This is a genomic window from Ancalomicrobiaceae bacterium S20 (assembly GCA_040269895.1).
GTDB classification, from domain to species: domain Bacteria; phylum Pseudomonadota; class Alphaproteobacteria; order Rhizobiales; family Ancalomicrobiaceae; genus Methyloraptor; species Methyloraptor flagellatus.
In genome coordinates, this window is the sequence record CP158568.1 from 170,401 (window position 1) to 228,071 (window position 57,671).

Annotated in this window: 36 protein-coding genes, 2 tRNA genes and 1 pseudogene (2 of these 39 only partly in view); 22 read left to right on the plus strand and 17 right to left on the minus strand. The window is 68.2% G+C overall.

Annotation, left to right across the window (positions count from 1 at the left end; translation table 11 throughout):
- From ABS361_00825 to ABS361_00835, 3 genes are all read left to right on the plus strand, one after another.
- Positions 1–611, plus strand: partial view of a hypothetical protein gene (locus ABS361_00825; GenBank protein XBY44882.1) — the 3' portion only. 34 nt of this gene lie to the left of the window's left edge; 611 of the gene's 645 nt are visible here — the last part of the coding sequence; its start codon lies off the left edge, out of view; it ends in the stop codon at positions 609–611.
- A gap of 166 nt (positions 612–777) precedes the next feature.
- Positions 778–2,445 carry an energy-dependent translational throttle protein EttA gene (gene ettA, locus ABS361_00830; GenBank protein XBY44883.1) on the plus strand — a complete coding sequence of 556 codons (1,668 nt, stop codon included), beginning with the start codon at positions 778–780 and terminating at the stop codon, positions 2,443–2,445.
- A 230-nt stretch (positions 2,446–2,675) separates the two neighbouring features.
- Entirely contained in the window at positions 2,676–3,479 is an 804-nt protein-coding gene (locus ABS361_00835; protein XBY44884.1) for a pentapeptide repeat-containing protein, read from the plus strand.
- Positions 3,480–3,901: 422 nt separating this feature from the next.
- On the opposite strand, the gene ABS361_00840 is transcribed toward ABS361_00835, so the two are convergent.
- Positions 3,902–5,272 carry a patatin-like phospholipase family protein gene (locus ABS361_00840; GenBank protein XBY44885.1) on the minus strand — a complete coding sequence of 457 codons (1,371 nt, stop codon included), beginning with the start codon at positions 5,270–5,272 and terminating at the stop codon, positions 3,902–3,904.
- 427 nt (positions 5,273–5,699) lie between these two features.
- Here ABS361_00840 and ABS361_00845 point away from each other — a divergent pair, with 427 nt between their 5' ends.
- Positions 5,700–6,737, plus strand: a complete 1,038-nt coding sequence (locus ABS361_00845; GenBank protein ID XBY44886.1) for a DUF2336 domain-containing protein — start codon at positions 5,700–5,702, stop codon at positions 6,735–6,737.
- Positions 6,738–6,826: 89 nt separating this feature from the next.
- On the plus strand, positions 6,827–7,561 hold the full coding sequence (locus ABS361_00850) for a phenylalanine--tRNA ligase beta subunit-related protein (GenBank protein ID XBY44887.1): 735 nt from the start codon (positions 6,827–6,829) through the stop codon (positions 7,559–7,561).
- Positions 7,562–7,593: 32 nt separating this feature from the next.
- Here ABS361_00850 and ABS361_00855 read toward each other — a convergent pair whose 3' ends face one another.
- Positions 7,594–8,223, minus strand: a complete 630-nt coding sequence (locus ABS361_00855; GenBank protein XBY44888.1) for a glutathione S-transferase family protein — start codon at positions 8,221–8,223, stop codon at positions 7,594–7,596.
- A 263-nt stretch (positions 8,224–8,486) separates the two neighbouring features.
- Here ABS361_00855 and ABS361_00860 point away from each other — a divergent pair, with 263 nt between their 5' ends.
- From ABS361_00860 to metH, 3 genes are all read left to right on the plus strand, one after another.
- Positions 8,487–9,518, plus strand: a complete 1,032-nt coding sequence (locus tag ABS361_00860; GenBank protein ID XBY44889.1) for a metalloregulator ArsR/SmtB family transcription factor — start codon at positions 8,487–8,489, stop codon at positions 9,516–9,518.
- Positions 9,515–10,420 (plus strand): methylenetetrahydrofolate reductase [NAD(P)H], encoded by a 906-nt coding sequence (metF, locus tag ABS361_00865; protein XBY44890.1) that lies wholly within the window; start codon positions 9,515–9,517, stop codon positions 10,418–10,420. The genes ABS361_00860 and metF overlap by 4 nt, the downstream gene beginning before the upstream one ends.
- Positions 10,421–10,572: 152 nt before the next feature.
- A complete protein-coding gene (metH, locus tag ABS361_00870) occupies positions 10,573–14,307 on the plus strand; it encodes a methionine synthase (GenBank protein XBY44891.1) in 3,735 nt (1,244 codons plus the stop codon).
- A gap of 59 nt (positions 14,308–14,366) precedes the next feature.
- On the opposite strand, the gene ABS361_00875 is transcribed toward metH, so the two are convergent.
- The gene (locus ABS361_00875; GenBank protein ID XBY44892.1) at positions 14,367–15,377 is read right to left on the minus strand and encodes a helix-turn-helix domain-containing protein; all 1,011 of its coding nucleotides are present in this window, start codon (positions 15,375–15,377) and stop codon (positions 14,367–14,369) included.
- Between the two features lie 513 nt (positions 15,378–15,890).
- Here ABS361_00875 and ABS361_00880 point away from each other — a divergent pair.
- The gene (locus ABS361_00880; protein XBY44893.1) at positions 15,891–18,821 is read left to right on the plus strand and encodes a S8 family serine peptidase; all 2,931 of its coding nucleotides are present in this window, start codon (positions 15,891–15,893) and stop codon (positions 18,819–18,821) included.
- Positions 18,822–19,281: 460 nt separating this feature from the next.
- Positions 19,282–22,293 (plus strand): S8 family serine peptidase, encoded by a 3,012-nt coding sequence (locus ABS361_00885; protein XBY44894.1) that lies wholly within the window; start codon positions 19,282–19,284, stop codon positions 22,291–22,293.
- A gap of 96 nt (positions 22,294–22,389) precedes the next feature.
- On the opposite strand, the gene ABS361_00890 is transcribed toward ABS361_00885, so the two are convergent.
- Positions 22,390–23,589: an acetate/propionate family kinase gene (locus tag ABS361_00890; protein XBY46768.1), complete on the minus strand. Its 1,200-nt coding sequence runs from the start codon at positions 23,587–23,589 to the stop codon at positions 22,390–22,392.
- 65 nt (positions 23,590–23,654) lie between these two features.
- On the minus strand, positions 23,655–24,419 hold the full coding sequence (fabI, locus tag ABS361_00895; GenBank protein XBY44895.1) for an enoyl-ACP reductase FabI: 765 nt from the start codon (positions 24,417–24,419) through the stop codon (positions 23,655–23,657).
- 341 nt (positions 24,420–24,760) lie between these two features.
- Between fabI and ABS361_00900 the strand changes: the two genes are divergently transcribed.
- The 4 genes from ABS361_00900 to ABS361_00915 all read left to right on the plus strand — a co-directional run bounded on the left by ABS361_00900 (position 24,761) and on the right by ABS361_00915 (position 32,346).
- Positions 24,761–27,586, plus strand: coding sequence for a phosphoenolpyruvate carboxylase (locus tag ABS361_00900; protein ID XBY44896.1), 2,826 nt, complete (start codon positions 24,761–24,763; stop codon positions 27,584–27,586).
- Positions 27,587–27,751: 165 nt separating this feature from the next.
- Positions 27,752–27,997, plus strand: coding sequence for a hypothetical protein (locus ABS361_00905; protein XBY44897.1), 246 nt, complete (start codon positions 27,752–27,754; stop codon positions 27,995–27,997).
- A gap of 183 nt (positions 27,998–28,180) precedes the next feature.
- Entirely contained in the window at positions 28,181–29,227 is a 1,047-nt protein-coding gene (locus ABS361_00910) for an LLM class flavin-dependent oxidoreductase (GenBank protein XBY44898.1), read from the plus strand.
- A 509-nt stretch (positions 29,228–29,736) separates the two neighbouring features.
- Positions 29,737–32,346: an EAL domain-containing protein gene (locus ABS361_00915; protein ID XBY44899.1), complete on the plus strand. Its 2,610-nt coding sequence runs from the start codon at positions 29,737–29,739 to the stop codon at positions 32,344–32,346.
- A gap of 94 nt (positions 32,347–32,440) precedes the next feature.
- Here the strand turns inward: ABS361_00915 and ABS361_00920 are convergent, their stop codons facing one another.
- Together ABS361_00920 and ABS361_00925 are read right to left on the minus strand one after the other, a co-directional pair.
- Positions 32,441–34,516, minus strand: coding sequence for a C1 family peptidase (locus ABS361_00920; GenBank protein ID XBY44900.1), 2,076 nt, complete (start codon positions 34,514–34,516; stop codon positions 32,441–32,443).
- 130 nt (positions 34,517–34,646) lie between these two features.
- A complete protein-coding gene (locus tag ABS361_00925; GenBank protein ID XBY44901.1) occupies positions 34,647–34,847 on the minus strand; it encodes a hypothetical protein in 201 nt (66 codons plus the stop codon).
- A gap of 263 nt (positions 34,848–35,110) precedes the next feature.
- On the opposite strand from ABS361_00925, the gene ABS361_00930 reads away from it, so the two are divergent.
- From ABS361_00930 to ABS361_00945, 4 genes are all read left to right on the plus strand, one after another.
- A complete protein-coding gene (locus ABS361_00930) occupies positions 35,111–42,349 on the plus strand; it encodes a hypothetical protein (protein XBY44902.1) in 7,239 nt (2,412 codons plus the stop codon).
- 47 nt (positions 42,350–42,396) lie between these two features.
- A complete protein-coding gene (locus tag ABS361_00935; protein ID XBY44903.1) occupies positions 42,397–44,457 on the plus strand; it encodes a glycosyl transferase in 2,061 nt (686 codons plus the stop codon).
- Complete coding sequence (locus ABS361_00940; GenBank protein XBY44904.1) at positions 44,457–45,407, plus strand: UDP-glucuronic acid decarboxylase family protein; 951 nt, start codon at positions 44,457–44,459, stop codon at positions 45,405–45,407. Before ABS361_00935 ends, ABS361_00940 begins: the two co-directional genes overlap by 1 nt.
- 213 nt (positions 45,408–45,620) lie before the next feature.
- Positions 45,621–46,937 carry a UDP-glucose/GDP-mannose dehydrogenase family protein gene (locus ABS361_00945; protein ID XBY44905.1) on the plus strand — a complete coding sequence of 439 codons (1,317 nt, stop codon included), beginning with the start codon at positions 45,621–45,623 and terminating at the stop codon, positions 46,935–46,937.
- A 104-nt stretch (positions 46,938–47,041) separates the two neighbouring features.
- On the opposite strand, the gene ABS361_00950 is transcribed toward ABS361_00945, so the two are convergent.
- The 3 genes from ABS361_00950 to yacG all read right to left on the minus strand — a co-directional run bounded on the left by ABS361_00950 (position 47,042) and on the right by yacG (position 48,296).
- On the minus strand, positions 47,042–47,608 hold the full coding sequence (locus ABS361_00950) for a hypothetical protein (protein ID XBY44906.1): 567 nt from the start codon (positions 47,606–47,608) through the stop codon (positions 47,042–47,044).
- 151 nt (positions 47,609–47,759) lie between these two features.
- A tRNA-Phe gene (locus tag ABS361_00955) sits at positions 47,760–47,835 on the minus strand.
- A 257-nt stretch (positions 47,836–48,092) separates the two neighbouring features.
- A complete protein-coding gene (gene yacG / locus ABS361_00960) occupies positions 48,093–48,296 on the minus strand; it encodes a DNA gyrase inhibitor YacG (protein XBY44907.1) in 204 nt (67 codons plus the stop codon).
- Between the two features lie 252 nt (positions 48,297–48,548).
- On the opposite strand from yacG, the gene ABS361_00965 reads away from it, so the two are divergent.
- Positions 48,549–49,064: a hypothetical protein gene (locus tag ABS361_00965; GenBank protein ID XBY44908.1), complete on the plus strand. Its 516-nt coding sequence runs from the start codon at positions 48,549–48,551 to the stop codon at positions 49,062–49,064.
- A gap of 68 nt (positions 49,065–49,132) precedes the next feature.
- On the opposite strand, the gene ABS361_00970 is transcribed toward ABS361_00965, so the two are convergent.
- From ABS361_00970 to murA, 7 genes are all read right to left on the minus strand, one after another.
- Positions 49,133–49,771 carry a Maf-like protein gene (locus ABS361_00970; protein XBY44909.1) on the minus strand — a complete coding sequence of 213 codons (639 nt, stop codon included), beginning with the start codon at positions 49,769–49,771 and terminating at the stop codon, positions 49,133–49,135.
- A 78-nt stretch (positions 49,772–49,849) separates the two neighbouring features.
- Complete coding sequence (infA, locus tag ABS361_00975; GenBank protein XBY44910.1) at positions 49,850–50,068, minus strand: translation initiation factor IF-1; 219 nt, start codon at positions 50,066–50,068, stop codon at positions 49,850–49,852.
- 146 nt (positions 50,069–50,214) lie between these two features.
- A complete protein-coding gene (locus ABS361_00980; GenBank protein XBY44911.1) occupies positions 50,215–50,661 on the minus strand; it encodes an arsenate reductase ArsC in 447 nt (148 codons plus the stop codon).
- A 4-nt stretch (positions 50,662–50,665) separates the two neighbouring features.
- Complete coding sequence (locus ABS361_00985; protein ID XBY44912.1) at positions 50,666–51,154, minus strand: UPF0262 family protein; 489 nt, start codon at positions 51,152–51,154, stop codon at positions 50,666–50,668.
- Between the two features lie 15 nt (positions 51,155–51,169).
- Entirely contained in the window at positions 51,170–52,462 is a 1,293-nt protein-coding gene (gene hisD, locus ABS361_00990; GenBank protein ID XBY44913.1) for a histidinol dehydrogenase, read from the minus strand.
- Between the two features lie 82 nt (positions 52,463–52,544).
- On the minus strand, positions 52,545–52,979 hold the full coding sequence (locus ABS361_00995) for a DUF2948 family protein (GenBank protein ID XBY44914.1): 435 nt from the start codon (positions 52,977–52,979) through the stop codon (positions 52,545–52,547).
- A 200-nt stretch (positions 52,980–53,179) separates the two neighbouring features.
- Positions 53,180–54,481 carry a UDP-N-acetylglucosamine 1-carboxyvinyltransferase gene (murA, locus tag ABS361_01000; GenBank protein ID XBY44915.1) on the minus strand — a complete coding sequence of 434 codons (1,302 nt, stop codon included), beginning with the start codon at positions 54,479–54,481 and terminating at the stop codon, positions 53,180–53,182.
- Positions 54,482–55,587: 1,106 nt separating this feature from the next.
- On the opposite strand from murA, the gene ABS361_01005 reads away from it, so the two are divergent.
- From ABS361_01005 to ABS361_01015, 3 genes and pseudogenes are all read left to right on the plus strand, one after another.
- Positions 55,588–55,662, plus strand: a tRNA-Thr gene (locus tag ABS361_01005).
- Between the two features lie 421 nt (positions 55,663–56,083).
- Complete coding sequence (locus tag ABS361_01010) at positions 56,084–57,178, plus strand: ABC transporter substrate-binding protein (protein ID XBY46769.1); 1,095 nt, start codon at positions 56,084–56,086, stop codon at positions 57,176–57,178.
- A 244-nt stretch (positions 57,179–57,422) separates the two neighbouring features.
- A pseudogene (locus tag ABS361_01015) lies at positions 57,423–57,671 on the plus strand (ABC transporter permease subunit); it runs 576 nt beyond the window's last position.

Below are 57,671 nucleotides of genomic sequence, written 5' to 3' on the forward strand. Positions count from 1 at the left end.
CGCGTCCGCTCGTCTCCCGGCGGCCTCGTGCCGACGTCGTGCTGCGAGCCGCGTCGATCCTGCTCGTGATCATGGAGCTCGGAGGGTTCGGAAGCCTCGGCGCTTCGGCGGCGCGCGGACAGGAGCTCCGCCTGCCCACCAACAACGGCGTCGGTCTCGACACCGGGCTCGGCGGGGCCGGCCGGATCAACAACCGCGTGATGATCCCGCGGATCACCGACATGGTGCCGCCATCGTCCCCTGCGTTCGACATCCCCGCGCCGCTGTCACCCACGCCATCACCCGGTGCGACGCGCGCGGTGGCTCCGCCTGCGGGCACCGCGGCGCAGGCGCCGCCGGTGCGGCGTCTGCTCGTCGATGCCGGCGCGGTCGGCATCGTCAACGCGACCGGCGTCGACCTCTACCTCGCGAGCCCCGACATCCAGGCCGGCACGATTGCTTTGAAGCCGGACGAGATCAAGGTCCTGCAACCGGTCAAGGCCGCACAGAACTACGTCGCCGAATACCGCTTCTCGGGCGAGACGGTTCAGTTGCTGCTCCGTCCCGGCGTCGCCAACACGGTCCGGCTGTCGGCGGATCGGCGCCGGCTCGAGGTCGTCCAGGCGCCGTGAACCGCCGCGCGGAGCCGTCCCGCCCGCCCTCTGTCACGCGCCCTCCGTCACGCCCTGTCCCGCCCACCATTGCCCGCGCCGGCTGCGCCCGCTACATAGGCTGCCGAGCGAGCCGGCCTCGGATGCCGGCCAGATTTTCCCGACAGCGGCGGCGGCGAGGCCTTCCATGGCGTCCTACGAGTACATCTATTACATGCATGGCCTGTCGAAGGCCTATCCGGGTGGGAAGAAGGTTCTCGACAACATCCACCTGCAGTTCTTCCCCGACGCCAAGATCGGCGTGCTCGGCGTCAACGGTTCGGGCAAGTCGACGCTCTTGAAGATCATGGCCGGGCTCGACAAGGAGTTCACCGGCGAAGCCTGGGTCGCCAAGGGCGCGACCGTCGGCTACCTGCAGCAGGAGCCGCCGCTCGATCCCTCGCTCGACGTGGTCGGCAACGTCATGCTCGGCGTCGCGCCGAAGAAGGCGCTGGTAGACCAGTACAATGAGATCTCGATGAAGCTCGCGGAGGATTATTCCGACGAGCTCATGGAGGAGATGACCAAGCTCCAGGACCAGATCGACGCCCAGGGCCTGTGGGATCTCGACAGCAAGGTCGAGATGGCCATGGACGCGCTGCGCTGCCCGGCGCCGGATGCCGACGTCACCAAGCTCTCGGGCGGCGAGCGCCGCCGCGTGGCGCTCTGCCAGCTGCTGCTCTCCGAGCCGAACCTGCTGCTGCTCGACGAGCCCACCAACCATCTCGACGCGGAATCGGTGGCGTGGCTCGAAAAGCACCTGCGCGCCTATCCGGGCGCCGTGCTGATCGTTACCCACGATCGCTACTTCCTCGACAATGTCACCAGCTGGATCCTCGAGCTCGATCGCGGCCGCGGCATTCCCTACGAGGGCAACTACTCGTCCTGGCTCGGCCAGAAGCAGAAGCGGCTCGAGCAGGAGGGCCGCGAGGACGAGGCGCGCCAGCGCACGCTCGCCCGCGAGCAGGAATGGATCTCCGCTTCGCCCAAGGCGCGTCAGGCCAAGTCGAAGGCGCGTATCCAGCGCTACGAGGATCTGGTCCGGCAGGCCGAGGAGAAGGTCGCCCAGTCGGCGCAGATCATCATTCCGGTCGCCGAGCGGCTCGGGCAGAACGTCATCGACTTCGAGGGCCTGTCGAAGTCGTTCGGCGATCGCCTGCTGATCGACGACCTGACCTTCAAGCTGCCGCCGGGCGGCATCGTCGGCGTGATCGGTCCGAACGGCGCCGGCAAGACCACGCTGTTCCGCATGATCACCGGCCAGGAAACGCCCGACGCCGGCACGATCACGGTCGGCGAGAGCGTCCGGCTCGGCTATGTCGACCAGTCGCGCGACGCGCTCGATCCGAACAAGACCGTCTGGGAGGAGATCTCCGGCGGCAACGACGTGATCTATCTCGGCAAGCGCGAGATGCACTCGCGCGCCTATTGCGGCGCCTTCAACTTCAAGGGCGGCGACCAGCAGAAGAAGGTCGGCATGCTCTCGGGTGGTGAGCGCAACCGCGTGCACCTCGCCAAGATGCTGAAGTCCGGCGCCAACGTGCTGCTGCTCGACGAACCGACCAACGATCTCGACGTCGAGACGCTGCGTGCGCTCGAAGAGGCGCTGGAGGATTTCGCCGGCTGCGCCGTCATCATCTCGCACGATCGCTGGTTCCTCGACCGCATCGCGACCCACATGCTCGCCTTCGAGGGCGACAGCCACGTCGAGTGGTTCGAGGGCAACTTCCAGGACTACGAGGCCGACAAGAAGCGTCGCCTCGGCCCGGACGCCGTCGAACCGCACCGGATCAAGTACAAGCCGCTGACGCGGTGAGCGGCGAGGCGGGGCGCTTCGGCGTCCCGGCTCCGATCATCCCATCGAGCGACGGCGCCGGCTTCCGGCGCCGTTTGCGTTTCCGGAGGCTCGGTATCGACCCGATCGTGATCGAGATGTGAACGGTCGAGCCTGCGGTCGGCGTGGACGCGGTTGCGGCCGGGTGCCAAGCTCGCGGGACGCCATTCACATTGGCTTGCCGCGTGCCGGTACGCCTCGGGAGAACGCCTGTGGCCGTTCGTCGCTTCGCCGTTGTTGCCGTCATGCTCGTGTCGCTCGCGGCCGCGACGGCCGCGCGCGCCCAGTCGATGCTGGATCAGGTCGATCTGACCTCGCCGGCCTTCACGCAGTCGGAGATGAGCCGTGACGAGATCGCCGCGGCGATCGCCGCAGCCCCGGATGGCGGGATCGTCGACCTCTCGGGCAGGAGCCTCAACGGGCTCGATCTCGCCGGTCTCGATCTGAGGCGGCTCAAGCTGCAATCGGCGCGGCTCAACCGGGCTCGACTCGTCGGCGCCGATCTCAGCGGCGTCGTGCTCGATCAGGCCTGGCTCCTCAATGCAGATCTCTCGGACGCGAAGCTCGTCGGTGCGAGCCTGTTCGGCACCCAGCTGATCGGCGCGCGGCTCGATCGCGCCGACCTGAGCGGCGCGCGGATCGCCGCCGACGCCACCCGGGCGAGCGCGCGCGGGGCGCGGTTCGACGCCGCCGACATGTCGGCCGACATGCGCAATCAGTCGATGGGCCTGATGCGGGGCGTCTTCATCAGCGCGGCGCTCGACGGCGCCTCGTTTCGCGGGGCGAACCTGTCGCGCTCGGTGTTCGATTTCGCCTCGCTGCGCGGGGCCGATCTCTCCGGAGCCAAGCTCGTGGCGGCCGAGCTGTCGGGTACGACCTGGGCCGGCGCGACCGTGGCCGGAACCGATTTCGCGCGCGCGGATCTGAACAGCGCCCGGCTCGGCGGCATGGTCGACCGCGACCGCGCGCTCAACCTCGACAAGGCGGTCAATCTCGATCGCGCCTTCACGGACTGACAGAAACGAGAGGGACCGGCTCGCGCCGGTCCCTCCCTTGAAAAGGTCCGATGAAAAGGTCTTGGCTGAATAGCCACCCGGTTCCTTGCCCCCGCACGAGACCGAGCGCTCTCTACGAGCTCTTGTCGCGCCGGTGATCCGGCGCCTTGTCCGACTGTCGCTGGCGGGACCAAGCTTTCGCGGCCCCCGCCCTGTTCGATGAGAGGAGACTAGGCGGCGGCCTTTGCCGGGTTATTGCGTCGGCGGCCCCCGAGTGTTTCGGCGGTGCAACGGAATAGGACGATCGTGTCAAAGGCTGACCCGGCGTCCCATCGGCTGCGACACGCGGACAGGCTGCGCCGTCCGGCCTGCAGCGCGTTCGCGTGATCGAGGTCGGGCAGAGGGACGAGAAAGGGAGAATCGGTGCGCGGTGCCGCGGCGGCTCAGTGGCCGCCGAGAACCTTTGTCACCACCTGTTCGCCGGCATCGACCGCGAGCTTCACTTCGGCCGGCTCGAGCTTGAAGCGGGTCGGGATGCGGCCGAGCCGCTGGGCGGTGTCGGGGTCGAGATCCTCGAAAGCGACGCGCTCGACGCGGATGTTGACCGCGTTGCAGTTCCAGCCGTCGGCGGTGCCGCGGATGCGGGCGACCTCGTCGGGCGTCAGCGAGCAGCGCCAGGATCGGAGCCGTGTCTCCCACAGCTTCATCTGGAGCCTGAGCACCTCGAAGGAGTTGCGCACGGCGCTGTCGACCGCCGTGTCGGTGACGGCGTCGAGCAGTTCCTTCGCGTTCGGGCCCTCGAGGGTCTTGGTCCAGTCGCCCGAGATGGTGCGGCCGGCATCGACGACGACGAACAGGAACTTCTCGACCGTGATCGCGTCCTCGCGGGTCAGCGGCTTGAACGGCTCGGGCGCGGCGCCGAGCGCGACGTTGATGCCGGCGAGGCCCCAGTTGTCGGTCAGGCCGCCGTCGAGCAGCTTGACGAAGCCGATCTTCGAGGTGTTGCGGTACTGGGTCAGCGCATTGACGTAGGCGCGCACGTTCGGCGAGGCGTCGCGGTTCTTCGCTTCGCTCTCGAGGTAATCCGGCAGCGTGAAGCCGCACTTGTCGGCGTAGTTGCGGATCACCACGGGCGTGAACACGATCGGCACGGCGGCGGAGGCCGCGACCGCCTCGGCGATCGGATAGCGATCGAGGTCCGAGCAGATCGAGGCGAAGGTCAGCGGCTCGAAGATGAACGGCGTCTTGGAATAGATGTCGGAGGCGTTGATCCACACGACCGGGCGGCCCGGGCGGCGGAAGTCCTTGAAGGTCGCGGCGCCGAACAGGTTCTGCTGCAGCCAGGTCGGCAGGCCGGAACGGTCGTTCACGCCGCCGTCGAGCGCGCGCATGACGTTGCCGACCGAGTAGACCTGCGTGCGCAGCGCCTCCTCGGCGTCCCGATAGAGGAAGCGGCTCTCGAAATCGTCGAGCGCGGCGCGGCCGCGCAGGCCGAAATAGGCGGCGGTCACCGAGCCGCCCGAGACGCCGGAGACGAAGCGGACCTGATCGATCAGGTCGATGCGGCGCAGGCCCTTCAGCACGCCGAAGGAGAAGGCGGCCGCGCGGGTGCCGCCGCCGGAGAAGGCGAGGCCGACGATGGTGGTCCTGAGCGTGTCGTCGCCGCCGACCGTGTTCGCCGCCGTGATGCGCGGCAGCGCGGAGGGCTGGTTCACCGGCGTGTTGTCGATGCTCGCGCAGCCGGCGAGCGTCGTGGCGGCGAACGCGAACGCGGCGAACAGGCGGGCGAGGCGGAACGGCGGTCGGACGGTCATCGGCTCGGGCTGATCGTGCGGGCGCGCAGGGCGGATGGGCTGCATCCGCTCCGGCATGGCGGCCGGAGCCGCTGCGCGCGGCCTCGATTGCAGGGCGGACGGGCCGGGCCCGCCGGTGAAACGCGGCGCGGTGTCGTCGCGTGACGGCGTCGCGCCGGCCATAAACGATCGGATTGGGGCGCCGGGAAGGCGGGGCGGGCCAGATTTCTCCGACATAGGGCCGGATCGGCTTGGTTGTCCGAAGGCGATTGACCTCGCCTTAACGTTCTGACCCGCATAGTTCCGCCGTGGGAGTCTGCCGTTTCCGCACGTCGCCCGGATCGTCCGTCGTGTCGTCCGGAACCCATCGAGCCACGAGATGCGTCCAACAAACCTGTACGCAGCCGATCTCGCCCGTGTCGAGGCGCGTTTGAAGCCCGGGTCCCGCTTGGGAGCCGATCGCAGCGACGCGCTCACACGACAGCTCGCGCTTCTCTACGGTCTTGCCGCGCAGGATTGCACGGACGGCGACCGCAAGACCTTCGACATCGTGTTCACCCGTCTCGTCGACGAGGCGACCACCGATGCGCGCGTGTTCCTGGCCGACCGGCTCGCCGAGGAGACCAAACCGCTCAAGCTCTCGACGTTGAAGCTCGCGCGCGACACGCATATCGACGTGGCGCGGCCGCTCCTGTCCAAGTCGACCGTGCTTTCGGACGTCGACCTCGTCGAGATCGCGCGCCAGCGTGGCGTCGAGCATATGCGCGCCATCGCCGAACGCCCGGTGCTGTCGGTGCGCGTCACTGATCATCTGGTCCTGCGCGGCGACGACCATGTCCGGCGCAAGGTGGTCGAGAACCGCGGCGCGCAGATGTCGGACAAGAGCTTCACCCGGCTGTCGCTGCAGTCCCGCGAAGACCCGGAAGTCGAGGCGCTGCTGACCGAGCGGCCGGACCTGCCGGCTCTGGTCGCCAAGTTCCTGGTCGAATACGGCTCAGACGAAGCCAAGGCCAAGCTGCTGCCGCGGCTCGAAGCGGAGGCCGCGCGCCTCGGCCAGCCGAGCCCGCAGTCGGCGCAGGCCGCTTCCGAGACCTGGTTGAAGCCCTATGATTTCGATGCCGCCGCCGAGGCGGTTCCGGCGCTGATGGCGGCGACCGACGATCCCGAGGACCTGCTCGACAAGCTCGCCTCGGCCGACAAGTTCCCCGAGATGGTGCTCGCCTTCTCGGCGGTGTCCGGCCTGCCGGTCGATATCGTCAAGTTCGCGCTGGTGTCGCTCGATACCGCCTGGTTCGCCACCGCCGCGCGTGCCTTGTCGATGAAGCCGAAGACCGTGCTGAAGATGCTCGACGCCGGTCCGTGGCGCTACCGGCTCGACGCGCGGGCGCGGCAGGCGACCATGCGCGCGTTCCAGGCCGCCGATCCGAGCGAGGCCGCCGCGGTGCTCGGCAAGCAGCTCGACGATGCCATGGCTGCGGTCGCCTGAGACGTCGGTCAACACATGCCTGATGGCCGTGGTGCCGCTCGGCCGTCGTAGCCCTTGATCCGGCTGGCGGTTGCGCTATCCCGGAGCGCATGAAACTCGACATCCGCGAACTCGCCGCCGCCTTCCCCGACTTCCGCGTCGCCGTGCTTGTCGCCGAGGATCTCGCGATCCCGGCCGAGCGTCCGGACGCGCTCGACCGGCTGATCGCCGAGCGCGAGGCGGCGGCGCGGGTGCACTGGGGCGGCACGGAACTGTCGCAGATCCCCGGCGTCGCGGCCTGGCGGGCGGCCTACAAGGCCTTCGGCATCAAGAAGACCAGCTATCGCTCGTCGGTCGAGCGGATCATGAAGAACGCGCTCGCCGAACGGCCGCTGCCGCGCATCAACGGCTTTGTCGACGCCTATAACGCCGTGTCGCTGACCCATGTGTTCCCGGCCGGGGCCGACGATCTCGACAAGGTCGTCGGCGACATCGCGTTCCGCTATTCCCGCGAGGGCGACAGTTTCGTCGACATGGCGGGCGAGGGCGGCGAAGGCGAAGGGGATACGCCGGCCGGGCCGGTCGAGGATCCGCCGAAGCCGGGCGAGGTCGTGTTCGCCGATGCGACCCACGTGCTCTGCCGGCGTTGGAACTGGCGGCAGGACGCACGCACGCTGGTCTCGCCGGCGACCCGCCGCGCCGTGCTCACCATCCAGTCGAACGGCGCCGGCGATCTCGATGCCGCGGTCGCGGACGCCGCCGATCTGATCGGGCGGGTCTGCGGCGGCCGGATCTCGGTCGCCTTCGCCGATGCGGGGGCCGGGCTGATCGACCTGCCGGGTTGATCGGGGCTTCCGGTCTCGCTCGCCTTTTGCCGTCAGGCTGTCGGCGGATTGGTCATCGCCGCGACGCTCGGGCGCGCGGCGTGCTTGGCGAGGAAGGCGGTCAATGCGCCGGAGCGGGCGATGATCGCGCCGGACTCCGGCAACTTCGTCAGCGATTGCAGCATCGGAACGAGGTTGGCGTCGGCATAGGTGAAGCCGTCGCCGACCAGATGGCCGTTCTCGGCGACCGCGTCGGCGAGAATGCCGAGATGCCGCTCGACCTCCGGCAGGCTGGCATCGATGCGGGCGCGGTCGGGCGTGCCGTCCGGGGTGCCCGGCATCACATAGCCGAGCGCGTAGCGACGGATCAGCACCGGGTCGATCGTGGTGTTGACCAGACTGACCCATTGCTCGACGCGGGCGGCGGCGACCGGATCCTCCGGGATCAGCTTCGGTCCCGGAAACACGCGATCGAGATAGCCGACGATGGCGCGGGACTCGACGATCACCAGATCGCCATGGCGCAGCACCGGCACTTTGCCGAACGGGTGCAGCCGCTCGACCACCGGCGCATGCAGCGGCACCGGAACCAGTTCGTAGTCGATCCCCTTCTCGATCGCGACGATGCAGCAGACCCGCACATAGGTCGATCGCGGGGTGCCGAGGATCTGGACCCGGTGCATGGCTCTGTCTCCTGCTGTGGTCGCCCGAAGCGGCGGTGGTCGGGCGGCACCGTAGCCTCCGACGTCACGCGCCGCCATCGACAACGAGGCCTGCCAGCGCATGGCGTTCGCGCGGCACCGCGGGTTGACCGACCGCAGATGGCCCGAATTGCGGGTCTCGGAGCGCGCTGTCGGGATGGTGCGCGACGGGCGCGGGAACGCGAGCGTCGAATTCGCGACAGGCGCTCTTGAAACGACATAAAGATATCTTTATACCGTTCTTCATGAGCTATCTGTCGCCCGTCGCCGCCCCCGATCCCGAAGAGCGCCTCAGCGCCGATGCGCTGGTCGAGGTGCTGCGCGCCGCCGCCGAACCGACGCGGTTCCGCATCCTCGCGCTGCTCGAGCGCGGCGACCTGACCGTGAAGGACCTGACCGAGATCCTCGGCCAGAGCCAGCCGCGCATCTCGCGTCACCTGAAGCTCCTGGCCGAGGCCGGGCTGATCGAACGTTTCCCGGAAGGGTCGTGGGTCTACTATCGCCTGGCCGACAGCGTGCCGGCGGTGACGCTGACCACCGTGTTCCGCTCGCTGGTCGACGGCCGCGACATCGGGCTCGCCCGCGACCGCGAGCGGCTCGACCTCGTCAAGCGCGCCCACGCCGAGCGCGCGGCGGCCTATTTCGCGCGCAACGCCCACGCCTGGGACGCGATCCGGTCGCTGCAGGTCGAGGAGGCGGCGGTCGAGCGGGCGATCCTCGAGGCGGTCGGCACCATGCCGTTCGACGCCTATCTCGATCTCGGCACCGGCACCGGCCGGCTGATCGAGCTCATGGACGGCCGCTTCGCCCGCGCGCTCGGCATCGATCTCAGCCACGACATGCTGGCGATCGCCCGCACGCATCTCGACAAGGCCGGCATCGGCGGCGTGCAGATCCGACAGGGCGACATCTATGCCCTGCCGCTCGCGCGCGACAGCTTCGACGTCGTGACCATGCACCAGGTGCTGCATTACCTCGACGATCCGGGCAAGGCACTGCGCGAGGCCGCGCGGGTGCTGCGGCCGGGCGGGCGGCTCGTCGTCGTCGACTTCGCCCCGCACGGGCTCGAGGTGCTGCGCGACGAGCATGCGCACCGGCGCCTCGGTTTTTCGCATCAGGATGTCTCGAAGTTCATGGAGCAGGCCGGTCTCGAGGTCGTCTCGATCCGCGACCTGCCGTCGCCCGACCCCGACAAGCTCACCGTCACGCTCTGGCTCGCGCGCGATCCGCGCCTTGCGATCGCCGGACGCCGCATCGCCCAGGAGACCGTCGCATGATCGCCAAGGCCGCCGATTTCTCGAGTTCCCGGCTCGGCGTCTCGTTCGAGTTCTTCCCGCCGAAGACGGAGAAGATGGAGGAGACGCTGTGGGCCTGCATCGAGCGGCTGGCGCCGCTCGATCCGACCTTCGTCTCCGTCACCTACGGCGCGGGTGGTTCGACGCGCGAGCGCACGCACACGACGGTCGCCCGGCTCATCGGCGAGACCAACCTGAAGCCGGCCGCGCACCTGACCTGCGTCGACGCGACCCGCGAGCAGGTCGACGAGGTCGCGCGCGGTTATTGGGACGTCGGTGTCCGTCATGTCGTCGCCTTGCGCGGCGATCCGGCGGCCGGCGTCGGCGTGCGCTATCAGCCGAGCGAGGGCGGTTACGCCTCGACGCCGGACCTGATCCGTGGCCTCAAGGAGATCGGCGACTTCGAGATCACCGTCTCGGCCTATCCCGAGAAGCATCCGGAAAGCCCGGACATCGCCGCCGACATCCAGCTCCTGAAGCGCAAGGTCGAGGCGGGCGCGACGCGGGCGATCACCCAGTTCTTCTTCGACAACGACGGGTTCGACCGCTACGTCGACCGCGTCCGCGCCGCCGGTATCGAGATCCCGATCGTGCCCGGCCTGGTGCCCGTCCTGAACTTCGAGCAGACCGCGCGCTTCGCCGCCAAGACCGGTGCGACCGTGCCGCGCTGGCTCGCCGATCGCTTCGCCGGGCTCGAGGACGATCCGCAGACCCGCCAGCTCGTCGCCGCGGCCATCGCGGCCGAGCAGGCGTTCGATCTCCTGGATCGCGGCTACCGCGACTTCCACTTCTACACGATGAACCGCGCCGACCTCGTCTACGCTATCTGCCACCTGATGGGCGTTCGTCCGCGCAAGGACGCGGTCGTGGAGGCGGCGGCTTAACGCGCGCCGTCCCGGGTCCGGCCATCGACGGCGCGGCGTCCTGATCTAACGCTCCAGCCTCACCGAAGCCGCCCTCACCGAAGCCACCTTCGCCGAGCGACCCGCCACAGGGGGGGCGCGCCGCAAGTCTCACATCAGTCTCGGGGTTTCCCATGTCCGCCGAAACCGCCCGCTCAGCCACCCTCCGCCGTCTCGCGGCCGCCCGCATCCTCGTGCTCGACGGCGCGATGGGCACGATGATCCAGCGGCATTCGTTCGGCGAGGCCGACTATCGCGGCGCGCGCTTCGCCGACTGGCATCGCGACGTGAAGGGCAACAACGACCTGCTGACGCTGACGCAGCCCGACGCGATCCGCGCCATCCATGCCGCCTATCTCGAGGCCGGCGCGGACATCGTCGAGACCAACACCTTCTCATCGACCACGATCGCCCAGGCCGACTACGGCATGGAAGCGCTCGCCTACGAACTCAACTTCGAAGGCGCGAAGCTCGCACGCGAGGCCTGCGACGCGGCCGAGGCCCGCGACCGGTCGCGGCCGCGCTTCGTCGCCGGCGCCATCGGTCCGACCAACCGCACCGCCTCGATCTCGCCGGACGTCAACGATCCGGGCTACCGGGCCGTGAGCTTCGACGACCTGCGCACGGCTTACGCCGAGGCGACCCGCGGCCTCGTCGAGGGCGGTGCCGACATCATCCTGATCGAGACGATCTTCGACACGCTCAACGCCAAGGCGGCGGTGTTCGCGATCGAGGAAGTGTTCGCCGAACTGGGCGTGCGCCTGCCGGTGATGATCTCCGGCACGATCACGGACCTCTCCGGCCGCACGCTGTCCGGACAGACACCGACGGCGTTCTGGTATTCGCTGCGTCACGCCCGGCCGTTCTCGATCGGCCTCAACTGCGCGCTCGGCGCGAAGGAAATGCGCGCCCATATCGACGAGCTCGGCCGCGTCGCCGATACGCTCGTCTGCGCCTATCCCAACGCAGGGCTTCCCAACGAATTCGGCCTCTACGACGAGAGCCCGGAGGCGATGGCCGCGCTGGTCGGCGAGTTCGCGGCCTCGGGCCTCGTCAACATCGTCGGCGGCTGCTGCGGCACCACGCCGGACCATATCCGCGCCATCGCCGAAGCGGTCGCGCCGCACAAGCCGCGGACCGTGCCGGACGTGCCGCCGCGCATGCGCCTGTCGGGGCTCGAACCCTTCACGCATGCGCCGGAGATCCCGTTCGTCAATGTCGGCGAGCGCACGAACGTCACCGGCTCGGCCAAGTTCCGCAAGCTGATCGCGGCCAACGACTATGCGGCGGCGCTCGACATCGCCAAGGGGCAGGTCGAGGCCGGCGCGACCGTCATCGACATCAACATGGACGAAGGCCTGCTCGACAGCGAGAAGGCCATGGTGACGTTCCTGAACCTCGTCGCCGCCGAACCGGACATCGCCAAGGTGCCGGTAATGATCGATTCATCGAAGTGGTCGGTGATCGAGGCGGGCCTCAAGTGCGTGCAGGGCAAGCCGATCGTCAATTCGATCTCGATGAAGGAGGGCGAAGCCGCCTTCGTCGAACAGGCCGAGAAGGCGCGCCGCTACGGCGCCGCGGTTGTGGTCATGGCCTTCGACGAGACCGGTCAGGCCGACACGCTGAAGCGCAAGATCGAGATCGCTGAACGTTCCTATCGGATCCTTGTCGATCGGGTCGGCTTCCCGCCCGAGGACATCGTGTTCGACCCGAACATTTTTGCCGTCGCGACCGGCATCGAGGAGCACGCGAACTACGGCGTCGACTTCATCGAGGCGACGCGCTGGATCCGCGCCAACCTGCCTCACGCCCACGTCTCCGGCGGCGTGTCGAACCTGTCGTTCGCGTTCCGTGGCAACGACCCCGTGCGCGAGGCGATGCACTCGGTGTTCCTCTATCACGCCATCAAGGCCGGCATGGACTTCGGCATCGTCAATGCCGGCCAGCTCGCGGTCTATGACGATCTGCCCGCCGACCTGCGCGATCTCGCCGAGGACGTGGTGCTGAACCGCCGCGCCGACGCGACCGAGCGGCTGCTCGAGGCCGCGCCGCGCTTCAAGGGCGACGGTGCGAAGGAGAAGGTCGTCGATCTCGCCTGGCGGTCGTGGCCGGTCGAGAAGCGGCTCGAGCATGCGCTGGTCGCCGGCATCACCGACTTCATCAACGAGGACACCGAGGAGGCGCGGCTCGCCTCGAAGCGGCCGCTCGATGTGATCGAGGGACCGCTGATGTCCGGCATGAACGTGGTCGGCGACCTGTTCGGTTCGGGCAAGATGTTCCTGCCGCAAGTGGTCAAGTCGGCGCGCGTCATGAAGCAGGCGGTCGCCTGGCTGATGCCGTACATGGAAGCTGAGAAGGCCGCATCGGGGGCGACCGGATCGTCCTCGGCCGGCAAGATCGTCATGGCGACGGTCAAGGGCGACGTGCACGACATCGGCAAGAACATCGTCGGCGTCGTGCTCCAGTGCAACAATTACGAGGTCGTCGACCTCGGCGTCATGGTGCCGGCGGCGAAGATCCTCGAGGTCGCGAAGGCCGAGAAGGCTGACGTGATCGGCCTGTCGGGCCTGATCACGCCCTCGCTCGACGAGATGTGTCATGTCGCGGCCGAGATGGAGCGCCAGGGTTTTGATCTGCCGCTGCTGATCGGCGGCGCGACCACTTCGCGCATCCACACCGCGGTGAAGATCCATCCGAACTACCAGGCCGGCCAGGCGGTCTACGTGACCGACGCCAGCCGCGCGGTCGGCGTGGTATCGAACCTGCTCGGCGAGAACCGCGCGGCGCATATCGCCGATATCCGCACCGAGTATGCCAAGATCCGCGAGCAACACGCACGCAGCCAGCAGGACAAGGAGCGCGTCGGCATCGCCCAGGCCCGCGCCAACCGGTTCGCGCCCGACTTCGCCGGCCACAAGCCGAAGAAGCCGTCGTTCATCGGCGTGCGGGCGATCTCGGATGTGCCGATCGCGACGCTGGTGCCCTACATCGACTGGACGCCGTTCTTCGCGACCTGGGAACTGATCGGCCGCTATCCCGCGATCCTGTCCGACGACAAGGTCGGCCCGGCCGCGACCGCGCTCTATCAGGACGCGCGCGCCATGCTCGACAAGATGGTCGCGGAGAAGTGGCTGACCGCCAATGGCGTGGTCGGCTTCTTCCCGGCGGCGAGCGTCGGCGACGACATCGTCCTCTATACCGACGAGACGCGCTCGACCGAGCGCACGCGGCTCCATACGCTGCGCCAGCAAATCGCCCGCTCGGCCGGCGCGCGCAAGAACGTCGCGCTCGCCGACTTCGTCGCGCCGCGCGAGACCGGCGTCGACGACTACGTCGGGATGTTCGCGGTCACGGCCGGCATTGGCGAGGAGGCGGTCGCCAACCGCTTCGCCAAGGCCAACGACGATTATTCGAAGATCCTGAGCCAGGCGCTCGCCGATCGCCTGGCGGAGGCCTTCGCCGAATATCTGCACGAGCGGGTGCGCAAGGAGCTCTGGGGCTATGCGGCCGACGAGAGCTTCGCGCCGGAGGATCTGATCGCCGAGCGCTATCGGGGCATCCGCCCGGCGCCCGGCTATCCGGCGCAGCCCGACCACACCGAGAAGGCAACGCTCTGGGACCTGCTCGACGTGGAGCGCCAGGCCGGCATCACGCTGACCGAGAGTTTTGCGATGTGGCCGGGTTCGGCCGTCTCGGGGCTCTACTTCGCCCATCCCGAGAGCCACTATTTCGGCGTCGGGCGGATCGAGCGCGATCAGGTCGAGGATTACGCCGCCCGCAAGGGCTGGGACATCGCGACCGCCGAGCGCTGGCTCGCGCCGATCCTGAACTACGAGCCGGCATCGTATCGCAAGGCCGCCGCGGAGTGAGGTGACGGCCGGGTGATGCGAGGGCCGGCTGATGCGAGGGCGGGGCCTTCGCGACCCGGTCAGATCAGCGTGTGGATCCAGGTGCCGAGGTCGGCGCGTTCGACCGGCACCGCGGCGAGGTCGACGATGCCCTCGCGCCGGGCCTCGACCGGCGTGACGCCGAAGCGGCGGCGGAAGGCGCGCGAGAAGTGCGACGCGTCGGTGAAGCCGCAGGCGGTCGCGATGTCGCCGATCCGGCGCACGTCGCCCGCGTCGCGCAGCGCCGCGCGCGCCCGGACCAGTCGCCGCTCCATCACATAGGCGGCGACGCCGCCGAACGGCTCGAACAGCCGATAGAGCGTCGAGCGCGAAATGCGCAGCGTGGCGGCCAGACGCTCGGCGTTCGGATCACCTGCGACGAGTTCCGCCTCGATCAGCCGGCGGGCGCGCAAGAGCAGGGAATCGTGCACCGGTTCCGCTGCGGCCTCCAGCGCATCCGCCGTCGGCGCCAGCGAGGCGCGCAACAGGGCGAGTGTCGCGTCGACCACATACCGGCTCGAGGACGCGCGCATGCTCGGCAGCCGGCGCATCAGCGAGACCAGATGGTCGGCGAACAGGCCGCCGACCACGGCGCCGGCATCGTCGTTCGCCATCGGCCCATGCGGCAGCGCGCGCGACGGCAGCATGTCCCGGGGCACGATCATCGTGATGTTGCTGGAGGCGGTCGACGTCGTCTCGATCTCGCGGGTGAGATCGAGACAGGCGACCTGTCCCTGCACCTCGACGGTTTGCCGGTCGAGTTCGCCGACATAGCCGCCCGACGTGTAGATCTGGATCATCACATGATCGAGCCCGTCGGCCCGGATGCGCCGGCGGCTGCGGGAGAACCGCGTCGCGTCGAACTCCGTCGCCCCGATCACCAGCTCGTCGAGGTGGAAGGCGCTCAGGCGGCACCGAAACGCGGCCTCGGGCGCGACCGGCGTCACATCGAAGATCGGCGCCACCATCTGCCGCCAGCTCTCGTAGCCGAGCTCCGGCGGCAGCAGACGGCTGTCGACTTGCAGGGAGGGGATCGGCGGATCGTCGGTCATGGCCTCGCGGGTCGTCGTTCAGGCTGAGATCGTCCTGATCCTGCGCGCCGTTCGTTTCGTTTCGGTGATGTCGTGCGTCAGCGATCGATCAGACAGCGAGCCGAAATGCCGAGGCCTTGTGCCGTCCAGGACAGCTAAGGCTCCTGATTCGCGCCAGTCCTATCTGGACTGCGCGTTCGGACCGCCAAACAGGGTTCCCAGTGCTTGTCGGGATCGCGTCGCCGGCGTCGCGCTGCTGAACCGGGCAGATCAACGATGCAGCGCTCCACAGATTTGTGCGTTTACGAGCATCGGCGAACCTCCCCTTTCGCAGGGGTTTGTACATTATTAACCATAAAATGACGACCATGCCGTAAAGTCAGATCTTCGGCGGGGAGCCTGGGACGCGGATCCCGAACTTGGGACGTGCGATCCATGCGTCCCGCGCCGAGCGCCTATACAAATTGTTGCCGAGGCAACGACCTGAATGTTGGGAGGGGGACTTTGCGGGGATCCTGTTTTGCCGTGGGCACGGTGAGCATTGCCATCGCTGGCGCGTTGGCTGGCGCGATCGCGCCGGCCGCGGCGCAGAGCGCTTCCTCCTGGAAGACGCCGGAGTATTTCAGCTCCAAGGCGCTCGACCAGATCAATGCCGCTGCGGCCTATGAACTCGGCTTCACCGGCAAGGGGCAGACACTCGGCATCCTCGACACCGGTCTCGATGCGCGCCATCCGGAGTATCAGGCGCCGGGCAAGTTCCTCGGCGGCTTCAACGGCCAGACCAACACGACCTACTCGCTCGGAACCCAGGGCGACGTCGATGTCGTGAAGGCCGGCGACTACGGCCATGGCACCTTCGTGGCCGGTGTCGCGGTCGCCGCGCGCGACGGGACCGGCATCCACGGCGCCGCCTTCGATGCCGGCTTCTACGCCGCGGGGCCTTTCGCGGCCACCGAGCAGGGCTGGGACTGGCTCGTTTCGAAGGGCGTGCCGATCATCAACTCGAGCATGGGCGTCGACGACTGCAGCCCGTCCAAGCCGCAGTCCGAATGGACGTCGAAGTGCAACATCACGGCCTATTCGGTCGCTGATGCTCAGAACAGCCAGGTCGCCGAAGTCGCCGCCGCCAAGCGCGCGCTGGCGGCCGGCGTGCTGATGGTGTTTCCGACCGGCAACGAATCGCAGCCGCATCCCGACTTCTGGGCCGGCCTTCCCTACCGGTTGCCCGAGGTGAAGAACGGCTGGCTGGCCGTCGGCTCGGTCGACGCCAACAACGTCATTTCGACCTTCTCCAACCGATGCGGCGTCGCCGCGCAGTGGTGTCTGGTCGCGCCGGGCGAGGACAATTCGACCGTGGTGCTCGGCCGCGGCGACGACGGCGGCAACTTCAAGACCGGCGAGGGTACGTCCTACGCCGCTCCGGTCGCGGCCGCGGTCGGCGTGCTCGTGAAGCAGGCCTATCCCTGGTACACGGCCTATGATCTCCAGCAGACGCTCTTGACGACCGCGACCGATCTCGGCGACCCCGGCATCGACGCGGTCTATGGCTGGGGTCTCATCAACGCCGGCAAGGCGGTCAGGGGCTACGGCCAGTTCGTCGACACGGTGACGCTCGACACCAAGGGCTTCACCTCGACCTTCTCGAACGACATCAACGGCAACGGCGGCCTGATCAAGACCGGCGCGGGCACGCTGATCATGACCGGCCGCAACACCTATGCCGGCGCGACCACGGTGCAGGGCGGCGCGCTGCAGATCGACGGCTCGATCACCTCGGCGGTGACCGTCGCCCAGGGCGGCACACTCGGCGGTTCGGGCACGGTCGGCTCGACCGTCGTCAACGGAACGATCGGGCTCGGTACGCCGAAGACGTTCAACGTCGCCGGCACGCTGAGCTTCGGCGCGGACGGCACCTATGTCGCTTCCGTGCAGGGTGCGAACGCCGACCGGATCAACGTGACGGGCGCGGCGACGCTCAACGGCACGCTGAGGATGGCCGCGCTCGGCGGCAATTACACGTTCAACACGCCTTACACGCTGATCGCGGCGGCCGGCGGCGTGAACGGCACCTTCGCCGCGCAGCAGAGCACGTTCGGCGCCGGCGTGAACACCAACGTGAGCTACACGGCGAGCAACGTCCTGCTGACGCTGAGCCCGCGTTCGCTGGCGAGCGTGGTCGCGACCGCGCCGTCGACGGGCGGTTCGACGGGCGGCGGTTCGACGAGCGGCAACACGGGCGGTTCGACCTCCGGCGGTTCGACCTCCGGCGGCTCGGGCACGACCACGCCGGCAGCGACGACGAGCAAGCCGCCGAGCGACGTGGTTGCGGTGGCCAAGGCGCTCGATCGGGCGGTCTCCGACGGCACCGACACCTCGCGCTACTTCGCGCTCTACAATCTCGATGCCGACGAGATCGACGAGGGCTTGAACCAGCTGACCGGCGAAGTGCATGCCGGCGCGATCCGGCTCGCCACCCAGGTCAGCGGCCAGTTCCTCGATGCGATGACCGATCCGTTCGCCTCGGGGCGCGCGACGGAGGCGTTCCTGGCCTTCGGCTACGCGCCGACGGCGCCGGTCTCGGAAGGCCGGCAGGCGATCGAACGCGCCGCCGCGCCGGCGAGCGCCAACTACCGGATCTGGGGCGGTCCCTACGGGTCGACCGGCCGGGTCGCCGGCAATGACGCGACCGGCGCTTCATCGGTGTCGGTGTCCTCGGGCGGGCTCGTCGCCGGCATCGACGTGCGGCTGGCGCCGAACTTCATCGCCGGCGTCGCGCTCGGCGGCGGCCGGGCCTGGACCAGCATGGGCGGCTCGCTCGGCTCGGCCAGCGCCGACGTGTTCCAGGTCGGCTCCTTCGTGACCGCGCAGGCCGGCGCGCTGACGCTGACGGGCGCGGCCGGCTATTCGAACCTCGGCATCTCGACGCGGCGGTCGATCCCGATCCTCGACGAGACCGGCATCACGGCGCGCTACACGGCGCATGTGTTCTCTGGCCGGGTCGAAGGCCGCTACGAGGTGGCGCGGATCGGCGGGCTCGGCCTGTCGCCGTTCGCGTCGTTCCAGGCGCAGGACGTGATGACGCCGTCCTATGCCGAGAAGGACTCGGCCGGCGTGCCGTTCGGCGTGGCGGTCGCCGCCCGCAACAACTGGACGACGCGGTCGGTGCTCGGTCTCGACGTGCGCGGCTCGACGACGGTCGGCGGCATGAAGCTCCTCGGCTTCGCGCGCGCCGGCTGGGGCCATTTCTTCGCGCAAGGGGCGAGCTACGACGCGCGGCTGGTCGACGTCGCCGACAGCGACTTCTCGGTCGCGGGCGCGGTGCCGGTGCGCGACGGGCTGGTCGTCTCGACCGGCTTCGACCTCGCCTTCACCTCGGCGACGACGATCGCGGTCCGGTTCGACACCGAGCAGGCGAAGAACGCGCAGAACTACGCCGGTTCGGCGCGCGTGAAGATCGCGTTCTGAGGCGGAGGCCGGCTGCGAAGCCGGACGGGTCAGGCCGGACGGGCGGCACGAGACGATGAAGACCGGACGGGCGTGCCATGGCGCGCCCGTCTGGCGTTTGAGGCGGCGTCCGCTGCAAGGAGCGCCGCGTCTATCACCTCACGGCAGGGTCGACTCATGTCGCAACCTTGTGACAGCTTGTTGTTATGTCTTCTCACGGGAATATAGTCGCAGAAATTCCTGTTAGAATTCCGCCGCGATCAGACGGTCAGATGCCGTTACGGGAATGGAGGCGGCGAAACCGCGTCTGTGTTCCTCTTCAGTACTGACCGGTTTCATTCGGTGTGCCCCCTCCATTGTGCTTTATACGCATCGCCGTCGCGAATGGGACGCAGGTGCAAGTCTTGAGACGTGGGGTCAATGCGTACGTGCCCAGGCGCCGCTATAGCTGCTCCTCGCTATATTGCGAGTGGGGATATACATGTGCAGGCGTATTCCGTTCGGTGCGGGGGCGGTGCGGGTCTTATCGTCCGTCTCCCTGATTGCCATGGCGTCGCCGGCTTCTGCCCAGGACGCTTCCGCTTGGATCGACGGCGAGTATCTCGCCTCCAAATCGCTCAAGCAGATCAATGCGGCTGATGCCTACCAGCAGGGTTTCACCGGCAAGGGCGTGACGATCGGCATCCTCGATACCGGCGTCGACGGGCGCAGTCCCGAATTCCAGAGCGAGACCAAGTTCCTGGGCGGGTTCGACGCGCGCAAGAATGCCGACGGGAGCTATGTCGTCGGACCGAAAGGGACTTATCGTTTCGGGTTCAACGGCGACACGCTGCTCGGCAAGGACGAGAACGGGCAGGAGCAGAACGGCCACGGGACGCAGGCGGCGGGCATTGCGGTCGCGCCGCGCGACGGCAAAGGCATCCAGGGCGTCGCCTTCGACTCCGGCTTCTACATGGCCGGCCCCCTGTCGGAAATTGCCGCCGGGTGGGAATGGCTCATCGACAAGAACGTTCCGATCATCAACAACAGCTTCGGCAACGATTGCAGCAAGGATACGACGAAAAAGACCTGTGACATTCGCGGGTTTACCGCCGAGCAAGCAGCTGCAAGGCTTGAAGGAGAACTTCCCGCAATCAGGAATGCCCTCGCCAAAGATATTCTGATGGTGTTCGCAAACGGCAACTCGGGCCGGGATGACCCGGACGTCCATGCCGCCTTGCCGTACTATCAAAAGCAGCTCCAGATTGACCTTCTGAAGAACTGGATCGCCGTCGGCGCGGTCGATGACAAGGGCGTCATTACGGACTACTCCAACAGGTGTGGCCTCGCCGCGCAATGGTGCCTCGTGGCGCCGGGCGAGGTCTACTCGACCTCGATCGTCGGTCTCGGTGCCAATGGCGGCGCCTTTGGCGAGACCGGTGGCACGTCCTTCGCCGCGCCCGCGGTGGCGGGTGTCGCCGCGCTCGTGAAGCAGGCCTATCCCTGGTTCACGGCCTACGACCTCCAGCAGACGCTGCTGACCACCGCGACCGATATTGGCGCGCCCGGTGTCGACCCGGTCTATGGCTGGGGTCTTGTGAATGCCGGCAAGGCGGTCAGGGGCTATGGCCAGTTCGTCACGACGGTCATGCTCGATACCAAGGGCTACACCTCGACATTCTCCAACGACATCAATGGCGCCGGCGGCCTGATCAAGACCGGTGCCGGTACGCTGATCATGACCGGCCGCAACACCTACGCCGGGCAGACTTCCATCGAAGGCGGTGCGCTGCAGATCGACGGCTCGATCACCTCGGCGGTGACCGTCGCGCAGGGCGGCACGCTCGGCGGTTCGGGTACGGTCGGGCCGACGCTGGTCATCGGTACGATTGGGCTCGGCACACCGAAGACGCTGACGGTCGGGGGCGAACTGGTCTTCGAGCCCGAGGGTACCTACCTTGCCTCGGTCAAGGGCGCGGCTGCGGACCGCATCAACGTGATGGGCCCGGCGACGCTCAACGGCACACTGAAATTGGTCGCCCTTGGGGGCACGTATACGTTCAACACGCCTTACACGCTGATCGCGGCGGCCGGCGGTGTGAACGGCACTTTCGCCACGCAGCAGAGCACGTTCGGCGCCGGCGTGAACACGGGTGTCAGCTACAACGCCAATGCCGTGCTGCTGACACTGCGCCCGAAGTCGCTCGCGACGGTCGTTGCGAGTGCACCGGTTCCGTCGAAAGGCAGCGGTTCGACGAGCGGCGGTTCGACGAGCGGCAACACGGGCGGTTCGACGTCCGGCGGTTCGACATCCGGCGGCTCTGGCACGACCACGCCGGCCGCGACGACGAGCAAGCCGCCGAGCGACGTGGTTGCGGTGGCCAAGGCGCTCGATCGGGCGGTCTCCGACGGCACCGACACCTCGCGCTACTTCGCGCTCTACAATCTCGATGCCGACGAGATCGACGAGGGCCTGAACCAGCTCACCGGCGAAGTGCATGCCGGCGCGATCCGGCTCGCCACCCAGGTCAGCGGCCAGTTCCTCGATGCGATGACCGATCCGTTCGCCTCGGGGCGCGCGACGGAGGCGTTCCTGGCCTTCGGCTACGCGCCGACGGCGCCGGTCTCGGAAGGCCGGCAGGCGATCGAGCGCGCCGCCGCGCCGGCGAGCGCCAACTACCGGATCTGGGGCGGTCCCTACGGGTCGACCGGCCGGGTCGCCGGCAATGACGCGACCGGCGCTTCATCGGTGTCGGTGTCCTCGGGCGGGCTCGTCGCCGGCATCGACGTGCGGCTGGCGCCGAACTTCATCGCCGGCGTCGCGCTCGGCGGCGGCCGGGCCTGGACCAGCATGGGCGGCTCGCTCGGCTCGGCCAGCGCCGACGTGTTCCAGGTCGGCTCCTTCGTGACCGCGCAGGCCGGCGCGCTGACGCTGACGGGCGCGGCCGGTTATTCGAACCTCGGCATCTCGACGCGGCGGTCGATCCCGATCCTCGACGAGACCGGCATCACGGCGCGCTACACGGCGCATGTGTTCTCTGGCCGGGTCGAAGGCCGCTACGAGGTGGCGCGGATCGGCGGGCTCGGCCTGTCGCCGTTCGCCTCGTTCCAGGCACAGGACGTGATGACGCCGTCCTATGCCGAGAAGGATTCGGCCGGCGTGCCGTTCGGCGTGGCGGTCGCCGCCCGCAACAATTGGACGACGCGGTCGGTGCTCGGTCTCGACGTGCGCGGCTCGACGACGGTCGGCGGCATGAAGCTCCTCGGCTTCGCGCGCGCCGGCTGGGGCCATTTCTTCGCGCAAGGGGCGAGCTACGACGCGCGGCTGGTCGACGTCGCCGACAGCGACTTCTCGGTCGCCGGTGCGGTGCCGGTGCGCGACGGGCTGGTCGTCTCGACCGGCTTCGACCTCGCCTTCACCTCGGCGACGACGATCGCGGTCCGGTTCGACACCGAGCAGGCGAAGAACGCGCAGAACTACGCCGGTTCGGCGCGCGTGAAGATCGCGTTCTGAGAAAGGCCGGACGGGTCAGGCCGGATGGCCGGCACGAGACGATGAAGACCGGACGGGCGTGCCACGGCGCGCCCGTCTGGCGTTTGATACTGATGTTCAGGCCGCCGCGCCGCGTGCCTCCAGCACTTCCGAGACGTGGCGGGCGATCATCGCCTCCTCGTCGGTCGGCACCTTGAACACGCGGACTTTTGCGCCGGGCGGTGAGATCTCCATCTCCGGTCCGGCATTGCGGGCGGGATCGACCGCGATGCCGATCCAGTCCATGCCGGCGGTCGCCTCGGCGCGGACCCGCGTGGAGTTCTCACCGATGCCGCCGGTGAAGACGACGCCGTCGACACCGCCGAGGATCGCCGCCATGGCGCCGATCTCGCGGCGTATGCGGAAGTCGAAATAGCGGATGGCTTCGGCCGCGCGCGGGTCGTCGGAGGCTTCCAGCGTGCGCATGTCGTGGGTGATGCCGGAGAGGCCCTTCAGGCCGCTCTCCTTGTAGAGCAGCGTGGTCAGCCGCTTGGCGTCGTAGCCGTGCTCCTGCATCAGATAGAGCAGCACGCCGGGGTCGATCTGGCCGCAGCGCGTGCCCATCGGCAGGCCGTCGAGCGCGGAGAAGCCCATCGACGAGCCGACCGAGACGCCGTCGCGGATCGCGCACATCGAGGCGCCGTTGCCGAGATGGGCGACGATCAGCCGGCCGCCGGCGATCTCCGGCGCGATCTGGCGCATGCGGCGGGTGATGAACTCGTAGGAGAGGCCGTGGAAGCCGTAACGGCGCACGCCCTCGTCATAGAGCGCGCGCGGCAGGGCGAAGACGTCGTTCTCCCAAGGATGCGCGCGGTGGAAGGCCGTGTCGAAACAGGCGATCTGCAGGGCCTCCGGATGGGCGGCGCGCGCGGCGGCGATGCCGTCCAGATTGAAGGGCTGGTGCAGCGGCGCGAGCGGTTCGAGCGTCTTCAGGTCGGCGAGGATCTTGTCGTCGACGATGAGCGGCGCCGCGTAGTGGATGCCGCCGTGAACGACGCGGTGCCCGATCGCGGCGAGCGTCAGTCCGGGAACCTCGCCCTCCAGCCAGTCGAGCAGGATGCGCAGCGCGGCTTCCGCGTCGGCCGGCGCTTCCTCGGCGGCGTAGTGCCGGTCGAGCCGCTTCGTGCCGGCGGCGTCCTTGGCGGAGAAATGCACCGCCGCGCCGAGGCCTTCGATCTCGCCGCGCAGGCGCGGCGGCATCGGCCGGCCCTTCGGCCCTTCCGCAAGTACGAACAGCGCGAATTTCAGGCTCGACGAACCGGCGTTGAGGGTCAGCACGCTGCGCAAGGGAAGGTCTTCCTTCGTGTGGTTTCGGTGCGAGGTCGGCGGATGGCGGAAGCGTATCACCCGACGACGGAGTAGCCGCCGTCGATGATGTGGACGCCGCCGGTCACGCTGCGGGCGGCATCGGAGACGAGAAAGGTCGCGAAGGCGCCGCACTCGTCGATCGAGGTCAGATGGTGCGTCGGCGCGCGCTCGGCCGCTTCGTTCAGCAGTTCGTCGAAATGGTCGATGCCCGAGGCGGCACGCGTCGCGAGCGGGCCGGGCGAGATGGCGTTGACCGTGATGCCCTCGGGACCGAGTTCGACGGCCGCATAACGCACCGACGCCTCGAGCGCGGCCTTGACCGGCCCCATGACGCCGTAGTGGCGCACGGCGCGGTCGGCGCCGAGATAGGAGACGGTCAGGCAGGCGCCGCCGGCCGTCATCAGCGGCTCGGCGCGCCGGATCAGGCGCAGGAACGAGTGGCAGGAGATGTCCATCGCCTGCGTGAAGCCAGAGGCCGAACTGTCGACCACCCGGCCGTGCAGGTCGTCCTTGGGGCAGAAGGCGAGCGAGTGGAGCAGAAAGTCGAGCCGGCCCCAGCGCTCGCCGATCGCGGCGAACAGCGCGTCGGTCTCGGCCTCGTCGGTGACGTCGAGCGGCATCACGATCCGCGCGGCGACCTCGTCGGCGAGCGGGCGCACATGCGGTTCGGCCTTGGCGTTGAGATAGGTGACGGCCAGTTCGGCGCCGGCGGCGGCGAAGGCCTTCGCGCAGCCCCAGGCGATCGAGTGTTCGTTGGCGATGCCGACCACCAGGCCGCGTTTGCCTGCAAGAACTGTCATGGTGCCGTTCTCCCGTCCAGAATGGCTCGGGTCTCATTCTGCACTGCACAATGTTACGGCCAATTGATCTCGCCCCCGCGAAGGCGGCCGTATCGTGCCGGATCGGAGTTTCCCTAAGGGGGCTCTCGGACGCCCATGCGCGGATCCGGTGCACCCGGCATCGGGACGGGGAGGGCGGGACGCGCCGCTTTGTCGCGCGTCGCGCGTGGTCGGGGGCGACCGCGTCGCAGGGGCGAGCGTGGATCGATCTGCTAGCGTTCCGTCGGGCTTCGACTTTGGTCGAGCCGGGGAGAACCCCACCGCGAGACGAGGGGAGCCAGATGATGCCGGGGAGCGCGCAGATGAGCCAGGAGATTGCCGCCTTCACTGCCGCAACGTTGTCGGGAGCGGCCGGCGGGTCCAGGGATGCCGGGCATCGGGACGCCGGTGATGGCGGCGCCGGGCGGCTCGATCCGATGGTCGCCGACGTGCGCGAGAGCGACTTCTCGGAGGTGTTCGAGCTGTTGTTCGGCCTGCTGGTCGACGTGATCCGCGTGCGCCAGCCTGACCTGACCGCGATTCTGCTCAAGGACACACTGGCCGCGCCGATCCCGGCCGAGCTGCGCGTCGCGGCGCAGCAGATGACCGGCATGTGGTTCCAGCTCCTGTCGATCGCGGAAGAGAACGTCGCCCAGCGCGCGCGCCGCAAGCTGGAGAGCGCCGGCGGACCGGACAGTGTCGCCGGCACCTTCGCCAATGTGGTCGCCGAGGCGGCGGCGGCGGGCACCGATGCCGACGAGATCGCGCGCGCTCTCTCCGGCATGGACGTCTGCCCGACCATCACCGCGCATCCGACCGAGGCCAAGCGCGTCACCGTGCTGGAGATCCACCGTCGCATCTATCGCGGGCTCGTCGATCTCGAATCGGCGCGCTGGACGCCGCGCGAGCGCGACGCGATCGTCCGCCGCCTGCGCGCCGACATCGACGTGCTCTGGATGACCGGCGAACTCAGGCTCGAGAAGCCGACGGTCGAGCAGGAGGTCGCCTGGGGCATCCACTTCTTCCAGGAGACGCTCTACGAGCAGGCGCCGCAGACGATCGACAATCTAGCCGCCGCGCTGCGCCGGCACTATCCCGAGAGCCCGATCCCGCTGCCGGCGGTCGTGCATTTCTCGTCCTGGATCGGCGGCGACCGTGACGGCAATCCGTTCGTCACCGCCGAGACCACGCGCATGGCGCTCGCCGAATACCGCCGCGCGGCGGTCGGGCGGCTGATCAAGCGGGTCGACGAGCTGACGCGCATCCTGTCGATCTCGGCGGGGCAGGTGAAAGTGCCGGAGGAGTTCGTGCGCATGCTCGCCGACCTGCTCCACGCCTCGCGCAACGCGGCCGAGATCGTGGCGCGCAATCCGGGCGAGGTGTTCCGGCAGTTCCTGAGCGCGATCCGCGAGCGGCTGGAGGCGACGCTCGAGGTCGGCAGCGCGCATCCGGCCAAGCCCTACACGAGCCCGCAGGAGCTGGTGCGCCAGCTTCTGGTCATGGAGCGCGCGCTGATGGGCATGCAGGCGCACGACCTGGTCGTGCAGCGGATCCGGCCGCTCAGGTGGCATGTCGAGATCTTCGGCTTCCGCACCGCCGCGCTCGACATCCGGCAGAATTCGACCGTGGTCAACAAGACGCTGATCGAGGTCTGGCAGCGGCTGTTCCCCGACACGGCGGCGGCGATCCCGGCGCCGAATTCCAAGGAATGGCGGGTCTGGATCGATCGCGAACTGGCGCAGGCCTACAAGCCGCTGCCGGCGATGGAAGGCCTGTCGAAGGACGCGGCCGAGATGCTCGCCGTGCTCGACGTGGTGGCCGAGGCGCGCGGCGGCGCCGATCCGAAGGCGATCGGCGCGCTGATCCTGTCGATGACCACGTCGACGGCCGACGTGCTCGCCTACTTCCTGCTCGCGAAGTACAAGGGACTTGTGCCCGACGAGGACATTGCCGAGCGGGCGCCGCTGACGGTGGTGCCGCTGTTCGAGACCATCGAGGATCTGCAGCGCTCCGAGCAGATCATGCCGGAGCTGCTCGATCATCCGGTCGTGCGCCGGTCGGTGCGCGCGCGTGATCACCTGCAGGAGATCATGCTCGGCTACTCCGACAGCAACAAGGACGGCGGCTTCCTCTGCTCGAACTGGGAACTGGCCAAGGCGCAGAAGCGGCTGGTCGAGGTCGGGCGCAAGAAGGGCGTGCGGATCGCGTTCTTCCATGGCCGCGGCGGCTCTGTCAGCCGCGGCGGCGCGCCGACGGGGCGCGCGATCGCGGCGCAACCGCTCGGCACCGTCAACGGGCGGCTCCGGATCACCGAACAGGGCGAGGTGGTTTCGTCGAAGTTCGCCAACCGCGGCTCGGCGCTCTACCAGCTCGAGCTGCTCGCCTCCTCGGTGCTCGCCCATACGCTGAAGTCGCCGCGCGAGGCGGCCCAGCGCGGCGGGGCGGAGAAGGAGGAGGTGCTGGAGGCGCTCGCCGGCCTTTCGCTCGCCTCCTACTGCAAGCTGATCGAGCAGCCCGGGCTGATCGACTATTTCAACGCCGCGAGCCCGGTCGAGGAGCTGGCGCTCCTGAAGCTCGGTTCGCGCCCGGCGCGCCGGTTCGGCGCCAAGGCGCTCGGCGACTTGCGCGCGATCCCGTGGGTGTTCGCCTGGAGCCAGAACCGGCACCTGATCACCGGCTGGTACGGCATGGGCACCGCGATCGAGGCCTATACCAAGGTGCAGGGTTCCGGCACGCTCGATCTCCTGCAGGAGATGTTCGCGACCTCGCGCTTCTTCCGGCTGGTGATCGACGAGGCCGAGAAGACGCTCTGCCTCGCCGACATGGAGATCGCGACCACCTATGCGTCGCTGGTGCCGGACGTCGAGGCGCGCGAGCGCATTCTCGGCATGATCCGGCAGGAGTATGCCCGGACCGTCCAGCACGTGCTCGCCATCACCGGCGAGACCGAACTCGCTCGGCGCTTCCCGGCGTTCCGGCGCCGGTTCGATCATGTCCGGCCGCTGATCGATCGCACCAACCGTTGGCAGGTCGAATATCTGGCCGAATTCCGTGCCGCGCCGGAGGCGTCCGAGAAGCGCGAGGAAGTGCTCGCGCCGCTGCTCATGTCGATGAACTGCATCGCCGGCGGGCTTGGCTGGACCGGTTGAGCACGGCCTTTCGGGTCTGTCGCGAAAAAGTACCAGGATCGGGGTCTTCCGCGCCGATCCTGCCGCAGCGTCCTCTTCGAAAAGTCGGAATTGGTTGGCGTTCTAACAGGGCGATCGTGTTAGATCGTTGCACCCGAAATTTTGAGACACGGGGAGAGAGATTCGATGAAGCGCATTCTGATCGCCACCGCCCTCATCCTGGCCGCCGGCACCGCTCAGGCGGCCGAGGCCTCCTGCAAGGCCGCCGCCGCCGAGAAGAAGCTCGCCGGCGCCGCGCTGAACAGCTTCATGACCAAGTGCCAGAAGGACGCCGTCGCCAAGTGCGATCTCCAGGCCGCCGACAAGAAGCTCGCCGGCGCCGCGAAGACCTCCTTCACCAAGAAGTGCACCACCGACGCCGTCGGCACCTGATCCTTGTCGATCGCCCAGTGACGAACAGGCCGTCGCCGCACCCGCGGCGGCGGCCTTTTGCTTGCTCGGGTCGGTGAACGGTCTGTCCACTCGCGGTCGACGTCCGCGCGTCTGGCGCGGATGGGCAAGGCGTCCCACCTGTGGTTTCTTCCCCAGGATCACAGAGCACGGACAGAGTACGCCATGGACCTCGGCATCTATACTTTCGCGGACGTGACCGTCGATCCTTCGACGGGGCGCGTCATCTCGCCGGGCGAACGGCTACGCAACCTGATCGAAGAGATCGAGCTGGCCGATCAGGTCGGGCTCGACGTGTTCGGGCTCGGCGAGCACCATCGGCCGGACTACGCCGCCTCCGCCCCTGTGGTCGCGCTCGCGGCCGCGGCGTCGCGGACCAAGTCGATCAAGCTCTCCAGCGCCGTCACGGTGCTGTCTTCGGACGATCCGGTTCGCGTCTACCAGCAGTTCGCGACGCTCGACCTGATCTCGCGGGGGCGCGCCGAGATCATGGTCGGCCGCGGCTCGTTCATCGAGTCGTTCCCGCTGTTCGGCTACGAGCTCGACGACTACGACGCGTTGTTCTCCGAGAAGCTCGAACTGCTCCTGAAGATCCGTGACAGCGAGCGGGTCTCCTGGCCGGGCGGGCTCAGGCCCGCGATCGACGATCGCGGCGTCTATCCGCGCGCGGAGGGCGAACTGCCGGTCTGGATCGCGGTCGGCGGCACGCCGCAGTCGGTGGCGCGCGCCGGCGCTCTCGGACTGCCGCTCGCCATCGCGATCATCGGCGGCATGCCGGAGCGCTTCGCGCCGCTCGTCTCGCTCTATCGCGAGGCCGGGCGCCGCGCGGGCCAGGATCCGACGAAGCTCAAGGTCGGCATCAATTCGCACGGCTTCATTGCCGACACGTCGCAAGGGGCGGCGGATGCGTTCTTCCCGTCCTATGCCGAGGTCATGTCGCGGCTCGGCCGCGAGCGCGGCTGGCCGCCGACCACGCGGGCGCAGTTCGAGGCCGGGCGGGGTCCGCGCGCGCATCTGCTCGTCGGCAGTCCGGAAGAGGTCGCCGAGAAGATCCTGTTCGAGCACGAGATCTTCGACAACGACCGGTTCCTGATCCAGATGACGGTCGGCACGGTGCCGCACAAGGATGTGCTGCGCTCGATCGAACTCTACGGCACCAAGGTCGCGCCGATCGTGCGCGCCGAACTCGCGCGCCGGGCCACGGCGGCCTGAACCGGCGCGGGCCGGGACGCCTCCTCGATTCGACCCCGGCTGTTTGCCTCGTTCGATCCGCCTCGCTCGATCGGTGATCCCCTTCGCTGATCGAGTGGGCGGACCGACGTGACGCGTTCCGAGATCCCGACATCTTATACTAAAATTTCTTAAATCCTTCCTTGGTTCGTCGTCGATTTCGCGGCGTAATCTAGGGTGGGTGCGGCGCGCCTCTGCTATCTGTGTAAATACCTGCTTCAGGAATGACGTAACGTCCATTCCTGTTCCTTGTAACGATTTCAAAATAATGTCTCGACGATAACGTATGAGCGAGAGCATTCGTGCACGCGCTGGCGGCGCTCGGAGCGTATGGCGCAGGACCGGCGGGATTCGAGGACGACCGATACGATCGGTCTATTCGCCGTGGGTCGGTCCTTCGCTTCGAAGGGCGGGGAGGCGGTCGGGCCTCTGATGAAATCGCGACGCATGCGCCTGCCGAGGTGCGGCGTGCACCGGGGGGCTGCAGCAGGATGACAGACGGACGCCGATCGATCGTCGCATTCGCCCGGGAGGCGCTGAACGGGGTCCTCGCCCCGCTACGGCTTCTCGCCCGGCGCGTCCGCGCGCGCGGCGAGGCCTGCGGGCGCTCCGGCTCGAGCCGCAGCGTCGACGATCGCTATCGGGCGACCTTCGAGCAGGTTCATATCGGCCTGGTGCATGTCACGGCCGATCTGCGCTGGGCGGATTTCAACGACGCTTTCCTGGCGATCACCGGCTATGGTCCGGCCGCGCTCGCCGATGTCTCGGTCGCCGATCTGCTTCATCCCGATGATCGGGAGCCGATCCTCGCGTCGCTGGCGAGGCTGCTCGCCGGAGACGTCGGAGCCTGTGTGAGTACGGCGAATGTCGACGGTCTCGAGCGGCGCGTACTGCGCGCCGATGGCACGATCGCCTATGTGGCGATCTCGGCCACGGCGGCTGTCGATCCGGCGAGCGGCGGGCGCTATGTGATCGCGGCGGTCACCGACGTGACGGAGCGCCATCTCGCGGTTCAGGCGCTCAAGGCCAGCGAGGAGCGCTTCGAGCTCGCCATGCGCGGCGCCAACGACGGACTGTGGGACGAGAACCTCCTCACCGGCGAGATCTACTATTCGCCGCGCTGGAAGACCATGCTCGGCTATGCTCCGGACGAGCTGCCGAACGACCTGTCAACCTATCGCCGGCTGGTTCACCCCGAAGACCGTGTGCGTGCGCTCGAACAGGTGCGAGCGGTCGTCGAGCAGGGGTCCGACTCCTTCATTTGCGAGTTTCGCCTGCAGGCGAAGAGCGGGGAATGGCGGCACATCCTGTCGCGTGGCTTCGTCGCGCGCGGCGCGGACGGCCGAGCGCTGCGCATGGTCGGTACGCATGTCGACATCACCGAGCGCAACGAGGATCAGGTCGGCCTGCGCCAGGCGGCGGCGGTGTTCTCCAATACGCAGGAAAGCGTCGTGATCACCGATCCCGACGGCATGATCGTCAACGCCAATCCCGCCTTCACCGCGATCACCGGCTGGCAGCGCCACGAAGCGATCGGCCGGCGCATGAACCTGCTGAATTCGGGTCTGCAGGACGCCGCGTTCTACCGGGGCATGTGGGAGGCGATCCTCGAGACCGGCCATTGGCAGGGCGAGATCTGGAACCGCCGGCGCAACGGCGAGGTGTTTCCGGCCTGGCTGACGATCTCGACCGTGCGGGATGCCGCCGGCGCCGTTACCAATCGCGTCGGCACCTTCATCGACATCGGCCAATTGAAGAGCTCGGAGGCGCGGCTCGCCCACCTCGCCAGCCACGATGCGCTGACCGACCTGCCCAACCGGCTGATGTTCTCCGAACAGCTCGCCCGCGTGGCCGAGCAGGCATCGATCACCGGGCGGCAAGGAGCCGTGCTGTTCTTCGACGTCGACCGGTTCAAGACCGTCAACGACAGTCTCGGCCATGCGGCCGGTGACGAACTCATCGTGCTGGTCGCCGAGCGCCTGCGTTCGCTGCTGCCGCCGGACGCACTGCTGGCACGGCTCGGCGGCGACGAATTCGTCTGCCTGCTGCCGGAGGCCGACGACAGGGACGGGATCGCGGCATTGGCGGCGCGCTGGGGGCGGCTGCTCGGCGAGGAGTTCGTGCTCACCGGCGGCCGCAGCCTCTATGTGTCGATCAGCATGGGCATTTCGCTGTTCCCGACCGACGGGGTCTCGGCGACGGAACTGCTTCAGAATGCCGATGCGGCGCTCTATGAGGCGAAAGGGGCGGGCGGCGACACCTTCCGCTTCTATCGATCCGGGCTGACGCTCGCCGCCGCCGAGCGGCTGGCGCTGGAGGTCGGCCTCCGGCATGCGCTGGAGCGCAAGGAATTCGAACTGCACTACCAGCCGATCGTCTCGGTCGTCGACGGCCGGATCCACGGTCTCGAGGCACTGATCCGCTGGAAGCATCCGACCCAGGGCTGGATACCGCCGGCGCGATTCATCCCGGTCGCCGAGGAGACCGGGCTCGTGCTGCCGATCGGCGAATGGGTGCTGCCGACCGCCTGCCGCCAGCTCCAGCTCTGGCGCTCGCAGGGGCTCGGCATCGAGATGGTGGCGGTCAATCTGAGCTCGCGCGAGTTCCAGCGCGGCAACATCGTCGAGCGCGTCGCCGCGGTGCTGGCCGAGACCGGGCTGCCGGCCTCGTGCCTCGAGCTCGAGATCACCGAGGGGGCGTTGCTCGAGCACGGGCCCGAGGCCGAACGGCGGTTCGAAGGGCTCCGGGCGCTCGGCGTCAGGCTGGCCATCGACGATTTCGGCACGGGCTATTCGTCGCTCGCCTATCTGAGCCGGCTGCCGCTCGACAAGCTCAAGATCGATCGCAGCTTCATCCGCAACCTGCCGGACGATCGGCGCTCGACCGAGATCGCGCGCACCATCATCGCCCTGGCGCGCAATCTCGGCCTCGAAGTGCTCGCCGAGGGCGTGGAGACCCAGGCCCAGTTCGACGAACTCGTGACGCTCGGCTGCGATCTCGTGCAGGGTTACCTGTTCTCGCGGCCGCTGCCGGCGTCGGATCTGCCGTTGCTGCTCGGCTCGGCCCCCTTTCAGCGCGACCGGGCGCTCGCGGTCGCCTGAGGCGATCGATCGGACCGGATCGGGACGGCCATGAAAAAGGCCGCACAACCGATCGGTCGTGCGGCCTCGTGTTCAGGCGGCTAGCGCATAGGGCTCATTCGTCGTCGTCGCCGCCGCTATCGTCGTCGCCGCCGTCGTCATCATCGCCGGCATCGTCGTCGTCGCCTTCGTCGCCGTCTTCGTCGTCGCCGTCTTCGTCGCCGTCGTCATCATCGCCGGCATCGTCTTCGTCGTCGCCGTCTTCGTCGTCGCCGTCTTCGTCGTCTTCGTCGTCGCCGTCTTCGTCGTCGCCGTCTTCGTCGTCGCCGTCTTCGTCGTCTTCGTCGTCGTCGCCTTCGTCGTCGCCGTCTTCGTCTTCTTCGTCTTCGTCGCCGTCGTCGTCTTCGTCGCCGTCGTCTTCGTCTTCGTCGCTGTCGTCGTCCTCGTCGTCGCCGTCTTCCTCGTCGTCGTCTTCGTCGTCTTCGTCTTCGTCGTCGCCGTCTTCGTCTTCGCCGTCGTCGCCGTCGTCCTCGTCCTCTTCCTCGTCGTCGACCTCGTCCTCGATCTCCTCGATCTCGGTCTCTTCGGTCTCGACGAACTCGGACGTCTCGGTGGTCTCCGTCGTTTCGACGGTTTCGACGGTTTCGACGGTTTCGGTGGTCTCGAGATAGGTGGTCACGTCGAAGGTTTCGATCATGTCCCACTGGGCGGTCTCGACCCAGGTCGTGTACTCGGCGAAGGCAGGCAGGATCACGTCGTTGTAGGTGACCTTGGCCTCTTCCCAGATGTTGACCGTGACCGAGGCGTAATCCTCGATCGAATATTCCGAGATCACGAAGTCGACGCCCTTGCCGTCGTTGGTGACCGGCTCGGTGGTGTTCGACCAGACCTCGCGCGGCGGCGGCAGCGGCACCTTCGGGACGAAGACCCAGTTGTCGTCCGAATTGAACTTCGGATTGAGGATATAGTCGTAGGGCATGTAGCAATAGCCCTTGTCGCCCCAGTCCTCACCCCAGGAGTTCCGCACGATGAACACGCGCTCGGTGTCGGAATAGCCGACCGCGAGCATGGCGTGGCCGCTGTGCGACTCGCGCGAAACGTCTTCGGGGGTCGGCATCGGCACGACACCGCCGCGCTCGCTCGCCTGGTCGAAGCTGTCGAACAGCGCGATGCCGAACACGATCGGCTTGCCTTCCGCCAGCGCCTGCTTCCAGGCGTCGAGTTGGAGCGGCACCTGCTCCATGTCCTTGACCCGGAATTCGGCGGCGTCCTTGTAGGCGTCCTGGCCCGGCTTCTTCACGACCAGGCGCTTGTCGAACGGCCAGGAGGGTTCGATGCAGGCGCCGAACTTGGAGAGGCCTTCCATGGCGAGCTGGATGACACTGCCGTCGTCCTCGTCCTGCGAGCCGTCGCGCCAGCGGGCATTGTAGTAGACGAACAGGCGGCTGACGTCCTTCTCCTCTTTCGTTTGTGCCTTGATCCAGTATTCGTAGGCGCCTGCGACCGCGTTGGCGACGCAGGAGTTGGTGTCGCCCTGATCCTCGACCTTCGTCATCATCGGACGCAGATCGACCTTGTTCGGCAGCTTGGTGTATTTGACCACCATGCCGGGTTGATACTGCGCTGCGCCGGGCTTGGCGGCCATCGCCTTGTAGCCGGAGGCCTTCTTCTTCGGCTCGTCGGGCGTGGCGGCAGCCTCGGGCGCATCGCCCTCCGCGTCGTCGTCCGCCTTGGCGTCACCTTCCTTGGTGTCATCGTCCGCCGATCCGCCGGCGGGCTTGCGCTTGCCGCTGCCGAGCTTGCCGGGGCCGCCGCCTCGGTCGCTCTCCTTGTCTTCGTCGTCGCCCTCGGCGGGCGCCGCGGGTGCATCAGCGGCCGCCGCGGGCGCGGCGGGCTCCTTGCCGTCCTTCTTCTTCTTCTTTTTCTTGGCGCTCGCCTTGGGCTTGGCGTCGCCATCGCCGGTCGCAGGCGGCGGCGGGGCGGCATTGGGGGCGGCCGCGCCAGTGAAACCGAACGGAGCCGGGCTCGCCGCCTCGTCGGCGGAGAGAAGGCCGGACGACGTCAGAACGCCGCTGATTTCCGAGATCGACTTGTCCAGAGCCGCAAGGGTGAGATATCGCGGATCCTTCTTCAGGGCCTCGACGACATTCTCACGAAGAACCTTGAGCTGATCGAGAATTTCCTTCGGCATAATGTTCCCCCAAAGGTGCGAAAAGCACCATGCGCCGGCCTGTTGTCGCGGACGCGGGGGGATCGTCGCACGAGGTATTGCAAGAAATCAATCTCTTACAAAACGCGTGCAATTGGGGAAGGTCGGCGCTTCAACCCGCTGCCTGACCCGTCGTTGCAAGGGTCGTCTCCGGCGCGGCCAGATCGTCGGGCGTCGCGACGCGGCGCATGAGCCGGCGCAGCGCGACCGCCATCTCGGCGACCTTGTCCGATGCGTCGGATTCCCGGGCCGGGTCGATCCGCTCCAGGTCGGCCTGAAGAACTTCCAACTGCCGGAGCACCTTCGAATACATCGGGACACCTTTCGAGGGTTTCAGTCCGCCGAGCCTAGCGGGCCCGTGGTTAACGGCACGTTCACCGCACCCGGCCGGCGGGCGGCGGGACTTGGCCCTGACCCGTACGGGGGGAAAATTTTGCCGCGCACGCAGTTGTTGCCGGGCGGGTGCGGGAGGTCCGTCGACACAAGTCACTGATTTTAAAACGCAAAAATCGAAACGGGCTTGGCCTCCGTCTTGCAGATCCTGAAACGGTCGAATTCTGCTTGGTAGTGACGTCCGTGGGTACCGCTGTCTCGTCCTATTCCCTCACGCGCATCGCGAGCCTCTCGCAGGCTGAACTCGCGGCCTTGACCGCGACCGATATCGCGTCGCTGTCGACGAGCCAGATCCAGGTCTTCACCCTGAGCGAGATCGAGGAGCTGAGCTCCACCCAGGTCCGCGCGCTGACCACGACGCAGATCGCCGCGCTGCAGACCACCCAGATCCAGGCTTTCACGCCGCCGCAGATCGTCTTCAGCCTGTCGCAGCTCTCCGCGTTCTCCGCCACGCAGGTCGGGGCTTTCGAGACGACGGACCTCGCCGCCTTCAACGCGACCCAGATCAGCGCTCTGACGACCACGGCGGTGGCCGGCCTGACCGCGACGCAGATCCAGTCGCTGACGCCGACCCAGATCGCGGCGCTGACCGGCAATCAGCTCGTGAACTGGACCGTCTCCGAGCTGCAGGCACTGACGCCGACCCAGCTCCGCCAGTTCAGCACGACGCAGATCGCGGCGCTGACCACCGCCCAGCTCGCCAATCTCACCACGACCCAGATCGCGTCGCTCGCGACGACCCAGCTCGCGGGGTTGACGCGTTCGGACATCGGCATTCTCGGCACGCAGCAGATCGCGGTTCTCTCCTCCTCCCTGCTCAATGCGCTGACCAGCGTGCAGATCGGCGGCCTGACCGCCATGCAGGTCGCGCAGCTGACCGACGATCAGCTCACGTCGCTCGCCGCGACCTTGTTCAGCGCGATCTCGACCGACGGCATCACCGGCCTCTCCGAGACGCAGATCGCGCTCCTGGCGCCGACGACGATCCAGTCGCTCGCGTCCTCGCAGATCCGCGCCCTGTCGACGACCGCGATCAATGCCCTGACCGCGACCGAGATCGCCTCCCTGTCGACGACGCAGCTCGCCGGCATGACCGCCACGCAGTTCGGCGCGCTGCCCGATGCGCTGGTCGCGGCCTTCACCTCGACGCAGCTCCAGTCGCTCGGCGGCAACCAGCTCGTCGGCCTCGGCCCCGATCAGTTCGCGGCGCTGTCGACGACCCAGTTCTCGGCGCTGTCCTCGACCCAGCTCGGCTCGCTTGCCGCGGTGCAGGCCGGCTGGCTGACGACGCAGCAGATCGCCGCCATGACCACGACCCAGCTCGCGGGTCTGGCGACGGCGCATATCGCCTCGCTCTCGGACGACGGCTTTGCGGCGCTGTCGACCACGCAGTTCGCGGCGCTGTCGGTCACGCAGATGGGCGGCCTGACCTCTAAGGAGATCGGGGCGCTGTCGCTCGACGAACTCGCCGTACTGTCGACGACGCAGATCGGCGGCATCGTGCCGGCCTCGATGAGCGGGCTGCAGCAGTCGCAGATCGCGGCGCTGTCGACGACCCAGATCGCCGCCTTCACTGCCGCGCAGCTCAATCGCGTGCCGGTCGATACGTTCGACGCGCTGTCGTCGACCCAGCTCGGCGCGATCACCACCACGCAGTTCAAGGCGATCAGCGCGACCAACCTCGCCAGCCTGACCACCGATCAGCTCGCAGCGCTGACCACCTCGCAGGTCGCGGCGCTGCAGGCGTTCCAGATCCGCGGCCTCGGCGACGATCAGGTCGGCGCGCTGTCGACCACCGCACTCGGCGTGCTGTCGTCGACCCAGATCGGCAGTCTCGGACCGTCGCAGCTTGCGGCGCTGACCTCGTCGCAGCTCGCGGCGCTGTCGACGACGCAGTTCAAGGGACTGTCGGCGGTCGCGATCGCAGGCCTCGCCGATACGCAGATCGCGGCGTTGTCGACCGATCAGATCGCCGCGCTGTCGGGCACGCAGCTCGCCGGTCTGACCTCGACGGCGCTCGGCGCCCTGTCGACCACCCAGATCGGCGCACTGGCGGCGACCAAGATCGGTTCGCTGTCGGTCGCGGCGCTCGCCGGGCTGACCGTCACCGAGATCGCGGCCTTCGACAGCCGCCAGTTCGCGGCGCTGTCCTCGTCGCAGATCGCCGGTCTGTCCGATGCGACCGTCAACTCGCTCACGACCACGCAGCTCGCCGCGCTCACCACGTCGCAGCTGAAGGGGCTGTCGACCGACGACATCGGCGGCCTGTCGACCACGCAGCTCGCCGCGCTGTCCTCGACCCAGATGGCGGCCTTCACGAACCTGCAGATGCGCGGCTTCACGAGCGAGCAGCTCGCCGCGCTGACGCAGACGCAGTTCGCCGGCCTGACCTCGACCGAACTCGGCGCGCTGCTCGACACGCAGGTCGCGGCGCTGAGCGCGGACGAGATCGGCTGGCTTACGGTCACGCAGCTCAAGGGCCTCACCGCGGTCGGCCTGTCGGCGCTCGCCGATACCCAGCTGGCCGCACTGACCACCACCCAGCTGCACGCGCTCTCGGCCCTGCAGATGCGCGCGCTGACCGAGACCGCGGTCGAAGCGCTGACGACGACGCAGCTCGCCTCGCTGACCACCACGCAGCTCTCGTCGCTGTCGACCACGGCGGTACAGGTCTTGACCGCCGAGGACTTCGACGCGCTGACCACGACGCAGCTCGCGCGCTTCAATGCCGCGCAGATCGCCGTGTTGACGCCCGAGCAGATCGAGAGCTTCGACCAGACGCAGCTCGCGGCGCTGTCGACGACCCAGTTCGGCGCCTTGACGTCGACCCAGACCGCGGCGCTGACGACGACGCAGATCGCGAACCTCTCGGCGACGCAGCTCGCGGCCTTCTCCTCGACCAGCCTGTCGGGGCTGAACACCACGGTGATCTCGAGCCTCACCGGCACGCAGCTCGCCGCGCTGACCTCGACCGAACTCGCCGGCCTCGACACCTCGCAGTTCGACGTGCTGTCGACCGACCAGATCGCTGCGCTGACCGCGACGCAGCTCAAGGCGATCTCGCCGAACACGCTGTCGGAGATGACCGCCGATCAGGCTGCCGCGCTCGGCACGCGCCAGATCGCGGCGTTCTCGACGACGCAGATCAACGCGCTGTCGACGACGGTGATCGCCTCGCTCGTCGACACGCAGATCGCGGCGCTGTCGACCTCGGCGATCACGGCGCTGAGCGCCACGTCGGCGGCGAGCCTGACGCCTGAGCAGCTTGACGCCATGTCGTCGACCCAGCTCGCCCGGTTCTCGACCGCGGCGATGCGGGCGCTGACCGAGACGCAGCTGACTTCGCTGTCGACGACGCAGCTCGCCGCGCTGACCACCACCGAACTCGCCGCGTTGACCGCGACGCAGGTTACGCAGTTCACCGCCGATCAGGTCGGCGAGCTCTCGACCCGCCAGCTCGCCGCGCTGAATGCGGCCGCCGTCGGCGGGCTCGAAGCCGACGACTTTGCGGGGCTGACCACCACGAAGCTCGCCGCGCTGACCTCGACCGAAGTCGCCGGCCTGACCTCCACGCAGATCGGCTACCTGTCGAGCACGCAGATCGGCCAGTTCTCGACGACGCAGATCGCCGGTCTGACCTCGACCGCGCTCGCCGCGCTGTCGACGGCGCAGCTCCAGGCCCTGTCGACCACGCAGCTGAAGTCGCTGTCGACCAAGCAGCTCTCCGGCCTCGGCGCGGGCTCGATCGGAGCGCTGACCACGACGCAGCTCGCGGCTCTGACGACGACGCAGCTCGCCGGGCTCGCCGCGACCGGTCTCGACGGCCTGACGCCGGACGGGATCAAGGGTTTGACCACGACCCAGATGGCCGGGCTCAGCACCACCCAGGTCGCCGCGCTCAGCGAGACGCAGCTCTCGTCGCTGACCACGACCCAGCTTGCGGCGCTGACGGCGGCCGCGATCAAGGGCCTGACCTCGGGCCAGGTCGCGGCGCTGACGACCGCGCAGATCGCCAGCCTCGCCTCGACGCAGATCGCGGCCCTGTCGACGAGCGCGATCGCCGGGCTCGGCGAGGACGACATCGCCGCGCTGACCGCGACCCAGATCAAGGGCCTGTCGACCACGGGCCTCGCCGTGATGGAGGCGACCCAGGTCGCCGCGCTCGGCGCCGCGCAGATCGCGCGCTTGACCGCTACACAGATCGCCGCGATCGGCACCACCGGCATCGGTGGCCTGACCGCTGCGGAAATTCAGGCGTTGGCGACGACGCAGATCGCGGCGTTGACGTCGGCTCAGGTCGGCGCGCTCAACGAGACGCAGATCGGCACGCTGTCGACGACCCAGCTCGCGGCGATGACGACCACCGAGCTCGCCGGTATCGTCGGTACCCAGGTCGGGGCCATGTCGGCGACCCAGATCGCGGCGCTGTCGAACACGCAGCTCGGGGCGATCTCGCCCGACGGCATCGCCGGATTGACCGCGACCGAGATCGCGGGCCTGCGCACCGGTCAGGTCGCGGCGCTGACCACCTCGCAACTCGCGGCGATGTCGACCTACCAGATCGCCGCGCTGTCGACGGACCAGATCGCGGCGCTCGGCACCTCGCAGATCGCCGGCCTGACCTCGACGGCGCTCTCGGCGCTGACGGAGACGCAGCTCGATCGGCTGTCGACGACCCAGATGGGCGCGCTGACCTCGACCGCGCTCGCCGGCCTGACCGACGCGCAGATGGCGAGCTTCGACGCCACCCAGCTCGCCAGCCTCAACACCACGCAGCTCTCCGCCCTCTCGACGACCGCGATCGACGGCCTGAGCGAGACGCAGATCAACTCGCTGACGACGCGCCAGATCGCGGCGCTGACCTCGACGCAGCTCGGCGAGATCGGCCTGACGGCGATCGCGCAGCTGACCACGACGCAGATCGCGGCGCTGACCACGACCGCGATGCAGGGCCTGACCGACCTGCAGCTCGAGGCGATGAGCTCGACGCAGCTCTCGGCGCTGTCGACCCGCCAGCTCGCGGCGATCGCTCCGGCAGTGCTCGCCAACCTGACGACGGACCAGCTCGGGTCGCTGACCACGACCCAGCTCAGCGCGCTGACGACCACCGAAGTCGCCGCGCTCGCCGACACGCAGCTCGCCGCGCTGACGCTGACCCAGATCGCCGGCCTCGCGACGACGCAGATTGCGGCGCTGACCGCGACCGGCGTGTCGCAGCTCAGCGCCACGCAGTTCGATGCGCTGTCGACCCGCCAGCTCGCCGCGCTGACGACGACGGCGGTCGCGGGCATGACGGCGACGCAGTTCCAGTCGCTCGGCGCGACCCAGATCGCCGCGCTGACCAACGCCCAGATCGGCGCCTTCGCCACCACCATGGTGTCGGGGCTGAGCACGACGGCGCTGGCCGGCCTGTCGACCTCCCAGCTCGCCAGCCTGACCTCGACGCAGATCGGCGCGCTGACCACGACGCAGATCGTCGGCCTGACCTCCACGCAGATCGGCCTCCTGACCACGACCGAGGTCTCGGGCCTCGCCGCCACCCAGATCGAGGTGCTGTCGCTCGATCAGGTCCGTTCGCTGTCGCGCAAGCAGATCGCGGCGCTGTCGGTCGATGCGGTCGACGGGCTGACGGTCACGCAGCTGACCAATCTGACGACCGATCAGCTGGCGGCGCTGACTTCGACCGAACTCGGCGGCATGACCACGACGCAGATTGCCGGTCTGACGACGACGCAGCTCGGCGCGCTCACGACGACGCAGTTCTCCGGCCTGACCGCGACCGCGATGGGCGCGCTGACCGCCTCGCAGATCGTGTCGCTGACCACGCGCCAGATCGCCGCGCTCAACATCTACCAGGTCAACGGCCTGACCTCGACGGCGGTCGGCGCGCTGACCGCCTCGCAGCTTGGTTCGCTGTCGGCGATGCAGATCGGCGCCCTGTCGGCGGCGGGGATCGCCGGCCTGACGACGACCGAGATCGGGCTCCTCAACACCACGCAGGTGACGGCCTTCTCGACCGGTCAGATCGCGGCGCTGACCACGACCCAGATCGATGCGCTGCCGCTCGTGCAGCTCGCCAATCTGACCACCCGCGAGATCGCCGGCCTGACCTCGACGCAGGTCGGGCACCTCAGCGCGACGCAGCTCCAGGCGCTTTCGACCACGCAGCTGCAGGCGATCTCGACCGGCGGCATCGCCGGCCTGACCGCCACGCAGATGACGGCGATGATCGGCGAGCGGCTCGGCTCGCTCACGACCCGCCAGCTCGCGGCGCTGTCGACGACCGAGATCGGCAACCTCGACCCGACCACCTTCGCCGCTCTCGGATCGACCCAGATCGGCGCCCTGTCGGCGACCGGCGCGGCGGCGCTGTCGACCACCGTGATCGCCGCGCTCGACACGACCCAGCTCGGGCGCCTCTCGGTCACCGAAATGGCCGGCCTGACCTCGACCCAGGTCGCCGCCCTGACCACGACGCAGCTCGCGGGCCTGACCACCACCCAGCTCGGCGCGCTGTCGTCGAGCGGCGTGGCCGGACTCACCTCGACCGACATCGCCTCGCTGCCGACGACGACGCTCGCCGCGCTGCCGATCACGACCATCGCGGCGCTGACCTCGACCGCGGTCGCCGGCCTCAGCGCCACGCAGATCGCGGCCCTGACCACCCAGCAGTTCATGAGCCTGTCGGCGACGGCGGTGCAGGGTCTGACCTCGGATCAGATCGCGGGCCTGACCACCACGCAGATGAAGCTCCTGACCGATGCCGAGATCAGCGGCCTGACCTCGACGCAGGTCGCGGCGCTGTCGACGACGCAGCTCGCGCAGCTCACCTCGACCCGGATCGGCTCGCTGTCGACCGACGGCATCTCGGGCCTCAACGAGACCCAGATCGACGCGCTGACGCTGACCCAGATCAGCGGCCTGACCGCCACACAGCTCGGCTCGCTGACCACGACCGCGATCGCCTATCTGTCGACGAGCGACATCTCCTCGCTGACCGCGACGCAGCTCGTCGGCCTGGTGCGCATCCAGCTGCGCGCGCTGAGCTCGACCCAGATCGGCGCGCTCAACACGACACAGATCCGCGCCATGACGCCGGCGCAGATCGGCAACCTGACCGCGACCGAGATCAACGGCTTCACCCCGGCGCAGCTCGCCGCGCTGTCGGCGACGCAGGTCGGCGGCATGAGCACGGTGCAGCTCGACAGCCTGTCGGTGACGATCGCCCAGTCGCTGTCGGCGGCGCAGCTTTCGGGCCTGACCACCACGCAGATGTCGCAGCTCGACTCGACCTTCCTGATGACGCTGACGCTCACCGAGATCGACGCGCTTTCGGCGGCGCAAATTGACGCCATCACGACGACTCAGCTAGCCACTCTGAGTGTGACCAGGGCCGCCGAGCTGAAGGCCGCGATGGGCTGATCGCCCGCGCGCCCCGGTGGCGGCGCCCTCAGAGAGCGAGCGTCGCCATGAACAACGAGGTCCTGGGCCGGGCGCTGAGTCAGGCGGTCGAGCGAACCCTGTCGGTGACGGATCTGATCCGCGTCGCCGACCAGCTCAAGCTCGGCGGGCAGGTCGGCGCGGTCGATGCGATCTATTCGGTCTGGATCCAGCACAACGGCGACAACTCGCTGCTCTACGCGGTGCTGTTCAACTATGCCGTCATCCTCTCCGACGCGGGCAAGCTGACCGTCGCCAAGGAGTGCCTGGAGCGCGCGATCCAGCTCAATGCCGAGTTCATGCCGCTCTACATCAATCTCGGGCGCGTGCTCGAACGGCTCGGCGGCATCGGCGACGCGGTCGCCTGCTGGTCGAAGGCGGTCGAGAAGCTCGCGGCCGTCAACGGCGCCGCCGTGCATCACAAGACGACGGCGCTCAATCAGATGGCGCGCACGCTCGAGGCCGTCACCAAGGACGAGCTCGCCGAGGAGATGCTGCGGCAGAGCCTCGATCTGGTGCCGGGCCAGAAGGAGGTCGCGCAGCACTTCCTCGCCGCGCGGCAGCGGCAGTGCAAGTGGCCGGTCATCGAGCCGACGGACCGGGTGTCGACCCGGCAGCTGCTCGCCGGCCTGTCGCCCTTGTCGGTCGCGGCGCACACCGACGACCCGCTGTTCCAGCTCGGCCTCGCCCATGCCTACAACAAGTCGGATGTCGGTCGCCCGCGCGGCGTGATGTTCGATTGGCCGGCGGCCGTGGCGCACGACGGTCCGCTCAAGGTCGGCTATCTCTCCTCCGACCTGCGCGAGCACGCGGTCGGCCATCTGGTCTCGGAGATCTTCGCGCTGCACGATCGGGCGAAGGTCGAGGTCTTCGCCTATTACAGCGGCCCGCCCGGCAGCGGGCCGATGCACGACCACTTCAAGGCGACCTGCGACCACTGGCACGACATCACCCAGGTCGACGACGAGACCGCCGCGCGCCGCATGGCCGAGGACGGCATCCAGATCCTGATCGACCTCAACGGCTATACCCGCGAGGGCCGCACCAAGCTGATCGCGCACCGGCCGGCGCCGGTGATCGTCAACTGGCTCGGCTATCCGGGCACGACGGCGAGCCCGTACCATCACTACGTGATCGCGGACGATTTCATCATCCCGCCCGACCACGAGCTCTATTACTCCGAGCAGGTGCTGCGGCTGCCGTGCTACCAGCCGAACAACCGGCACCGGATCGTCGCCGACAAGGCGTTCACCCGCGCGGAGCTCGGCCTGCCCGAGACCGGGGTGGTGTTCTGCTGCTTCAACGGCACGCACAAGATCACCCGCTTCACCTTCGATCGCTGGCTGAAGATCATCGAGGGCGTGCCCGGTTCGGTGCTCTGGCTCCTGACCGGCAGCGAGGCGACCAACGCCCGGCTCAAGGACTACGCCGCCGCCAAGGGTATCGATCCCGAGCGGGTCGTGTTTGCCGGCAAGATGAAGAATGCCGAGCATCTGGCGCGCTACCGGCAGGCGGATCTGTTCCTCGACACCACACCTTACGGCGCGCATACCACTTGCTCGGATGCGCTGTGGGTCGGCGTGCCGGTCCTGACCTATGCCGGACGCTCGTTCGCCTCGCGGGTCTGCGGCAGTCTTGTCGCCTCGGCCGGTCTGCCCGAACTGATCACCACCGATGCCGAGGCTTTCGTCGCCACCGCCATCGCGCTCGGCCGCGATCCGGACCGGCTCGCGGGGCTCCGGGCCAAGCTCGCGGCCGGCCGCGACAGCTGCGTGCTGTTCGACACGCCGCTCCTGGTGCGCGAACTTGAGCGGCTCTACGGCGACATGTGGCGGGCGTTCCGTGAGGACCGGCTGCCGGTGCCGGATCTCGCCAATCTCGACGAGTATTTCGACGTCGGGCTCGAACTCGAGCACGAGGCGATCGAGATGCAGACGCGCGCCGACTACCTCGATCTGTGGCGTCAAGCGCTCGATCTGCGCGACCGGTTCCGTCCGCTCGCGCCCGACAGCCGTCTGATGACCCGGGACCGGCAGGCCGCGTCGGCAGCCGCCGGCGCGGTGCCCCGTCTCCAACGAAAGAAAGCCTGATGGCCTTCACCTACAAGGGTAAGCGCGTCCTCGTCACCGGCGGCGCGGGGTTTCTCGGTTCGCATCTGTGCGAGCGGTTGTTGAAGGAGGGCGCGGAGGTTCTCTGCGTCGACAACTACTTCACCGGGCGGCGGGCGCATATCGCGCATCTGATCGACAATCCGCTGTTCGAGGCGATGCGCCACGACATCACCTTCCCGCTGTTCGTCGAGGTTGACGCGATCTTCAATCTCGCCTGCCCGGCGTCGCCGGTGCACTACCAGTTCGATCCGGTGCAGACGACCAAGGTCTCGGTGCACGGCGCGATCAACATGCTCGGCCTCGCCAAGCGGCTGCGCTGCCGGATCCTGCAGGCATCGACCAGTGAGGTCTACGGCGATCCGACCGTGCATCCGCAGACCGAGGACTACTGGGGCAACGTCAATCCGATCGGTCCGCGCGCCTGCTACGACGAGGGCAAGCGCTGCGCCGAGACGCTGTTCTTCGACTACCGGCGCCAGCACGGCCTGCCGATCAAGGTGATCCGCATCTTCAACACCTACGGCCCGCGCATGCATCCGAACGACGGCCGCGTGGTGTCGAACTTCATCGTCCAGGCGCTGCGGGGCGAGGCGATCACCATGTATGGCGACGGCCGGCAGACGCGCTCGTTCTGCTACGTCGACGACCTGATCGACGGCATGGTCCGGCTGATGGCGACCGACGAGAGCGTGACCGGGCCGATCAACGTCGGCAATCCGGCCGAGTTCTCGATGCTGGAGCTCGCCGAGGCGGTGGTCCGGCTCACCGGCTCGCGCTCGGAGATCGTCCACAAGCCGTTGCCGCAGGACGATCCGCGCCAGCGCCAGCCCGACATCACGCTCGCGCGCCGCACGCTCGGCTGGGAACCGACGATCGCGCTCGAAGAGGGCTTGAAGCGCACCATCGCCTATTTCCAGGCGACGCTCTGAGCGGCGAGGGCGCGCCGCCGATCCGATATCGTCAAGGGGCGCCAAAGGGCGCCCTTTTCGTCTCGCGTGCCGGGGCGACCGCGCTTTCCTGAGCCGGCATGGCGCCGAACCGGGCCGTACCGTCGGCCGTTGTCATGATACTGATGAACTGAGGGACCATGTCTGGCACGTTCGGGACGCGCCATTCTAACGATTCGTCCCGGGGAGTAGGATATGCGTCTGTCCGTCATCGGCGCCGGTTACGTCGGTCTCGTCTCCGGAGCCTGCTTCGCCGAGCTCGGCCATTCGGTGCTCTGCATCGACAACAACCCCGCCAAGATCGACGCTATCCGCTCCGGCCAGATGCCGATCTACGAGCCCGGCCTCGACGCCTTGGTCGCGCGCAATGTCGCCGCGGGGCGGCTCACCTTCGCCACCGGCATCGACGCCGCCATCTCCGACAGCGCGGCAGTGTTCATCGCCGTCGGCACGCCGTCGCGGTTCGACGGCCGTGCCGAACTGACCTTCGTGCATGCCGCGGTCGAAGCCTGTGCGCCGTTCCTGAAGGCCGGCGCGGTGGTCGTGAACAAATCGACGGTGCCGATCGGCACCGGCGACCGGGTCGAAGAGATTTTGGCCACGGTCCGCCCGGAGCTGGCCGTCTCGGTGGCGTCGAACCCCGAGTTCCTGCGCGAGGGCGCCGCGATCAGCGACTTCATGGAGCCGGATCGGATCGTCGTCGGTGTCGAGGACGACAATGCGCGCGCGGTCGCGGAGGCGATCTACGCGCCGTTGACCGCCAAGGGCGCGCCGCTCCTGTTCACGCGCCGACGCACGTCCGAGATGATCAAGTATGCCGCCAACTCGTTCTTGGCGACCAAGCTCGGCTTCATCAACGAGATCGCCGATCTCTGCGAGCATGTCGGTGCCGACGTCGCCGAGGTCGCGGTCGGCATCGGCCTCGACAGCCGGATCGGCCGCAAGTTCCTGAACGCCGGTCCGGGCTTCGGCGGTTCGTGCTTCCCGAAGGATGCGCTGGCGCTGCTCAACACCGCCAACGACGTCGGCGCGCAGATGCCGATCCTGGAGCGGGTCATCCACGCCAACGATCTCAGGAAGCGCAACATCGGCCGCAAGATCCTGAAGGCGCTCGGCGGCAGCGTGCGCGGCGCGACGATCGGCGTGCTCGGCCTCGCCTTCAAGCCAGAGACCGACGACATGCGCGAGGCGCCCTCGATCGACATCGTCGCCTCGCTCGACTATTGGGGCGCCGCGATCCGCGCCTACGACCCGGCCGCGATGGAACAGGCAAAGCCGAAGCTGCCCGCCTCGGTCGTCTATTGCGACGACCCCTATGCCTGCGCCGAGGGCGCGGACGCGATCGCGATCGTGACGGAGTGGAACGAGTTCCGGACGCTGGATCTCGCCCGGCTGAAGGCGGTCATGCGCCGCCCTGTCATCGTCGACATGCGCAACGTGCTGTCGGCCGCGGAGGTCGAGGCGCAGGGATTCCAGTATGATTCGGTGGGGCGGCCGGGGCGCGAGGCGTAAAACAGATTCTGGCGTCGGACCGCTACAAGGATATGACAGCGCGGCGTCCGCGCCGTTCGGTCGTCCAAGGTCGAACAGGGCCTTCTTTCAAGCGGCTACTGCCGTCATGGACGTGCGTCTCTCGGACATCCGATGTATGTATCGGCATCTGGATCGAACTCAAAAAGAACGCCTTTGGCTTGATCCAAAGTGCGAGAGTCCTCCGGAGACAGCACGATTTCGATGCAGGCGAGCCGGACAGGCGACTTGCGTCCAACCATCCGGGCGAACACCTCGATCGAATAGTGTCCGGCCTCGAAAGCATACGGTTTCTGGTGCGCGGAAAGAACGAAGTGGTGATTGGCGACGATGCCCGTCTGGCTGACATATAGCCCGCTACCCGGCGATAGCTTTTCGGCTTCGGCATATCCCCAAAATGCAAAAGTTCTCGTCTCTCTGTCGCGGTGAACGCGGGCATACATCTGTTCGATCATCTGACCGCGATGAGCTGTGCTGTAAAGCAGAGTGCGTAGGAATATTTTCGCCGTCTGCTGAGGTGTGAAATCAAATCCAAAAAAGACTATTGATGGCTGAGTCATGGCCAAGGTGCCGCGTCTAAACAACGTAAACCACGCTGTCAAGACCGAGACAATCAGCGAGAGCACCGAGATAAAAAGACTAATGGCGACCATTGGGCACCTCGATACAGTGCCATGGGCCATATTCCATGGCTCCACCAACAATATCGACTGGAAACTCGCGTGAACAGGCTTTCAGGCGTGTCGCTTTCCCACTTTTCGGCGGGCAAGAACCCGGTCATCGACCGTCTATGACATTGAGAAATGGTGCCCAGGGGCGGAATCGAACCACCGACACTGCGATTTTCAGTCGCATGCTCTACCAACTGAGCTACCTGGGCCTTCGCGGCTGGCTCGCTCGGGGCGGGCCGTTCCGGAAAGTTCGGGCGTTATAGTCACTCGAATCGGGTCTGTCCAGCGGGGGCGGCAAACTAATCGCGGGGCTGTGGATGAACGCGCCGGGGCGCGTTCGAGGCGGCCGCACCGCGTTCGGTCCCGGTGGGGCCCGCGTGGCTCCGATCCAGGCCGACACCGCGGATTCACGTGTTGAATCCGCGCGATGGTCTGCGCTTCTCCGGCCCGGCGCAGGCCGCGCGCGTCAGCGTTCGCGCTCGGAGGGATCGTCCGGCATGTCGTCGTCCTCGACGACCGGGATGGCATAGGCGCCGGTCAGCCAACGGTTCAGGTCGACGGCGCGGCAGCGCGGCGAGCAGAACGGGTAGCTCTTGAAGACCGACATCTTGCCGCAGATCGGGCAGGGCCGCGGCGGGCGCTTGGGGGCGGATTCGGCATCTGAACTCATGTCGCCTCATGTCATGCTCCGTATGGTCGGATCAAGGGGGCGGATCCAGAGAAGGTGGTGCGACGGTCCGATCGCAGACTGCGAACAAAGGGTGCGGGCGACCTTTGCCGCTTCGGCCGGTTTGCCATGCGCGCCGGAGCCGCTAGGCTCCCTATGAGGCGTTCATAAGAGACGCCATACCGGGAGGCGGCGATGATCAAGGAGCGCGTGGAGGCGCGGCGGGGCCGCGGCGCGAGGTTCGCACGACCTGCAATGATATCACTGGTCCTGATCGGCGGCTGGCTCGGCGCGAGCGGGCCAGCCGAGGCCGGCTGCTTCATGTCCTGCACGCTGGCCGACCTGCAGAATGCGACGCTGCTCGACGATTCGGCCGTGCGCGAGGCGGCGCGGCGCTGCAAGGCGTCGTGCGAAACGGAATCGAAGATCCGCCTCGGTGTGCGCGAGGCCGCGGTGCAGGCGTGCCGTCCGACGCCCCTGCCGCCGGAGGCGATGGCGCGCGTGCAGGCGGCCTCGCCGCGGTTCCAGATCCTGCTCGGCGTGTTCGCCTGGGAGACGGTCAATCCGTTCCCGGACAAGGTGCTGAAGGGGATTTCGGTCAGCCGAATGACGCCGACGCTCGCCCGGCAGGATTTCGAGACCGCCGGCACGGTCGGCCCGAACGAGCAGGGCGCCTTCGTCGTCACCGACATGGGCGAACTGATCCCGCAACTCGGCCCGACGATCCGCGTGACCGGCATCCTCGCCTGCGATCTGCCGCCGGCGCCGTGACGCCTGAACAGGGGATCGCCGGCCGCCGGAGTGGTCCGTGATGCGGCGTGTCGATCGGGGAGGAGGGCTCAGGCCGCCGGCACGAGCGGCGACGACCAGCGGGCGCGGATCGGATAGCCCTCGCCGTCGAGCAGCGCCGCCGTCTCGGCGAGCGGCAGGCCGACGACATTGGTGTAGGAGCCGATCAGCTTGACCACGAAGCCGCCGGCGATGCCCTGGATCGCATAGCCGCCGGCCTTGCCGCGCCACTCGTCGGAGGCGATGTAGGCCTCGATGTCGGCGCGGGTCAGCCGCTTGAAGCGCAGGCGCGTCTCGACCAGCTTGGAGCGGATCGCGCCGGACGGCGTCACCAGCGAGACGCCGGTCCAGACGCGATGGGCGCGGCCGGAGAGCAGGCGCAGGCAGTCGACCGCCTGTTCGGTGGTCTCGGCCTTGGGCAGGCTGCGCCGGCCGACCGCGACGACCGTATCGGCCGCGATGATATAGGCGCCGGTCCAGGGCGTGTCGCGCTTCGACCAGGCGAGCGCGGCCTCGGCCTTGATCTTGGCGAGCCGGGTCGCGAGCTGACGCGGCAGCTCGCCCTTCTCCGGCGTCTCGTCGACGTCGGTGGGGCGCAGGTAGTCGGGCTCGATGCCGATCTGGTTCAGGAGCGCCAGGCGTCGCGGCGAGGCCGAGGCGAGCACGAGCTTCTGGCGGATCTCAACCATGTCGGGTCCCGAAAGGTGGCCGGTCCGGCGGACGGCGGTCGAGGCCCTTGGCGCGATCGACCGGTCGCCGGGGCGGCGTCACTTGAAGCGATAGGTGATCCGGCCCTTGGTCAGGTCGTACGGCGTCATCTCGACGAGCACCTTGTCGCCGGCGAGAACGCGGATGCGGTTCTTGCGCATGCGGCCAGCGGTGTGGGCGATGATCTCGTGATCGTTCTCGAGTTTCACGCGGAAGGTCGCGTTCGGAAGCAGTTCGCTCACGATGCCGGGGAATTCCAGGATCTCTTCCTTGGTCATAGGGTATCCGGTTCTGGGTCTGGAGTTGGCGGGAAACTAACGGATCGGGCCCGAAAAGGAAACAGGGCCGACAAGAGTTCCTGATCCGTGAGATTTCGGGGGCTGAAGGGGTGTGCGACGGCCGTTTCCGTGCGGTCGCTCCGGGCTCAGTCGTGCGCCTTCGGGCGCCACTCGAGCCGGTCCTTGATGCGGCGCATGAGGCCGTCACGCACTGCGCGATAGGATTCCATGATCTGGTCGCGCGAGCCGCTCGCCAGTTGCGGGTCGGGCGTCGGCCAGTATTCGACGTCCATCGCCATCGTGCGGGTCATGTCGAGCGCCTTGTGATGGGCCTCCGGCGCCAGTGTGATGACGAGGTCGAAGTTCGAATCTTCCAGATCCTCGAAGGTGTGCGGCTTGTGCTTGGAAATATCGAGGCCGATCTCCTCGATCGCCTTGACGGCGAAGGGGTCGAGCTCGCCGGAACGGACGCCCGCGGAGGCGATGTAGACTTCATGGCCGAACAGATGCCGGGCGATGGCCTCGGCCATCGGCGAGCGGACGGCGTTCATGCTGCAGGCGAACAGGACGGAGCTCGGGCCCGACCGGCTCATGCCTTCAGCCTTTCCAATGCAGCGCGCAGACCAGCGTGAACAGGCGTCGCGCCGTGTCGAAATCGACCTCGATCTTGCCGTCGAGCCGTTCCTGCAGCACGCGCGAGCCCTCGTTGTGCAGCCCGCGGCGGCCCATGTCGATCGCCTCGATCTGCGACGGCGTCGCGGTGCGGATCGCGGCGTAGTAGCTCTCGCAGACGAGGAAATAGTCCTTCACGATCTTGCGGAACGGCGTCAGCGACAGGATGTGCGTCATGACAGGCTTCAGGTGCTCGTCCGAGATCTCGAGCATCATCTTGCTCTCGACCAGACTGATGCGCAGCCGGTAGGGACCGCCGTCGTGCCCGACCGGGCGGAAGGCGTTCTCCTCGATCAGATCGTAGATCGCCACCGCGCGCTCGTGCTCGACGTCGTGCGAGGAACGCGCGATCGAGCCTTCGTCGAGCGTGACCTCGACGAGGCGGTTGCGGGTCAGGGTGCCGGACGCGTCCATGTCGTTCGCCTCCGCTCAGAGGTTCAGGCGGATGCCGACCGACCGGCCATGCGCATCGAGGCCTTCGGCCTTGGCGAGCGTCATGGCGGCGGGGGCGAGCGCGCGCAGCTGGTCGGGGCCGAGCTTCAGGAGCGAGGTGCGCTTCATGAAGTCGAGCACGCCGAGGCCGGAGGAGAAGCGCGCCGAGCGCGCCGTCGGCAGCACGTGGTTGGAGCCGCCGACATAGTCGCCGATCACCTCGGGCGTGTAGCGGCCGAGGAAGACGGCGCCGGCATTGGTCACGGCCGCGAACAGCGGTTCGGGATCTTCGACGGCCAGTTCCAGATGCTCGGCCGCGATGCGATCGGCGAGCGCGACGCTCTCGGCGAGATCGCCGACCAGGATGATCGCGCCGAAGTCGCGCCAGCTCGCGCGCGCGGTCTCGGCGCGCGGCAGCGTGGCGAGCTGGCGTTCGACCGCCTTTTCCACTTCCGCCGCGAGCTCGGGCGAATCGGTGATCAGGATCGACTGTGCCGCCGTGTCGTGCTCGGCCTGGGCGAGCAGGTCGGCGGCGATCCAATCGGGATCGTTCGCCGCGTCGGCGACGACCAGCACCTCCGACGGGCCGGCGATCATGTCGATGCCGACCTGTCCGAACACCTGCCGCTTGGCGGCGGCGACATAGGCATTGCCGGGGCCGACGATCTTGGCGACCGGCGCGATCGTCTCGGTGCCGTAGGCGAGGGCGGCCACGGCCTGAGCGCCGCCGATCCGGTAGATCTCGTCGACGCCGGCGAGTTCGGCGGCGGCGAGCACCAGCGGATTGAGCTTGCCGTCCGGCGAGGGCACGACCATGACGATGCGGCCGACGCCGGCGACCTTGGCCGGCACGGCGTTCATCAGCACCGAGGACGGATAGCTCGCGGTGCCGCCCGGCACGTAGAGACCGACGGACTGCACGGCCGTCCACTTCGAGCCGAGCTCGACGCCGAGCGCATCCGTGTAGCGGTCGTCCTTCGGCCGCTGGCGCTCGTGATGGGAGCGGATGCGGTCGCGGGCGAGCTCGAGCGCGGCATAGGTCTCGGCATCGACGCTCGCGCGGGCGGCCGCGATCTCCGCGGCGGAGATGCGAATGCCGAGCTTGTCCAGATCGACCCGGTCGAATTTCTTCGACAGCTCGATCAGCGCCGCATCACCCTGTTCGCGCACCGCGCGGACGATCGCGCGCACCGCCTGATCGACGTCTTCGGATACCTCGCGCTTCATCGCGAGCAGATCGCGGAAACGGGCTTCGAAATCGGCGGCGGCGGTATCGAGACGGATGGCCATGGATGCCTCTGGAACGCGGACGTGCCGTTCTAGCCGCCGGGCGCCGACTTGTCGATGCGGCGTGGGGGGAGCCAGGGGCCGCTCACCCCTCGTGGGCCGGCATCTTTTCCGTCGACCAGGCAGCGCCGAGGTCGGCGAGGCCGGCTTCGATGCATTCGACCTCGAGGCGGATCGTGCCGCCGCCGGCGAACAACAGTTCGACCGTGCCGCCCGGCGCGTTGGTCTCCTCGAAACGGATCGCCAGCAGTTCGAGCACGGTGTCGGGAAGATCAGGGCGGATGCGCGTCGCCTTGACCGCATCGACGCGGGCGAAATGCAGGCAGGCGCGGCGACGTTCGAAGCCGTGCTTGCGCCCCGCGCCGACGCCCTCCCAGACGAAGCGGTTCAGCGCAACGACGAGCCGGCGCTCCTTCGGCCGCCAGCTCACGTCGGCGACCTTGAGCACCGCATCCTGCACATGCGCCGATACGACGGCGAGGTCTTCCGCATCGAGGGCGAGCAGTTTTAGAGCGGACATCGAATCGGGGCTCCTGGCGTGATGCGGCATGGGACGAAGTCGGCGGTACGATCGGCGGTACGATCGGCGGTGCGGCGACCGCACGGCAGCCACGGGCGCCGGGCCGCGCGCCGCCTCGTCAGAAACAAGAGAACGCGCCAGACTTAGGAAGTCCGGCGCGTTCCCGCAACCGTGATGAACCCTGAGGCCGGTTCGGCCGATCAGCGCGCGCCTTCGCCGCCGAGGCGCTCGATGATGGCGCCGCAGCGCGACAGCTTCTCTTCCAGCCGCTCGAAGCCGCGATCGAGATGGTAGACGCGGCTGACAGTCGTCTCGCCTTCGGCGGCGAGCCCGGCGATGACCAGCGACACCGAGGCGCGCAGGTCGGTCGCCATGACGGGCGCGCCGACCAGGCGATCGACGCCCTCGACGGTCGCGACCTGGCCATCGAGGCTGATGCGGGCGCCGAGCCGGGCGAGCTCGGCGACATGCATGAAGCGGTTCTCGAAGATGGTCTCCGTGATCCGCGACGTGCCGCTCGCGCGCGTCATCAGCGCCATGAACTGCGCCTGCAGGTCGGTCGGGAAGCCGGGGAACGGCTCGGTGGTGATGTCGACCGGGTGGATGCCGTGGCCGTTGCGCTTGACGCGGATGCCGGCGTTGGTCGGCGTGATCTCGGCGCCGGCGGCGGTGAGCGTGTCGAGCGCGTTGTCGAGCAGGTCCGGCGAGGTGCCCTCGAGCATCAGGTCGCCGCCGGTCATCGCCACGGCCATCGCATAGGTGCCGGTCTCGATGCGGTCGGGCAGCACGCGGTGCGTCGCGCCGTGCAGGCGCTCGACGCCCTCGATGCGGATGGTGCCGGTGCCGGCGCCCTCGATCTTGGCGCCCATGGCGATCAGGCACTTGGCGAGGTCGGCGATCTCCGGCTCGCGGGCGGCATTGACGAGCACGGTCTCACCGCGCGCGAGCGTCGCCGCCATCATCAGCGTGTGGGTGGCGCCGACCGAGACCTTCGGGAACACGATCTCGGCGCCGCGCAGGCCGCCGGGCGCCGACGAAACCACATAGCCGCGATCGATGTCGAGCTTGGCGCCGAGCTTCTCGAGACCCATCAGGAACAGGTCGACCGGCCGCGTGCCGATCGAGCAGCCGCCCGGCAGCGACACCTTGGCCTCGTGGGCGCGCGCGAGCAGCGGGCCGATGACCCAGAAGCTCGCGCGCATCTGACTGACCAGATCGTAGGGCGCGCGCGTGTCGACGATCTCGCTGGCGCGCAGGTGGATGGTCTGCCCGGTCAGATGATCCTCGCCGGCGCGCTTGCCGTTCAGCGAATAGTCGACGCCGTGGTTCGACAGGATGCGGGTCAGGAGCGCGACGTCGCGCAGGCGCGGCACGTTCTCGAGCGTCAGCGTCTCGTCGGTGAGCAGGCTCGCGATCATCAGCGGCAGGGCCGCGTTCTTCGCGCCGGAAATCGGAATGACGCCGCTCAGCGCATTGCCGCCGACGATGCGGATCTTGTCCATGAAACCTTGGCCTTTCTGGTGCCGCTGCCGCCCCCGGCCGACCCCCGATCGCGATCGGGCCGGCCGATCGCTCTGTCTTGACGTTTCGCTTACTCTCGCGTTCTGAGCCGGGCAAGCGTTGGAACACGACCTTGGCCGTGGATTACGGGTGGACTGTGGCGGGCTTGCGCCGTTTTGGCCCGATGTGGGCGCACGACGGGCTCGGCGAGCGCCTGGGGCGGCCCGTAGCGGCGTTCGTCGGGGGCGGCCGTTCCTGCCTTGGTGCGCGGGCCGGCGTGCGGGCGCCCGACACCATGTCCAGAGCGCGCAACGCTCGTCTCTGTCGCGATCTAGTCGGAGGCTTCCGAACTGTCGGGCTTGGGACCTGCCGCTTCCGGCCGGGACCTTGGCGTCTCGAGCAGACTCTGCCTCGGCCTCGGCCTCGGCGGCGCGGCGGCCGCGCGCCTGCGCCTTGCGCCGCTTCAGATTTTCCCGCAGCGCCGCAGCGAGGCGTTCGGCGCGGTCGTCCTTGGGCGCGTTGGTCTGGTCGCTGGGCATGGCGGGGCGGGGGCGGTCCGGAATGAGGCCTGGGTATCGGCCGCCCGCTCGTCGATCGCGGCCCGGCCGATCAAGCCACCTATCACGCCGTGCGCGCCCGCGCGAGGGGCGCATGAACGTGGCGCTCGGCCGGGAAGGCTTGGCGCCATTCTGCCGAGGCGCAAGGTGCGGATGGGGCGATGATCCGCCGGGGCGTCGATGAGCGGAGTGCGGCTGCTTGCTCTCGAACGCGCGACATGCGCCAGCGCGAGCGTGGACCGACGCGGCTCTCCGGCCGGACGTGGACGGCCGCTTGGTCCTCGCCGCGCGGGCGCAGGTGGATCTGCGCGGTCGTCGTTCCCTGACGGTCGGCCGTCGCCCATGAAACGGAGCCGGTTCGGCACTGAATTGCAGGCCGTTTCGCTGGCCTCGGCCAGCGCGGCGGTCGCGTTACCCACAGGCGTCGGCATCGCGACGAGATCGTTTCGTCACAAGACTTGCGTCGTGGGGCCCGCTGTGGCACATACCGCCCGCGCAAGCCGACCGCCAACGCGGTTCCCCGGCTCGCGACGGCGTCCGGTACGCCCGAAGCTGCGGTAGCTCAGTGGTAGAGCACTCCCTTGGTAAGGGAGAGGTCGAGAGTTCAATCCTCTCTCGCAGCACCATTCCAAGCCTCTTTACCCAATCAATGTCGACGGGCGCGGTCGCAATGGCGGGGGCGCTTTGTCCTTGTTCTCGTCCGCTGGCCGCTCGCTCGATCCCGGCTCTCGTGCCGCGAACGCCGGGCGGTGAGGAGCGCCCGCGCGACGGTTCGGCACTCGACCGTGTCGACTCCGAACAAGTCCGCCCCGCCGACGCTATTCACAATCGTCACAAAGCCGACATAATGGCTGACGTCGCTGCCCCACACCGGGCGACGTCGCGGCGGAGGCCTTCGTGCCTCCGCGGCGGTCCGCACGACGTGGGGGCAACATTTCTCCGCGATTTCAGCGACACAAAACTGCATTGGACTCCTGTTACGCGGCGACGTCCTCTTCGACATCTCGCCGGATCGTTCCGGCCAACCACAAGGGCAATCCCATGTCCATGACGCGCACCCTGGCCGTGTCGCTCGCCGCCTCCGTCAGCTTCGCGGCGGTCGCGCCGGCCTATGCCGACGCCTCGCCCGAGCTGATCGCCGCCGCCAAGAAGGAAGGCCAGCTCACCGTCATCGCGCTGCCGCACGACTGGTGCGGCTACGGCGCCGTGATCGCCGGCTTCAAGGCCAAGTACGGTCTGACCATCAACGAGCTCAACCCGGATGCCGGTTCGGGCGACGAGGTCGAGGCGATCAAGGCCAACAAGGGCAACACCGGCCCGCAGGCGCCGGACGTCATCGACGTCGGTCTCTCCTTCGGCCCGACCGCCAAGGAACAGGGCCTGATCCAGCCCTACAAGGTCTCGACCTGGGCCACGATCCCGGACGCCGCCAAGGACAAGGACGGCTACTGGTACGGCGACTATTACGGCGTCCTCGCCTTCGAGGTGAACAAGGACATCGTCAAGGACAGCCCGAAGGACTGGCCGGACCTGCTGAAGAGCGACTATGCCAATTCGGTCGCGCTCGCCGGCGACCCGCGCACCGCCAACCAGGCGATCCAGGGCGTCTACGCCGCCGGCCTGTCGGCGGCCAAGGGCGATGCCTCGAAGGCCGCGGCCGAGGGCCTGAAGTTCTTCGGCGAGCTGCAGAAGAAGGGCAACTTCGTGCCGGTGGTCGGCAAGATCGCCTCGCTGACGCAGGGCGCCACCCCGATCATCATCCGCTGGGACTACAACGCGCTCGCCGACCGCGACAACGGCAAGGGCACCGCGATCGACGTCGTCGTGCCGCAGACCGGCGTGGTCGCGGGCGTCTACGTCCAGGCGATCAGCGCCTACGCGCCGCACCCGAACGCCGCCAAGCTCTGGATGGAGTATCTCTATTCGGACGAAGGTCAGCTCGGCTGGCTCAAGGGCTACTGCCACCCGATCCGCTTCAACGATCTCGCCGCCAACAAGAAGATCCCGGCCGAGCTGCTCGCCAAGCTGCCGCCGGCGGAGGCCTATGCCAAGGCCGTGTTCCCGACGCTCGATGAGCAGAACGCCGCCAAGGCCGAGATCACCAAGGGCTGGGACAGCGTCGTCGGCGCCCAGGTGAAGTGATCGCTTCGGTCCGGATCGCCGCCGGCTGCGGCGGCGATCCTGATCCTTGCCTTCCGGCCGCGCGGATCTCGCTCCGCGCGGCTGTCGTTTCCGGTCCCCGCCCTCGCGCCAGCGGTTGAGCATGTCCGTCACAGACGCAACGTTTCGCCCGGCCGCGCCCCCGCCGGTCCATTCGCCCCAGACGGTCCCGCCGGCATCGGCCGGCGCGAAAGCCCCCGATGCCTCGCTCGTCTGGGCGGTGGCCGGCATGCTGCCCTTCGCGGCCTTCGCGATCCTGTTCCTGATCTGGCCGACCGGCCTGCTTCTCGTGCATGCCTTCGAGGCGCGGGGCGGCGGCTTCACGCTCGACAACATCGCGGAGATCTTCCGGCAGGAATCGATCCTGAAGTCGTTCCTGCTGTCGATCGAGATCAGCGCCGTCTCGGCGGTCGGCGGGGCGTTCTTCGGCTTCTTCGTCGCCTATGCGATCGTGCTCGGCGGCCTGCCGGGCTGG

Bases quoted from the DNA above. Each gene is read 5' to 3' on its own strand.
- ettA (XBY44883.1), top strand. From the start codon at position 778: ATGGCGTCCTACGAGTACATCTATTACATGCATGGCCTGTCGAAGGCC.
- ABS361_00840 (XBY44885.1), bottom strand. From the start codon at position 5,272: ATGACCGTCCGACCGCCGTTCCGCCTCGCCCGCCTGTTCGCCGCGTTC.
- ABS361_00850 (XBY44887.1), top strand. From the start codon at position 6,827: ATGAAACTCGACATCCGCGAACTCGCCGCCGCCTTCCCCGACTTCCGC.
- ABS361_00855 (XBY44888.1), bottom strand. From the start codon at position 8,223: ATGCACCGGGTCCAGATCCTCGGCACCCCGCGATCGACCTATGTGCGG.
- ABS361_00860 (XBY44889.1), top strand. From the start codon at position 8,487: ATGAGCTATCTGTCGCCCGTCGCCGCCCCCGATCCCGAAGAGCGCCTC.
- metF (XBY44890.1), top strand. From the start codon at position 9,515: ATGATCGCCAAGGCCGCCGATTTCTCGAGTTCCCGGCTCGGCGTCTCG.
- metH (XBY44891.1), top strand. From the start codon at position 10,573: ATGTCCGCCGAAACCGCCCGCTCAGCCACCCTCCGCCGTCTCGCGGCC.
- ABS361_00875 (XBY44892.1), bottom strand. From the start codon at position 15,377: ATGACCGACGATCCGCCGATCCCCTCCCTGCAAGTCGACAGCCGTCTG.
- ABS361_00885 (XBY44894.1), top strand. From the start codon at position 19,282: ATGTGCAGGCGTATTCCGTTCGGTGCGGGGGCGGTGCGGGTCTTATCG.
- fabI (XBY44895.1), bottom strand. From the start codon at position 24,419: ATGACAGTTCTTGCAGGCAAACGCGGCCTGGTGGTCGGCATCGCCAAC.
- ABS361_00900 (XBY44896.1), top strand. From the start codon at position 24,761: ATGAGCCAGGAGATTGCCGCCTTCACTGCCGCAACGTTGTCGGGAGCG.
- ABS361_00905 (XBY44897.1), top strand. From the start codon at position 27,752: ATGAAGCGCATTCTGATCGCCACCGCCCTCATCCTGGCCGCCGGCACC.
- ABS361_00910 (XBY44898.1), top strand. From the start codon at position 28,181: ATGGACCTCGGCATCTATACTTTCGCGGACGTGACCGTCGATCCTTCG.
- ABS361_00915 (XBY44899.1), top strand. From the start codon at position 29,737: ATGACAGACGGACGCCGATCGATCGTCGCATTCGCCCGGGAGGCGCTG.
- ABS361_00920 (XBY44900.1), bottom strand. From the start codon at position 34,516: ATGCCGAAGGAAATTCTCGATCAGCTCAAGGTTCTTCGTGAGAATGTC.
- ABS361_00925 (XBY44901.1), bottom strand. From the start codon at position 34,847: ATGTATTCGAAGGTGCTCCGGCAGTTGGAAGTTCTTCAGGCCGACCTG.
- ABS361_00935 (XBY44903.1), top strand. From the start codon at position 42,397: ATGAACAACGAGGTCCTGGGCCGGGCGCTGAGTCAGGCGGTCGAGCGA.
- ABS361_00940 (XBY44904.1), top strand. From the start codon at position 44,457: ATGGCCTTCACCTACAAGGGTAAGCGCGTCCTCGTCACCGGCGGCGCG.
- ABS361_00945 (XBY44905.1), top strand. From the start codon at position 45,621: ATGCGTCTGTCCGTCATCGGCGCCGGTTACGTCGGTCTCGTCTCCGGA.
- ABS361_00950 (XBY44906.1), bottom strand. From the start codon at position 47,608: ATGGTCGCCATTAGTCTTTTTATCTCGGTGCTCTCGCTGATTGTCTCG.
- yacG (XBY44907.1), bottom strand. From the start codon at position 48,296: ATGAGTTCAGATGCCGAATCCGCCCCCAAGCGCCCGCCGCGGCCCTGC.
- ABS361_00965 (XBY44908.1), top strand. From the start codon at position 48,549: ATGATATCACTGGTCCTGATCGGCGGCTGGCTCGGCGCGAGCGGGCCA.
- ABS361_00970 (XBY44909.1), bottom strand. From the start codon at position 49,771: ATGGTTGAGATCCGCCAGAAGCTCGTGCTCGCCTCGGCCTCGCCGCGA.
- infA (XBY44910.1), bottom strand. From the start codon at position 50,068: ATGACCAAGGAAGAGATCCTGGAATTCCCCGGCATCGTGAGCGAACTG.
- ABS361_00980 (XBY44911.1), bottom strand. From the start codon at position 50,661: ATGAGCCGGTCGGGCCCGAGCTCCGTCCTGTTCGCCTGCAGCATGAAC.
- ABS361_00985 (XBY44912.1), bottom strand. From the start codon at position 51,154: ATGGACGCGTCCGGCACCCTGACCCGCAACCGCCTCGTCGAGGTCACG.
- hisD (XBY44913.1), bottom strand. From the start codon at position 52,462: ATGGCCATCCGTCTCGATACCGCCGCCGCCGATTTCGAAGCCCGTTTC.
- ABS361_00995 (XBY44914.1), bottom strand. From the start codon at position 52,979: ATGTCCGCTCTAAAACTGCTCGCCCTCGATGCGGAAGACCTCGCCGTC.
- murA (XBY44915.1), bottom strand. From the start codon at position 54,481: ATGGACAAGATCCGCATCGTCGGCGGCAATGCGCTGAGCGGCGTCATT.
- ABS361_01010 (XBY46769.1), top strand. From the start codon at position 56,084: ATGACGCGCACCCTGGCCGTGTCGCTCGCCGCCTCCGTCAGCTTCGCG.